Source organism: Sporosarcina sp. CAU 1771, assembly GCF_054482775.1.
In genome coordinates, this window is the sequence record NZ_JBTLRN010000021.1 from 1 (window position 1) to 57,671 (window position 57,671).

Below are 57,671 nucleotides of genomic sequence, written 5' to 3' on the forward strand. Positions count from 1 at the left end.
TTCCTACTGGAATAATCAAGGGCTCAAAAGTTTATCATCACGTTATGAAGTTTTGCGTCATCAATCTTAATTGAACCGCCGTATACCGAACGGTACGTACGGTGGTGTGAGAGGTCGGGAGTTAATCACTCCCTCCTACTCGATTGATACTATGTTTACGTTTAGAAAGCAGAAGTCCAACCTGCGTCGGCAGTGATTACTGCACCGTTTATGAGGCTTGAATCATCTGATGCAAGGAATAAGGCAATTTGAGCTATTTCCTCAGGTTTACCCATACGTGGAATAAGTCCTTGAACGCCTTGCAAACGTCCAGCGCCAAATTGGCTAACATTCGTCATTGTCGAAGCGATATTCGTTTCAACTCCACCAGGTGCGATGGCATTGCAGCGAATACCGGAATTAGCATACATATATCCTGTGTTTTTAGTGAAGCCGATTACAGCGTGTTTCGAAGCACCATATGCAGCACCGGCGTGAGCACCGTTCAAACCACCTGTTGAGGCAGTGTTTATAATGACTCCTTTACCTTTTTCAAGGAAAATAGGAAGCGCTTTTCGAGTAGCGCGCATAACGCCTTTAGTATTTATGTCAAAAATCAAATCCCATTTTTCATCTGTAATTTCTCCGGCTGGCTCAAATCCGTCCATGATTCCAGCATTATTGACTAGAATGTCTAAAGTTCCATATTCGTTTACTGCCGTATCAATCATATTGTCGATATCTTCTTGACTTGTGACGTTCACTTTCACTGCAGTGGCAGTTCCACCGTTTGATGAAATGCTTTGTACAACTGCTTCTGCACCCTCAAAATTCAAATCTGCAACGATTACATTCGCACCTTCAGAAGCATACAATTCTGCTATCGATTTACCCATTCCGGATGCAGCACCAGTGACTACCGCAACTTTACCTTCTAATCTCATCAATAAAACCCCCTCATAATTAATGAACAAGTGTACACTAGAAGTATAACCCAAAGTTGATAGAATGTTCAATAAACAACTAACCTTGCATAAAGAGAAGTCATGTTTCGCTATATTTTGATTATAAGATAAGTACAAGTTAAGACTAAACTCGGTTGTTGTCCGCTTTCCATACTTGGATTGCTTTTTTTATTTCATCTGGAGAAAGGTTTTCTGCTATCGTTCGGTCAACTAACGCAATAAATTCCTCATCAGGTGCGAATCGAAGTGCAATCAATTGTGCCAAAGTGATGCTGGGATCGATTCTTTTTGAAGTGAGCATAAAATAGCGAAGTTGCTCCTCGGTTCGGATTAACCGATCTTGAAGTTGAAGGGCATACCTACGTGAGAAAATCCCTGGTAGTATTGCTAAAAAGGTAACTGCTAGTAAAAGCAGTGATCCAAAAGTGAAAATACCATTTATCATCTGATAAATTGAATACCCCATTACCGACAGTAATAAAATGAAACTCAATGGTAACCAAATGTAATGCTGTAGTACGGTGTACTGTGTATGTTTCTCATACGATTGCTCTTTCATTTAAACACCTCCGTATACCTATAAGGGTATTATAAACTCCAGATTACGATTTAGCTAGAATCCAGCTTAAAAGCCCAAAGATTCTATACTTTATAAAGAAAAACCTGCCATTTATAAAAGGTAGGTTTTGACGTACATAGTTATTAAATTGAAGCTTCGTAGATTGATTGTACTGCTTTTTCAAGAGTAGTGTTAAACTCATCATCGGATTGGTTTACATTTAAGTCTTGGCTTAAAGCTCTAGAGAAACTTGCAATCAGTCCATCGTTTTGCCTCAGTTTTTCATTGGCTACTTCTGTTGAGTAACCACCTGAGAGCGCAACGACTCGCACAACTCTTGGATGATCAATGAGTTCTTTATACAAATTCGCCTTGCTAGGAATCGTTAGTTTTAGCATTACGTTTTGGTTGTCATTCAACTCATTTAGTTCGTTAAGAAGTTCTGCTTTTAGGAGTGTTTCACAAGCCTCTTTTTCCAAACTCGTTATATCAACTTCAGGTTCAATAATTGGAACGAGGCCAGCAGCTAGAACTTGTTTTCCAACTTCAAACTGCTGTTTAACGACAGCCTGAATCCCTTCAGCATTTGCTTCTTTTATAACAGAACGCATTTTTGTACCAAAAATATTACGTTCGTTTGCACGTGTTAAAAGTTCATCTAAATCTGTGAGTGGCTTCATCAGTTGCACGCCATTTGCATCTTCAGCAAGTCCTTTGTCTATTTTGAGAAAAGGAACAATGCCTTTCTTTTCAGCTAAATAATCACCAGTATACATATCTTCAATTTTACGATCCATCGTTTGTTCAAATAAAATAGCTCCGAGGATATGGTCTGCATTAAATGCAGACGAAGTAATAATTCGAGTACGCATTTCGTGTACTAAGTCGAACATTTCATCTTCGTTTGAAAAAGAACTTTCAGACACACCGTAAGCTGCTAATGCTTTTGGTGTACTCCCACCGCTTTGATCGAGCGCGGCGATAAACCCTTTACCGTTTTGTACCTTTTCAAATTGTTCTACATTCATTAAGCTCACTCCTAATTCATAGTTGGTAGTTTCCAAGAGAAATCATATGGAGATTAACGGGAATCCGTTAAGCTATCTACCATTTTACCACATTATGAAAGAAGTCTCCTCCTAAAAGGGTTTAATTCCAAATCGTTACCAAACTTACTTAAGTAGTAAGTTGTTTTTCAGGGACGTCGCTATTCTTATTTTTAACAACGATGGATAAAGAAATCGCTGCACAGATGAAGGCAATTACGACGAGGACACTACCTACAGCAGGCATTAATGTGACATCTCCAGTTTGACCAAAAGCAATTCCACCCACACCTGAACCAAGAGCAATTCCGACTTGTAAAGCGGAGTTGTTAAAGCTCTGGTGAAGATCTGATGAAACGGGATCACTTTTAATAATGTAATCCTGTTGCGGCGGAGCAAGAGCCCAGCTAAGCGCACCCCAAACCATCATTGCAATGATAAAGAGAGGGAGAGAAAATGTGAAATAAGGTAGAATAAATAAACTTATTGCAAAAGCGCCTAAAATGAATAAAATACTTTTCGTCGATCCAATCCAAGTAGCCAATTGTCCTCCAAATGCGCCACCACTCATTGCTGCAATACCGAATAAGAAGTAAAAAATACTAATCCAATACGGATTTAGTTGCATTGTTGTTTCAAGGAATGGCGTGAAGTATGCGTAGACTGTGTAGTGACCTGCCAACATGAACATTGTCGCCAGATGGGCAAAGAAAATCTTTTTATTCGCCAATGCTTTTAATTGGGAAGAAAGGGATTGTACGTTGCCGGTAGGTATTTTTTCAAGAAATTTAGTGACGAGTAAGATTGAAATAAGTGAAAGAATTGCAATACCTAAAAACACAAAACGCCATCCAAATGCGTTTGTAATAATAATTCCGATTGGAACACCGAGTACGAGTGAGGAACTAATCCCCATGAAAATTAATCCGAGTGCTTTTGCACGGTGTGTAGGTTTTGAAATACGTGCCGTAATCGTTAAAGAAAGAACGATAACTAGTGCAGCACTTGCTGCCGTCAAGACTCTTGCAGCCATGACAAGTGCAAATGTTGGACTGAAAAAGGTGAACACATTCCCTATAAAGAATACGGTTAATGAAATGAGGTAAAGTTTTTTTCGTTCTACTTTTGAGGTTAGTGAGAGTAGAACCGGTCCAGAAACAGCATAGACCAATGCAAAAACTGTAATTAGTTGACCAGCGGATGCAATTGAAACTTGTAAATCTTCCGCGATGACGGGTAAAATTCCTCCGACGATCAACTCAACTAAACCGACTGTAATTGCTGAAATAGCTAATAAATATACGCGTTTATCCAAAAAAATTCCTCCTGCTAGGTACGACAGACCCGTTTTTAAACACAAAAAAATCCGATTACAAAAATACTTTTGTAATCAGGATTTAACGGTTCCTGGTAGAGACCCTCGAACCATATTATCGAGGTTATACATGACGATTTCTATAATGAAATTTTCTATCCCTTAATTTATCATGATTGGTGCTCTATTGCAAGTGTGGGGGAGTCCTATTTGCGTTGTGGGAGCAAAGTGAAGCGTTGCGGGAATAAAGAGCAACGATACGGGAGCAAATCAATCCGATACGGGAATAAATCAACCCGATACGGGAATAAATGTCGCGTTGCGGGAGCAAAGAAACAATTGAGCGCGAAACGAAAAAACTGTGACATAGTATTCAACAAGAGCAGAACTCGGGACTTTTCATGCCAAACAACATGATTTACATCCACTTTTTAGAAGCGTATACTGAGTATATGGTTAGCTAGATTAACTATTATTCGTTAACAATAAATGAGGTGGGAATATGAGTGTAGAACAGCAATTTTTTAGGAGTTATATCAAACTGTATCGTCCCATCGTGAATCAGTTAAATACGATCCTCTTAAGATATGACTTGTTTAATGCACAATGGACAGTACTAAACATTCTATCCCGGGAGGGGGAAATGACTTCCGTAGACATTGCTGATCGATTGATGGTTGAAAAACCTTCGATCGCAAAAGTTGTGAAAAAGCTTCATGAAATTGGCTATATAGAAGTTTCACAAGGTACTGACAAACGTGAAAAGCTATTAAGTCTTTCCACTGAAGGGCAGCGAATTACAGAAGCGATACGAAGCGAGCTTCAACCCGTTTATGAAAGAATTCTAAAGGGTATTGCTACTGAAGATATGGAAAAAGCAAAGTTGTTACTGGATGCAGCATATAAAAATCTAATGAACTAATACAAAGAAGGTAATCGAATGAAAGATAAGCAAACACTATGGACAAAAGATTTTATTTTTATAGCCATCACAAATTTTTTCTTAATGATTGTTATGTACATGCTCATTGTAACAATTGTGCCTTTTGCAGTTGATGAATACGGTGCATCATCAAGTATGGCCGGCCTGGTTTCTGGAATATTTATTATCGGGACATTGGCAGCACGAATCGTTACAGGGCGGTTCATCGCGAGTGTTGGAAGTCGAAAAATATTATTTGTCGGCCTGCTCATTTCAATTGGAGCGACTGCACTCTACTTTGCGGCGCATACATTGCCGCTGTTACTACTCGTAAGGTTTATCCATGGAATTGGTTTAGGTGTTGCTTCAACTGCAACGGGGACTATGATTGCGCAAATCATTCCCCCGTCAAGACGAGGAGAGGGAATCGGCTATTTTAGTTTAAGCTCCGTTCTTGCGACAGCAATTGGACCATTTCTAGGCATCTACTTGAGCCAACATATTAATTTTAGTTGGTTGTTTTACTTAAGTTTGGTGCTTAGTATTATTGGACTTATTATGTTTTTCTTTGTAGAGAAACAGCCAATTGAAGAAAGAATAGCTCAAGGTACAAGTGAGAAATCACCACGAGGACTCTCAAACTACATAGAAAAGTCGGCCATTCCAATTGCGGTAATCACTTTACTCGCAGGTGCTGGCTATTCGGGTGTATTATCGTTTTTATCCTTCTATGCTATAGAAGCTAACTTTGTCGATGCAGCAAGTTTTTTCTTCCTCATTTATGCAATCGCAGTTTTATTTTCTAGACCTTTTTCTGGGAAATTACTGGATCGAAAAGGTGGTACATTCGTAATCGTACCTTCTCTCATCTTATTTGCGGGTGGACTTCTATTGTTGAGTCAAACACAAACAGGTTTTGTTTTACTTGTATCGGGTGCGCTTATTGGTCTAGGTTTTGGGAATTTCCAGTCATGCGCACAAGCCATATCTTTAAATGGAGTACCCCCTCATAGGATGGGTGTAGCAACGTCTACGTTTTATATTTTTTTAGATTTCGGATTCGGTTTTGGACCGTATTTCCTCGGAAACATTGCAGCAGCTTATGGGTACCGAAATTTATATGTAATCCTCGCCGGGCTCATTGTTTTTGCGTTAGTACTTTATTTAATTTTACAACGCCCAAAAAGTCCTACTGTAAATTAATAAGGAAAAGCAATCTGAAATGAGTTACAATAAATGTAAGTAGATCTATTAATCATAGAAATAAGAGCAAAAATCACATCTTTTCATCGAAAGGAAGTTTAAGTAGATATGGGTGAATATAAAAATATTTTAGTCGCAGTAGACGGTTCAAGAGAAGCCGAAGATGCTTTGAATAAATCAATTGAGTTTGCAAAAGAATCGGAACACACAACTCTGCACATAGTCTATGTAATCGATGATACGCTCCTTGGGGAAGATGAACTATCAACAATTCAAACAGATCAAATTAACTCTGAAAAGCTATTGAATGGGTATAAAGTGAAGGCTCAAAATGAAGGAGTTAAAAACGTTGAAGTGATTATTTCAAGTGGTTCTCCACAAAAGATAATTACGGAAGAAATCGCCCGTCTAGTGAAAGCAGATTTGATTATTTGCGGTGCCACAGGATTAAAAGGTGTAGAAAAATTCTTTTTAGGATCCGTTTCAGAAGCCATTGTACGTACAGCGAATTGTGACGTTTTGGTCAGTCGTAAAAATGCCTGAAGATTTTAGTACGGTTTCGATTAGGTGAGAAGTCTAAAACTATAATAAACAGCAAGAGAGAGTCCTAATTTGGACTCTTTCTTGCTGTTTATTAACTATGAAACTAGTCGTTGTTCGCCATTTCCATAACTGCAAAATAATTTTGTTCATTATCCGCAAAGTTAAATACCTTTCCTGAAGGCATAGTTATTATTTCTCCCACAGTCACCTTTTTATTTGAAAGAGTGTCGTGAAACGCATCGAGATTTTCTGTGAAAAACATTAACGAAGGTGTGCCAAGATTCATTTCTGGTTCCATTTCTGCAATCAATTTCTTATTGTGAAGAACCAAGCTCGTTCCGGCTTCTTTTGATGGTGCGATTTCGATCCATCTCATGCCTTGTCCATCATCATCTTCTGAAATTACGACAAACCCTACTTTTTCTGTCCAAAAATCCACAGCCTCATCTTGATAATCTACATACAGCATTACTTCCCCGATTTTATGAATCATAGTTACTCCTCCTCTTGTGATGAATTCCCCGGACGATTGTTAATTTGTTACTACAATTATATCAGAAATTTCAGAAGGTTAAGCATAGAAAGAGTATTTTGTGTTGAGTAGTGGAGAGTATTAATGGTGTATTATGTATATATATGTTTTAACCTATTAATTTATTGAATTAGAATAAATGGTAAAAGAATAGTACTTGTAAACAGATGTGGAGGAAACCCGAAATGAAGCGAATAAAATCAGTCGAAGAATGGCAAACTCTGTTAGATAATTCTACGGAGCAACCTTTTCTTTTATTCAAATTAAGTATGACATGCTTCAGTAGTATAACCGCAAAAAAAGAATTACAGGCCCTCGAGACGGATCTGCCGATTTATGTAGTTATTGTACAGATGGATAAGAAAGTTTCGAAAACGATTGAAATCGATTTAGAGGTAAAACACGAATCCCCACAATTATTAATTCTGAAAAACGGAAGGGCCGTTTGGCAAGCCACACATTATCACATTAAAAAAAGTGTTGTTGAGGAAGCGGTTGAATCGTATTCCTGAAGGTTTTTTATGGTATTATTAGAATTGCTAGGTACGTATTTAGTTCAATACAAGAAGCTGTTTTTGAGAAATAGAATTGGAAAGATAGGGCAGGTGTCGTTTTTGTGTTCAGAAGACAGAAGAATTCAAGTGTGAAAATATTGACCAAAGAAGCAAATACTACGTTGTATACACCAAGTGGATCAGATATTGAAAAACAAGTAAAAATGATTGCATTAACAGATGAAGATCTTCGCATCATACATAATTTACAACCGTTTGTTACGGAAGAGATAGAAAACATCGTGGATCAATTTTATGAAAATTTAACGAACGAAGCCTCGTTAATGAAAATCATTACGGATAATAGTTCCGTTGAACGCCTAAGACAAACACTAATGCGTCACATTTCGGAAATGTTTGAAGGAGTTATTAACGAGGAATACGTTGGGAAAAGAATTCGTATTGCTCAGATTCATGTTCGGATAGGCTTGAAAACCAAGTGGTATATGTCTGCTTTTCAAGATCTACTTCTTTCTCTTATGACAATCATTGATAAGAATATAATGGATAGAGAAGAATATATGTTGGCAATTAAGGCAGTAACGAAAATATTAAACATCGAACAGCAACTCGTACTTGAAGCATATGATGATGAAATTGATCGCATTAGAAACCAAGCGGAAGACGAACAACAATCCATCCGAAATATGGTAGCTAGCGCCGCGGAAAACCTTGCTGCTGTATCTGAAGAAACAAATGCATCCTTTCATCAATTGACATATCAGTCATCAGAAATAATAAACTCGGCGAATAAAGGGATTGAATTGTCAAATCTTGCAGAAGATCGAGCCGGAAATGGAAAAAAACAGCTCGTTATTCAAACTGCAAATATGAACAATATTAACTATTTTGTTAATGATATTTCAGAAGATGTTAAAGCTCTTATCGATATATCGACTCGCATGCAAGGGATTACACAAATCATTACAGGGATTGCTGAACAAACGAATCTACTAGCTTTGAACGCAGCAATTGAAGCAGCGCGTGCTGGAGAAGCAGGAAGAGGTTTTGCCGTAGTAGCTGGAGAAGTACGGAAACTTTCGGAAGAGACGAAAAAGTCGTTAACGAATGTCTCTACATTAATTAGAGATACGAATTCTCAATCGGAGAAGCTTACGTTATCGATTGGGAAAATTAGAGATGCTGTGAATGAAGGAAATGACAGCACTAAAGAAACCAATGATCATTTTGAAGAAATATTAAAGACGATGAATGAAACGAAATTCCAAAACAATAAAATTGAGCAAGAGCTCGATTCTTTTCTTCAAGTAGTGAAAGAATTAGGAGTCGCATTTGAAGAAGTGGCTAATTCTGCAGATGGCCTTACAGCAATCACCCAAGAAATGGCTTAATAAATCAATATAGTAAAAAGATATGTAGACATCCACGCTAAAAAGCTTGGGTGTTTTTTTAATGAAAAACATAAGAAACCTTTTTTGGGGCAACTTAATAGTTAATCAAAAGTTGCTTGAGGTGATAAGGATGATTATTGAAAAGTCTACGATATGGAAAGAAGGCTTTATTGAACGGTTGGAAAGTCGGAAAGCTTGGGACAATTGGGCATTGTATTCAATGGCTTATAACAACACCAAAACGAATTTAATAACAGAATTTAATGGTCTTCAATCAATTAAATATTTGCCTGATTTTACGCCACTAGAACACCAATTAAGAGTTGCAGAAACGGTTATTGAAAGAATGAATGGAAAAGCAATTCTTGCAGATGAAGTTGGTTTAGGTAAAACAATTGAGGCGGGTCTAATTCTGAAGGAGTACTTGGTTCGAGGACTCGTGAAAAAAGCACTCATTCTCGTACCCGCATCCCTTGTCAATCAATGGATAGATGAGTTGAATCAAAAATTTCATATTCCAGCTATGCAGTATCGGAAAAACTACGATTTGAATACATGTTCAATTGTAGTCATGAGTTTGGATATGGCGAAAAGAAGCCCACATAAGGAGAAAATTTATGAACAAGCATACGATTTAATAATAATAGACGAAGCACATAAATTAAAAAATCATAAAACGAAAAACTATGAATTTGTTCAACATTTAAAGAAAAGGTTTTGTTTATTATTAACAGCAACACCAATCCAAAATAACATCTTCGAATTGTTTCATCTTATTTCATTACTTAAGCCGGGTCATCTAGGTAATTACGACACATTTCAAACCGTGTTTTCTACAAGTAAACACAAAGTGGAACATGAAGAATACTTGAAAGAGCTTGTATCTCAAGTAATGGTCAGAAATAGAAGAGAAGATACAGGAATTGAATGGAAGGGTCGGCATGTTCAAATTTTACCCCTTTCCTTCACGCCTGAGGAACAAGAAATATACGAAATGATCACTGAACTACCGCAAATTTCTTCCGAATTTTCAAATGCATTTTCAATTATTACGTTGCAAAGAGAGCTTTGCAGCAGTAAAGAAGCGACTATTCTAACGTTAACCCAAATGCTTGAAAAATGTGTAGAACCGGATGTTATCGCTTATGTAGAAAAAATACTTCGAAAATTAGGGTGCCTAGAAATTCATTCAAAAGCAGAAAAAGCGTATGAAATTATTGCACAGGCAAACGATAAGGTCATCCTCTTCACAGAATATAAGGCTAGCCAAACTTATTTACAGGAATATTTGTGGTCGAAGGGGATTAGCAGTGTGCTTTTTAATGGTAAGTTCAGCAAGAACAAACGTGAATGGATGAAACAATTATTTAAAGAACAGGCACAAGTTTTAATAGCGACAGAGTCCGGGAGTGAAGGGATTAACCTTCAATTTTGCCATCACGTAATTAACTACGATTTGCCGTGGAATCCGATGAAGTTGGAACAGCGAATTGGACGTGTTCATCGTTTGGGACAAAAAAATGATGTTCATATTTATAATCTGGCCATTCAGAATACGGTTGAAGATCATATACTAGAATTACTTTATGCGAAAATCGATGTTTTTGAACAAGTTGTCGGCGAGCTGGATGATATATTAACTGCATTCAAAAAAACGATTTGAAGGAGGTTCTACATGGTTCCCGAGCAAATCCATTCCTATATAAGTCGATTTTTCACGGAGAACAACTGTCAAATACTATCTAAGAACAATCATTATATTGAGGTTCAGTTAACGGTTGAGATGGATAAAAAAATAATGAATCGCCCCTTTTATTGGAGTTATATTGAAAGCATTGGCGAGGTTCCCAATCCAGCACGAATTACGATGATTACAAATAAGAATAAGTTAGAGGAAGACGTTCGAGGTGAATTGGTACACATTGGGTCCCCTCGGTTAAGCCAGCTGTTTGCTGTTACAAAAGAAATGGGATCTTTTGTACAAATGTATGAACATGGAATCGGTCAAACAGATAGACAACTAATATTAACGCCTTGGTTGGGTGTGAATTATAAAGTAGCCTATTGTAGCGATCAAACGAAAGAAATGCTTTTCTCATACGGTTTAAACTTGATGACTGGTCAGGTTGTAGAGGATTTTCAGGAATCAATTTGTGAATTAAATTTACATGCAAACATACCCTCAAACACTTTTCACTTACCTTATACTATTACACCAATCCGTGCACTTGAACGATTGGAGGCGATTGTAGATAACTTCATTGAACAAGAGAGTCACGAGTGGGTTGAAAAAGCAAAAGTGAAATATAAAAAGGATAGGCTCGTACTGGAATACTTTTATGAGGGAGTAGAAGATAAACCTGAGTGTTATGAGGTTGAAAAACAGGCAATGGAACAGCAATACAAACAAGTAATTAAGATTGATATTGTAAATGGAGGTCTGTTTTATTTATTAAATGGCTCTGTTAAATAACTTTGTTGAGTGTTGATAAATTATATGTACATTCTTTGTAGAGTGGAGTGGACATCGTAAAAATATCGCTTCGGCGCTTGGTGATGGCCTCCCGTAGTAAGCCCGTCAGAAAGATCACTGTCGGTCTTACTACTTCGGCTCACACTTGTCGCTTCTGCGCTGGATCGTTTGGATTCAAGGTTAGAGACGTCGAGGTAGTGGGATAAGAGATTTTTATACACTTGCCAGTTGATTGAAGTGGAAGACGGCGACTCCGGGAGGACAGCAGGTCAGGTGAAACAACAACGGGTTGGTCCACCGGCTGCCCTCCGGAACGGGTCAGGGAAAGATTGAACTTTATTTTTCCGCTTTTCGGGTCTGAAACGGAAATCAACAGCACTATTGTTTACTAAGTATTATCCACATTATTATTTAATGATATTAAATAATGGACAACATTAACGAACTCTTGAAACGTACGTAAACATGAAATGAAGACGAATCGTCAATCATTCGTCTTCGCTTCTGAAAAGTATGCTTTTTATTTTTTACTGGATTTGTCATTTTCATTTTTAATCTCAAATTCAATACCGAATTCTCCGTTCTGTTTATGTGTTGATGATTGATTGTTACTGTTGCTGTTCTTGTTTTCTTTGTAGGTTTTAAATGGGTTATGGTTTCTCTCGTTCATTGTTTTGTTGCTGTTTTTATTATTGGTCATTAGGGTTCACCTCCAATTCTATTAATGTGCACCGTTTCGCCATTTTTATTCGTAAAGAGACAACTTTAAAGAAGTCCTTTCAAGCTTCATCTTTTAGTGAATGGGGTATAATAAACAAACAAGTTAAGTTAATTTAAAAGAAGATGCATATGAAGAGAGGAGCTTCCAATGTCACCTAATAATATAAAAGCTGAAGTAGGTTGGAATTTCAACAACACGTACAATCAACTTCCAAATCTATTTTTCAGCGAAATGAGTCCTAATTTAGTAGAAATGCCAAAGTTGGTCCTACTTAACGATGCCTTGGCAATGGAACTTGGTTTAAATCCGGAGGAACTAAAAAGAAAAGGAAGTATAGCTGTTCTTGCGGGAAATGATTTCCCTGAAGGTGCACAACCGTTAGCCCAGGCCTATGCAGGGCATCAGTTTGGCAATTTTACAATGCTCGGAGACGGTAGGGCAACGCTAATCGGCGAACAGATAACGCCTAACGGGAAACGATTGGATATCCAATTGAAAGGTTCGGGAAGAACACCATTTTCACGTGGGGGAGACGGTCGAGCAGCGCTAGGGCCAATGCTGCGTGAATATATTATGAGTGAAGCAATGCATGGACTTGGTATACCTACAACTCGGAGCCTTGCGGTTGTTACTACGGGGGAGTCCATCCTCCGTGAAACGAAATTACCGGGTGCGATTTTAACTCGAATCGGAGAAAGTCACTTACGTTTTGGAACCTTTCAATATGCCGCCAAGTGGGGGACTGAACAAGAACTTAAGGAACTAGCTGACTATGCAATTGATCGCCATTTCCCAGAAATAAAGGAAGATAAAAATCCATATTTATCATTCCTTCAAAAAGTAGAGGAGCGGCACATTTCATTAGTCGTAAAATGGCAGTCCGTAGGTTTTATACACGGAGTTATGAATACCGATAATATGACAATTAGTGGAGAAACAATTGATTATGGACCATGTGCATTTATGGATACGTACGATCCAGCAACTGTCTTTAGCTCCATTGACGCTCAAAAACGATATGCTTATGGGAACCAACCAACGATTGTTCGATGGAATTTAGCTCGATTTGCTGAAACACTGATCCCTCTTTTACATGAAGAAGAAACAGAAGCGATTCGACTCGCACAAGAAGTCATAGAGGATTTCCCTAAGCATTATCAGGTTAAATGGCTATCTGAAATGCGTTTGAAACTTGGTTTATTAATCGAGGACGATGAAGATGAAAAGCTTATAGAAGGTTTGCTTTCAATGATGAAGAAAAAGAAAGCGGATTATACGAATACATTTCGTGCGCTTACTCTTAATCAACTAGAGGACATAGCACTTTTCAAAACAGAAGAGTTTAAAGAGTGGCATGAAGCATGGAGAAATAGAGTTCGTATGCAATCTCTAACGGAAGATGAAACGTATGAATTGATGCGTATGCATAATCCAGCCATCATACCGCGAAATCATCGGGTAGAAGCTGCGCTTGAAGCAGCAATGGACTCCAATTACGAAGTACTACAGAATTTCTTGCATGTCTTAACTGACCCTTACGCATACAGTCCAGAACAAGAAGGCTACACGAATCCACCTAATCCGGGCGGACTTTATCAAACATTTTGTGGAACTTGATAGCCTTTTATTAAATAAAAAAAGCCGATTCACCTTCGCATTGAAGATGAATCGGCTTTTTAGCGTTTATTTCATAAAAGTACCTAAGAATAAAGTGATCGAAGGAATAAACGAGATGATTAGAATATCCAAGATCATAATAATTAGGAAAGGTATAATCGCCTTAACTACACCTTCAAATTTGGTTCCAGCTATGTTTGCGGCTATGAATAAGTTCAGACCTACTGGAGGTGTGATGAATCCAATTGCCAAGTTGAAGATCATAATGATTCCGAAATGTACCAAGTCGATGCCTAACGCACTTACGATAGGTACGAGGATTGGCGTCAAAATGATAATCGCAGCTGACGTTTCTAAAAATGTTCCGATGAAAAGGAGTAAAACGTTAATTATAAGTAATGCGATAATCCAGTTTTGAGTTAAACCGAGTACAGTTTCGGTTAATTCTCTTGGGATACGAGCTCTTGTTAAGTAATAGCCAAATATAGAGGCTCCAGCAATAATAAACATAATAACTGCAGAAACAACGACTGAGGAAGATAAAATCTCTACTAAGTCTTTTAATTTAATTTCTCTATAGATGAATACCCCAACAATAAGACCGTAAAATACCGCAACTACGGCTGCTTCAGTTGGTGTGAAAATTCCACCGTAAATCCCGCCTAAAATAATAACCGGCATGAGTAAAGCTAAAAATGCATCGGCGAACGCTTTTATAAACTCCATAAAAGTAAACTTTTCTCCACCGCCATACCCTTTGATAAGTGAAATAACATATACAAGAAGTACAAGTGATAAAACAACGAGTAATCCTGGAACGATTCCAGCAATGAAAAGGGAACTGATCGAGACTCCAGCAGATACTCCATATAATACTAAAGGAACGCTGGGTGGAATCATAACCCCAATTGTTCCTCCCGCAGCTTGTACAGCTGTAGAGAAGTTTTTATCATAGCCTTTTTTCACCATCGCAGGAATAAGGAGTGAACCGACTGCTGCGGTTGTTGCTGCAGCGGATCCTGATATTGCTGCGAAAAATGCACAAGCGATAATAGATACAATTGCGAGTCCGCCAGTTACACGACCAAACATGACATTCGCTAAATGAATTAACCTTTGAGAAATTCCTCCACTTTCCATTAGCTTACCGGCGAGTATAAAGAAAGGGATTGCAAGTAGTGGGAATGAGGCAACAGAGTTAAACATTCTTTGCATAAGTACGATTAAAGAAACTTGCCCATCTACTAAAAATACAATTGAAGACGCCATTCCTAATGAAACCGCTATGGGAACACCGATGATAAAAAGAAGTCCGAGCATCGCAAATAAGAGGACTGTCATTCTTCAATCGCCTCCGTCCTTAAATCCTTCACTAATAGGTGGATGAGATTGATGATTAAGAAGAGTCCACTTAGAGGAATGACCAAGTAAATCAGACCCATAGGAATTTTCATTACTGGAGATGTTTGACTCATTGATGATTGCACAAGGTCGTAACCTTGAATGATTAATATTATGTAAAATGAAAAACTTGCAATCGCTGCAATGACTAAGAATACTTTCTTAAGCGATGCTGGAAAGCGATCAACAAAAAAGTCGACCCCAATATGAGCCTTTAATGAGAGTGCATATGCTGCCCCTAAAAAAGTGATCCAAACTAGACAGTATACAGCTAATTCTTCTGACCAAGAAAGTGGCAATTCTAACACAAACCTGAAAATTACTTGAGCAAAAACAGCCAATGATAGCACTGCCATTATTACGTTTAAAAAATGTTTCATGGTAAAATTCATATATCCTACAAATTTGTCCAAGTAGATCCCTCCTCAACATAAAGAAAATTCTAAAAATTGTTGAGCCGCAGTATTCCTTTTAGGTTATCCACGTACTACTAGTTTCTAGAGTTATAAAAAAGGGAGAAGACTCTCCCTTTTTAAATGTTCATATTATTCTTGTGCAGCAATGATTTCGTTTAATAGATCTTGGTATTCAACCATTGAATAGATTGGCTTAACTGCTTCTTGGAAAGGAGCAATGTCAACATCATCAATAATTTCAACACCGTTTTCTACCAATACTTTAAGTGATTCTTTTTCCATTTCTACAATTAGATCACGTTCTTTAGAACCTGCTTTTTGTCCTTCTTCAACAACAATTTTAGCTAGGTCTTCAGGAAGCTTATCGTATGATTTTTGACTCATCATATACATTGCAACAGAGTATACGTGACCTGTTAATGTCATGTATTTTTGTTTTGATTCATATAATTTAAATTGGTCTGCAACAATTGCAGGGTTTTCTTGTGCATCAACAACACCTTGTTGTAAACCAGTTAGTGCTTCAGTCCAAGCCATAGGAGTTGGAAGTGCGCCAAGTTCCTTAAATGCTGCAAGGTGAATTTCGTTTTCTTGCGTTCTAATTTTAATTCCTTTTAGATCTTCAGGTGAATTGATAGGGTGCTTTGAGTTTGTGATGTGACGGTATCCGTTTTCTCCCCATGAAAGACCGATGATTCCGTTGTCTTTCAACTTTCCAAATAAACTTTCACCAATCTCACCTTCAAGTACTTTAACAGCAGACTCGCGGTCTTTGAAGATAAATGGAACGTCTAGTACAGCTAGCTCAGGCACAAAGTTTGTTACTGGAGCTGTAGATGACATAACTAGGTCAACAGTTCCAAGTGTCATACCTTCAGTCAATTCTCTTTCAGCACCGATTTCTGAGTTAGCAAATACTTCGATTGTTACACGGCCATCCGTACGTTCGTTAACGTTTTTAGCCATTTCAAGGAAACCAAGGTGGTACGGGTGGTCTTCAGGTAAAGAGTGACCTGCTTGAAGTGTGAACTTCTCTTCAGAATTACCTTCATCTTTTGATCCTGAATCCGTACTATCCGTATCTTTTGAATCTGAACAACCTGCAATTACAAGCATAAGCATTGCAATTACCATTAAAAAACCAAACTTCTTCTTCAACATGTACTTGTTCCCCCTAATTCTTTTCTAAATAATTGTGTTTCAACTCATTTTCCTGGATCTAATCTATTTAATGAATCCAGTACTTTCGAATTGTCTCAAGTTGCAAGGCGAATAATTGAAATGGAATCTACCTTTCAATATTTCCTTATTAAGTGCAAATCCACTTGCGCTCAATAAAAGTAATTATACTATAAGAATCAAAGATTTCAATGTATTCCTTCAATAAATACAGTAATTTTTAAGCAATTCAACTTATTTGTAACATTTGCGCTCTAATTCTATTTTATATCCCTTGAGCAGCTGTTAACTTTTTCACCGTTTCAAATAAAATATCTGTCCCTTTTGCAAGATGTTCTGCGTCGGACCACTCTTCAGGACAATGGCTAAGTCCATCCCTGCTCGGGACAAATAACATGCCACAAGCTGTAAAATCGGAAAAAACCATCGCATCATGGCCAGCTCCACTATTGATCATGCAGTTCGAAATTTCAAGAAAGTCACTTGATTCCTTTAGAAGTGAGATGACTTCTTCATTTAACTTTTTTGGAGCTACATAAAGGGGTTGCTCTACAGAAGTCTGAATTCCATTTCCATTCGCGGAGGAAATCAATTCTTTAACTTTTGTTGTAGCGTCTAGCATATATTCTTCTTGGCCCGCACGAATATCAACCGAAAAGACGACTTTTTCAGGAATCACATTGGCTCCATTTGGGAAGACACTCAGTCGACCTGTTGTGATTACAGCTCCATTTCCTATTTCAGATGCAATCCGTGGGAAGTTTGCAATGAGTTCGGCAGCAGTAACGAGTGCATCGGAACGTCGATCCATCGGTGTCGTGCCGGCATGTCCTGCTCGTCCTTGGACAGTTACCTCAAGTTGAGTAATGCCTACAATCGCTTTGACTACACCAATTTCAACGCCTTTCTCTTCTAATATCGGCCCTTGTTCAATATGGAGCTCTAGGAATGCTCGGATTGTTTCAGGGTTCCGAACCTTTTCTTTAGATGAATCAAGACCGATTTCCGCCATCGCATCGGTTGCAACGATTCCCTTAGTGTCTGTAAATGCATTGAATTCCTCATCTGAAATTAAACCCATCATTCCCCTGGACCCCATTAAGCCACCAGCAAACCGTGAACCTTCTTCTTCAATCATTGCAAGGATTTCGAGCGGATAAGTAGGTTGTAAGTTATGTTCATGGAAGAGTGCTGCAACCTCCAGGCCAACGACTACTCCTGCAGTTCCATCAAAGGCACCACCATTTGGAACAGAGTCAAAATGGGAACCGACGATGACGGAAGGTGCATTTGCAACGGAACCCTCTAATTTGCCAAATATATTACCCAGTCCATCCTCAGTAACTGCTAGTCCATACTCAACCATACGTTCTTTAATGTAAGTTCGAGCTTGTAAATCTTCTTGGCTATAAGTCAGTCTCGTTACCCCTTTGCCTGGTGTGGCTGTAAATTGACTTAATAGAGCAATGTGGTTCTCAATCCGTTTTTGATTAGCTCTCATATTTTCATCCTCCATCTATGTATCATTTTAATTTACTCAATAATTGGCTATACTACTAACAGTATAAGCATTGAATCGTATTCATACAATTCACTTTAATGAATACGTTCATTTTTCAAAATTGTATAGTATTTACTAGATTGATAGAAGTGTATCATAGTAGAATGTAGATAATGAAGAGTGAGGGGATGATGACATGTGTACGTTGTTAGATCATGAACACACCGCCTTTGTATTAGTGGATGTTCAAGGTAAATTGGCTGAAACGGTTCATAACAGTGAAGAGGTGTTGAATCAGTTAGAAATATTAATAAAAGGATTAAAGATTTTAGATATACCAATTATCTGGTTGGAACAATACCCGCAAGGATTAGGACGCACGCATGAACGAATTGCTAGACTCTTGTCGGACCTAGAACCAATCGAGAAAACAGCGTTCAATGCGTGTGAAAATGAAGAGTTTATGCATGCAATTGAAGCAACAGATTGCCAACAAATTTTAGTTGCAGGAATGGAAACTCATATATGTGCTTATCAAACGGCCATGGGCTTAAAGCAAGTTGAGTATGACGTTCAAATTATAGAAGATGCTACTTCATCAAGGACAGAAAACAACAAGAGTATCGGCCTTGAAAAATTGAAGGCGCATGGCATCTTTTCAACGAGTGTCGAAATGGTTCTATACGAACTGATGCATAGAGCTGAAGGAGAACACTTTAAGGAAATTTTAAAGTTGGTTAAGTGATTTAAAACGGGGATGGACAAGCAAGTTGAAACTCTCCATTTTCTGGTTCATACCAAAAAGAGGATTTAATTGTTCCATTAAACTAATATAGAGTACTGGAGTTACTACATAAAAGTGGTCCAAGCATAATAAAGAGGAATTCCAAAATACTAAATGAAGCTCAGAAATCCTTAATTGGAAATCTAGAGCTTCATTTTTGTAATAGACGGATGATTAACTGTTAGAAATGACTATAGTATGCACTAGGCAATGTCTGACTTTATATGATTTGCCTCACATAAACAGTCTACTAATTGTTGCACAGCCACTTCACCCGCATGCATCCATCTGCTTTTATCTTTTATTTGACCGTCTTTATCTAAAGGGGGTTGAAATTGGCTAAATCCAGTGGCGTCAATTAATGAAGAACCATCGCGATCTAAACCGATATGAACGACATGTTTAATAATATAGGGCTTTTCAAATCGAATGTACGCCTCATCTTGGTCCAATTCACCATCCAACACACGAAAGGGAATCCGTACGTAAATTCTTTCACCTTCTTCACTGCATAAAATGTGATCGAAATACCCTTTGTGATAATCCCAGTTCCCGCCAATATGGTATCCAATCTCTGAAATGCAATCTCTTACAAGGCCAAAATAAGAACTTTTTCCCTCTAACTTCGTTTCTAACTCCAACATTATTTATCCACCTCATTTAAAGTATTCTTTAATCAGTATTCACATAAATAGAATCTACATACGATTAAAATGAAGTTGGCAAATAATTCTAGTGGAAGACTTTCTTGTTGATGAATCAAGCATTAAAGGAACTCTTTTAAAGGCTTATGCTCTTGGAATAGCGAAGGCTATGTTAAAATGAAAAGAAGAAGATATTTAAAGGGGAAGTGTATATATGGTTGGACGTAATGATAGCTGTCCGTGTGGCAGTGGAAAGAAATATAAAAAGTGCTGTGCGTTAAAAAATGAAATTGAAGTGAACGATATTCATTTAGAGGAATTAGATCGAATCTTACAAGGCTTTTATGAAGTATATCCGAAACAAAAGGATGTACCGGAATATATGGAGTTAGCAAGCAAGTGGAAAAAACCTTTGTTAACGATGTTAAATGAAGAATTGATTGAAGCAGTAGTACTCGATGAATTCTTTTTTCATTACCGAAACGACATTTGGCTAGCGTATTTAGAACGAACAAATAAGAGACAAATTCGATCATCCATTAAGGAATTGCTTGAGACGTGGCAAAACCCAAGAGTTTTTATAGGGAAAGTTACGCAAGTTGATCCAGCCTATATGACTGTACAATCGATTTTCGGAGATAAAACAATCGAACTAAAGCGTGAAAGTGAAAAGCCTGTTTCCATCGGTGCACATTTGTATTGTTTCATTTTACCAGATGGTACTTTGGTTCCAAATCGGTACTTAGCAGTTTCTAGTCTAATCTTTTTTCCAGTCGATCATCAGGAAGTATTCAAAAACTTTGTGAAAAAGTATGATTCAACTTCCAATGAATCGATTGAATCCTTTTGGAAACAAAATAGCATTACCTTTTGGAAAGACATCGGAACGGACGGGTATACCGGAAGTGAATTTACAAACTTTGAAGAAGGCGTTCTTGACTTCGTGATGGACTTTTTGGAAAAACATGAACAAGTATCCGAAGATTTATTGGAGTTTGTAGAAGATTATTTAGTCGAGCTTCAACCGAATGCACGGAAAGAAGTAGCGATTGCGGCTGGAGCGATACGATACGGTTTAGAAAAATCTTATATTAAGCCACTCAATTTAACGCAGAAAGAACTTGCGGAATGGTTTGAAGTTTCGACATCATCTATGAATCGGTATTATAAAGAAATGACTTCATATGATGAGGCCCTAGTTTAATTAAATAACCTTAGATAAGTGATAAGCGTGCTTGGAAAGGTGGGATTACGATGAATATCGGAATAATAGGAACAGGCAATATTGCAACAAGTTTATTGGAGAATATATCTAAAGACAAAGGTATTGACGGTAAAGTCGTAGCGGTCTTTGGAAGAAATAAAGAAAAGGGAGAACTTTTAAAAGCCGCGTATGCAATTGAATTTTATACGGATTTCAATGCATTTATGGAGTCAGAAATGGATGTAGTTGTAGAAGCGGCAACCATTGAAGTAGTTGGCCTCTACTTAAAATGCGTTGTAGAACGTAAAAAAGACGTTGTCATAAGCAGTATTGGTGCCTTTAAAGAAGATGCCTACTTATCGGAAATGAAAAGCTTGGCGCAATCGAACGGTGTGCAAATCTATCTGCCGTCCGGTGCGATAGGTGGACTGGATTTAATCCAATCAGCAAACGCTTTAAATGGTCTTAAAAGAGTCCAAATTACAACAAAGAAATCTCCCATCTCATTAGGGTTAGAGAATGTTAGCGAAGAGAAACTGTTATTTGACGGATCGGCAAGAGAAGCAATTGAAAAGTTTCCTAAAAACGTGAATGTCGCGCTATTGCTATCGATTGCTGGATTAGGTACGGAAAAAACGAAAGTGAAAGTAATCGCAGATCCAGTGATTGAAAAAAACACGCATGTTATTGAAGCTGAAGGTGATTTTGGAAAAATGCATTTACAAATTGAGAATAACCCGATGTCAACAAATCCAAAAACGAGTTATCTTGCAGCGTTAAGTATTTTATCAACACTGAAAAACAAAGAGAATTCATTTCGAATCGGTAGCTAGTCCATTTTTTCCTCGTTAAATGATAGTTGAATGCTATATGTTTCAGTCGTAGAGACATCTCGTTTCACATGCGTCGGATTAAATACAAAAGACCAGGGCATTGCTGAAAATGGCGGTATCTCTAAAAGGAGTTCAAAGTTTTCTTCTGCAATTAAGTTTTTATGCTCATCAAGTAATTCTGCTTTGGTATTTGTAAGATGGAGTACCGTTTCAGAGTTGTTGCAAATAAAAGTTGTTGCTACAATTCCTTTATTCTTTTTTCCTTTTATTGCTATTGGACAAGTGAAACTGGCCTCCTGTTTCAGAGTACATTTGTTGAGAAGGCTTTCATACTTTAATTTTTCTTGTATGGTCAATGTTTGCTCCCAAACGGATTGATATGCTATTTGTAATGTCATGTGAATCCCTCATTTCTATTGTGAAAATACGAATCGTATTGTTCTTTCATTATACAACACTTAATAGGAACACGATTTAAATCAGCACACTTTTAGGATTTCATCTTCTAAAAGTGTGCTGATTTTTTCTGTTAGAGGAACTATTTTTCATGAAACGGGGTATAGCTTACGTATCAGTATGATTTTCAATGAATAATAGGGGTGAATGAAATGGAGTACAAAGGGAGAAGAAAAAGTTCCAATGTTGAAGACAGAAGAGGGCGAGGTGGGAAGACTCTTGTCGGAGGTGGGATTGGCGGTATCGTCTTAGTCATTATATTTACTTTAATGGGCGGGAATCCTGGTGACTTATTAGGTAATTTGGGGATGACAGATACTTCTCAAAGTATTCCTTATGAGGAGACAGAACAGGAAAGAGAATTAACGGAATTCGTTTCCGTCGTTTTAGCGGATACGGAGGAAGTGTGGTCAGAGATTTTTGAGAGCGAAGGGATGACCTATCAAGAACCTACATTGGTACTGTATTCAGAAAGTGTGCAATCGGCTTGTGGAACCGCAGGATCGTCTGTCGGTCCGTTTTACTGTCCAGGTGACCAAAAATTATATATCGATTTAAGTTTTTACCAAGACTTGAAAACGAAGTTTAATGCACCCGGTGATTTTGCGATGGCATATGTAGTTGCACATGAAGTAGGACATCACGTTCAAACACTTCTAGGTACAAGTGGCAAAGTAAATGCTTTACGAAGCCAATTGAGTCAGGAAGAATTCAATGAGTACTCTGTGAGACTCGAACTGCAAGCAGATTATTATTCCGGCGTGTGGGCGCATCATGTCCAAGGGATGAATTTATTGGAAGAGGGCGATTTAGAGGAAGCACTAAACGCAGCAAGTGCGGTTGGAGATGACACGATTCAAAAACGGGGTCAAGGCTATGTCGTTCCCGAAAGTTTTACACACGGGACATCGCAACAAAGGAAAGAATGGTTTTATAAGGGATTTGAAACAGGAACACTTCAAGGCGGCGACACGTTTGCTGGAACAGGTATTTAGAATTCGTATTTGAAAAAGCGGCTCATCGTCCATAGTGTGGGTTCATCACAAAATAGAGTGTTCTGTCGTAAAATAAAGATAGGTCAATACAACTGTTATACAATAGGTACTGATAAGAATAACTGTCATGCAACAACGTGGCAGTTATCTAAATTAGGAGGAGATTACTTATGGAGCAGAACAAACATCAAGCAGTAAAAGATTGTACGGAGTGTGGGAATAAATTTATCGAACAGCGCGAGTCAGGGCTTTATGAGTGTGAGCGTTGTATTGGTAAACATGAACATTGAAACAAAAATCTCTATTTCCTTTGAAAACAGGAAATAGAGATTTTTTCTATTTAGATTCGAATGTAACCAAGATCTACTTTTTGTATTTTGTGGAAGGCAAGCTTTTTGTACGAACAATTTCTTTGTTTTGAATTTCATCGAAATCAGGTTCTTCCCCAAACTCCGTGTTTAGGTTAGCTTCATTATATCGTTGATAAGTCCTTGAGGGTTCAATCTCTTCAGATGGTTTAAATAATAAACTTAGGCAAGCAATCCCACTTAAACCTACTAAAGCATAGACTACCCTTGACAAAAATGAGGTTTGTCCTCCAAATAAGGTTGCCACTAAATCAAATTTAAAAAACCCAATTAGACCCCAGTTGATTGCTCCAATGATGACAAGTGCTAAAGTTATTCGACCAATTGCGCTCATGGATGTGCACCTCCCTTTTCTAATGTTCGATTAAATTGCTAAAAGTGAATCTACAAGTGCTAAGATTCAAACTTATCTTTTACCAAAAGGGAAATAGTATACATCTCACGTAAATTAAATAAGGAGTGCATTCGCTGTTGTTTAAATGAAATTTGTATTCAGATTTATACATTAAAAGTGATGATTATTTTTAGAACAGGAATTCAATCACTTTTTTATGTTAGAATATAAAGAAGATTGTGATAGTAAAACGATTAGGAAAGAGGGGATTGAAAGTGGATTTAAAATACCCAATTGGGAAATTGCAAATTCCTGAAACAGTTACTTTAGAAAACGTTCAAGAAAGTCTAACCGAAATCGAAAGTTATGCAACAAGGCTACGTGAAACTGTAGAGTCATTAAGTGATGCGGAACTAAGTAAAACCTATCGTGAAGGTGCTTGGACAGTTCGACAGCTTGTCCATCACATTTCAGATTCACAACTAAATATGTTTCAGCGTTTGAAGTTAGCGTTAACAGATGATACACCAACTGTCCCAGATTTCAATCAGGTAAAGTGGGCTGCACTCCCGGATTCTGATCTTCCCGTTGAAAGTTCGCTTAAAATGCTTGAAGGCATTAACGAACGAGTTGTATCACTAGGGAACAATGTAACAAAAGAACAACTCGAGCGAACTTTTATTCATGAGAAAAATGGAGTTATTACAGTTGGGACAAAACTAACAAAACTTGCTTGGCATGAAGAACATCACTTAGCTCATATTAAAATTGCATTGTCAAAATAAAATAATCAAATTGAAATGGTTTATTGATATAGAGAATAAGCCATTTTTTTAATAATGAACTTAAGAAAGAGGTGCAAAGGTGCCTACAGTTAAAATAGGTGACGTGGACTTGTATTATGATGTAAAGGGTACTGGTGAAGTACTAGTTTTTACGCATGGAGCTTCATGGGATCATCGACAATGGGAACCACAAATAGAGAAGTTGTCTAAACACTACACAACCATTACATGGGATGTGCGTGGACATGGGAAATCTTCATTGCCAGAAGGTCCAGTAGACTCGGAAGATTTTATCAAAGATTTAATTGGATTACTTGAACATTTAAATGTAAAACGAGCACATCTTTGTGGTTTATCAATGGGAGGTCATATTTCACTTCAAACAGCCATAAAGCACCCGGAATTTGTTGCGTCACTAATAGTAATTGGGACACCCTTTACCAATAAATTCAATTGGTTTGAAAAAGTATTTGTTCCTATAAATCGGTGGTCAAGTAAATTTGTGCCTATGAACGTAATGGCAACAATTCAAGCAAAAATGCTCTCTAAATTCAACAGCAACAATAAACAATATATCCATGAAGTAGTTTCTTCAATGCCGTTAAAAAACTGGATACGAATATGGAATTCCGTTTCGACAATGGAAAGTGGAAGTGCATTGGATCAAATAAAATGTCCAACATTAATCCTACAGGGTGACCATGATAATATGATAGAAAGACAACAACAAGAATTGGAAAAACGTATTCCTCAATCTAAGCTCGTTTTTATCAAGAATGCCAATCATGCTACAAACCTTGATAACCCTGCTCAAGTCAACAATGAAATTTTTGATTTTTTATCCGAATTTGGAGGTTCAACTTAAGTGAAAAAAGTAGCATATGACGATTACTATGAAGAAGAAAATTATTTTGGAAATCCTTATCCTGGCCTTATTGAATATTTCACAACGTATGAACCGAAAGGAACCGTTCTAGACTTAGGATGCGGGCAAGGTAGAGACTCAATAGCTCTAGGGGAAATAGGCTACTCAGTTATTGGTGTTGATCACTCTTCTGTCGGGATAGCGCAGCTGAATGAAGAAGCCAAACGAAGAAAGATTGACGTTGAGGGAGTTGTTGGAAATGTGTATGAGTTTCCGGTACCTAAGGACGTTGATTTTGTACTGCTTGACTCAATGCTTCATTTCTATAAAAATGATTTACAAAAAGAGACCGACTTTGTACAGAAAATCCTTGTTGAACTGAGGGAAGGTGGTATTTTTGTGAATTGTATTTTAAAAGGGGAAGTACGTGAAAAGACATTGAAGGCGATTGTTCATGAGTCTCCTTACGAATGGGAAGTTCTAAAAGAAGTCTACACCGTTTACAGTGAAGCAAATTCAGAATTTCATTTCTTGGCAGTTAAAAAAGGGAAACGTAAATTATAGACGATAGTTAAATCTTTGTGATTAGAAAGGGAGACAATCTTATGACTCGACAACTCTGGATGAACCTACCTGTAAAAGATACAAGTCAATCAATGGAGTTTTTCAATCAACTTGGATTTAAGGCAAACAGACCTCCAGGAAACATTGATCAAGTGCAAGTTGTAGTCGGAGAACATAATTTCAACATTATGCTTTTTCCTAAAGAAACATTTGAAAAATTTACGAACCATGAAGTCGTTGATACGAGACTAGCGACCGAGGTCTTATTTTCTGTAGGTGCCGTGAGTAAAGAAGAAGTTGATGAAATCGCAAGGAAAGTAGTCGAGGCTGGAGGAACGCTATTTCATGAACCTGAAGATAGCCAAGGTTGGATGTACGGTTGTGGATTTTGTGATTTAGATGGACATCGCTGGAATGTGCTGTATATGAATCAAGATGAAATGCCGAAAGCATAACGGCTAAAAAATAGAACGATGGGGTGAAACTATGAAGTTAGGCGCATTTTCTGTAAGTTTAAATGTAAAAGATATCAAGATTTCAAAAGCGTTTTATGAGAAAATAGGATTTCAAGAATCAGGTGGGAATATAGATCAAAATTGGTTGATTATGAGGAATGAAAGTACCGTAATTGGTTTATTCCAAGGAATGTTTGAAAAGAACATTTTAACGTTTAACCCTGGTTGGGATCAGCATGCAAAGAATTTAGATGATTTCACTGACGTTCGAACAATCCAAAAACAGCTGAAAGAAAATGGCGTTCCATTGGTTTCTGAAACTGACGAATCAGGAACGGGACCAGCAAGTATCGTAATTGAAGATCCAGATGGCAATACGATTCTAGTAGACCAGCACAGATAAGAAAAAATGAACGCTCAGTTAATTGGATGAGCGTTCATTTCCCTATCTGCCAGACAATTTGCTTTCTTGAGGAATTCGAATCGATACGATTGTTCCTTTCCCATTTATCGAATCTATCGTTATTCCATACGATTCACCGTAATAAATCTTAATACGCTCATCGACATTTTTAATTCCAACACCGCCAAGCTTCATCCCGGTACTTTGCCTGACGTCGTCTACATCTTTATCTTCAAAACCTTCTCCATTATCTTTTACCGTTAAAACGATATCAGCCCCGATTGCTTTGGCATTAATTTCGATTAGACCCTCTCTAGAAAGACCACGAATGCCGTGGTACAAAGCATTTTCTACAATTGGTTGAAGGATAATTTTCGGAACTTCTATTTGATGTAAATGATCCTCACACTCAATCACATATGATAACTGGTCGCCATAACGTTCTTTTTGTATGAATAAATATTGACGGACATGATCGAGTTCATTTTCAATCGTTGTTAATTCTTTTCCGCCGCTTAACGAGAGCCTGAAAAAGTGAGCTAGTGACTTTGTAATATCAATCACTTTTTGACTGTCATTGAACTCGGCCATCCAGACAATCGTATCGAGTGTATTGTATAAGAAATGCGGATTGATTTGACTGTGCAACACTTTTATTTCAGAAGAACGGAGGTGTTTTTCATTTTCACGGATTTCTTGCATTAACAGTTCAATTTTTTGGACCATTTGATTGAAATGATTCGCAAGACTTTGTGCCTCGTAACACCCTTTTTCATCTATAGGGACATGGGTGAGTCCATCTTCAATTTCCTGCATCGCTTGTTCCAGTTTTTGAAAAGGTGCCGTTATTCTTCCAGCAAATATACTCACACTTAGTGCAGCAATCAGTTGAAGTACAATCCCAACGAGTAAAAAGATTTCTAGAAGTTGATTTTTAACCGCTAAAAGACTGTCCTGAGAGGAAACACCCGCGAGTACCCAGTCCGCATTTTTTAATAGGGTTGTTTGTGTATGGGTGCCTTCTTCACGATCGTAAACTTCTTTATTGGCAAGTATATTTATAAGTTCGCTTTGTTTTGTCTCGTCCATAAAGTAAGAAGGGTCCATATGGTACACGACTTGGGATTGTTCATTCATGATGAAAAAGAAACCGTTTTTCCCTAAATCCAAATTGGTTAAATAATCTTCAATGACTTGATACTCGATATCTATGAGCAATACACCAATATTATCTCCACTTGCGTCTTTTATTTCTCTACTTATGGAAATAACCCAACTGTCCTTATCCATCGAAAAGTTCTGCATGCGTGCGGATGTAAGTACAGGCATGCTTCCGCTATGAACGGCAGATGTATACCACTGCTCTTTCATCATGTCGCCCGACATACTCATCGTTAAATTCTCTTCATTGGAAATCAATTGACCGTCTTTACTAACAATGACGACCGATTTGATGAATGAATCTGACGCGACTATAGTATCGATGGTTTGCGATAGGTCGTTTTTATCCGCTGGGTCACGTTCTGAGTTCGATAAGTACGCTAGAAGCTGTGGATTTTCAGCAAGAATGCTTGAAACGGCTTTAAGGCGATCAATATAAAGGTCAATATACATGCCACTTTTCTCAACAGCTGCTTCAGTTGTTGAGACGGATTCTTTTAAGACAACTGACGAAATACTTGTGTAGAGAATAAAGCCCATAAGGAAAAGGATGATTGCGCTTGTAATTAAGTAATGCAATGCAATTTGAACACGAAGCTTTTTCAGAACATTGGATTTGAACATTTTCATAATTTGTTTTTCTCCTTAAATTGATTTGGAGATAACATAAATTTCTTTTTAAATGCAGTACTAAAATAATTAGGGTCTTCAAAACCAACTGCTGAAGCAATTTCATATATTTTCATATCTGTACTTAGCAATAAAATTTTAGCTCGGTTCAAACGAAAAGAAAGCATATAATCTTGGAAGGTTGAATCGTAAAGTGTTTTAAAAAGGGTACTCAAGTAAGAAGGATTTAAGGACAATTTCTCAGCTAAATAATTCAAAGAGAAATCGGGATTTGAAAAGTTTTGGTTAATTTCATTTTGAATTTTACTCTTATATCCTGGATCATCAGAAGGTGAAGAAGTGCGAATTAGGTTCGCAACGAGTGTGGATACTTCAGAATTTTTCTCGTCGACATGCACTTTTTGAATTAATTTTTTTAACGTATCTTCAATGTCGCTCCTGGATACCGGTTTTAAGACATAATCATCGATTCCGTTTTTTAATGCGGTTAATGCGTAGTCAAAATAATCATAGCCTGTGACGAGAGCAATTTTCACATCTGGTTTAATTGCCTTCGCAGCAATTGCAAAATCAAGGCCGTTCATTTTAGGCATATTAATGTCCGCTAAAACTAAATCGGGTTCATGTTTTATAAAAAGTTCCAGAGCCATTTCTCCGTTTGAAGCCTCGAATACTTGAGAGATTGAGAGAGCGTTAAAGTCTACAAAAGAACGGATTCCTTTAATAATGATCGGTTCATCATCGACTAAAAGCAATTTGTACATGCACTTCACCTCTCCCTTAAAATATTTCTGTTTTAATTATGAAGACTCTGTAAAATAACTCTGTTGATAGTTGATAAATTATTTGTACACTCCTTGTAGGGTGGAGTGGGAGGCATGAAAATATCGCTTCGTCAACGTTTTTTAGCATAGCTAAAATAATGAACCTTAATCGGTGATGGCCTCCCAGTAAGCTTGTCAGAAAACCGCTGTCGATCCTACTACTTCGGCTCACACTTGTCGCTTCTGCGCTGGCCAAATTGGATTCCAGGTTTTTGAAGTTTAGATAGTGAAACAAAAACTATTGCACGCTCTTAGTTGATTGGAGTGGAAGACGGCGACTCCGGGAGGGTCAGCAGGTCAGGTGAAACAACCAACGGGAGCGAAGCGAACGGGTTGGTCCACCGCCTGCCCTCCGGAACGCGTCCGTCTGAAACGGAAATCAACGTGTTAGATAAGCTAGCAGGAGAACTTTTAAATAATCTTTATCAACATTTTTATTTAACAGGGCTTAATATGAAAAAAAGGTGACAACAGCCACCTTTCCAAGCTATACCCTTATATTACGTGAACAAACGTTACTTTGCATACTCCGTAAGGTAGCCATATCCTTTGTCTTCCATTTCTTCTAAAGTGATAAAGTCAATCGCTGCACTGTTGATGCAGTACCGGAGGCCACCTCGATCTGTTGGTCCATCTTCAAACACATGCCCTAAATGACTGTTTCCTGAACGACTTCGGACTTCGACTCTTACCATATTAAAACTCTTATCTTCGTGCTCTACGATGACAGCGGGATCGATTGGATGTGTAAAACTTGGCCAACCGCATTTGGAATCGTATTTATCTGATGAAGAAAAGAGTGGTTCACCAGTTGCGACATCTACGTAAATACCAGGTTCATACGTATCCCAATATTCATTTGAATACGGAGTTTCTGTTCCATTCGCTTGAGTGACTTCGAACTGATTATCCGTCAGTTTTGCTTTCAGTTCCTCATCGCTCGGTCTTGGGTACATTGTTTCATCGATCAGACTTGGAATTTCTTGGTCCTCCAATGAATCAAATTCAATATGGCAGTACCCGTCTGGATTTTTATCCAAATAATCTTGGTGGTATTCTTCTGCGAGTACATACGCAGTTAATGGCTCAACTTGCGTCACAATCGGATCATCGTATTTCAGTTGTTCTTTTGCGATGACTTTATCAATTACTTGTTTATCGCTTTCGTTTGTATAAAAAACACCGGTGCGATAATGTTCCCCACGGTCATTTCCTTGTCGATTCAAGACAGTCGGATCGATTACGTAAAAGAAGTGGGTCAACAGTTTCTCCAAGTCAACACGTTCAGGGTCATACGTTACATGCACGGTTTCGGCATAACCTGTATTGCCTTTAATCACTTTCTCGTAACTAGGATCTTCGGTGTGCCCATTTGCGTATCCAGAAGTGGCATCCGCGACTCCGTAAATCCGCTCCATGAATGCCTCTACTCCCCAAAAGCAACCTCCAGCCAACCAGATTTCTTCAAGCTGATCGGGCTCAAACGTTAACTTTAGATTCGGGTTTTCTGGATATTTTGAAGAACTTGATGAAGTATTTTCTGTTGGATCTGTGCTGCTTGTCGAAGTAGAACTTGCTGAACATCCCGCTAGAACAATCGCCAATCCGATGAATCCGGCTATAAATTTGTATTTCATTGATTTTCAACTCCTTCTCAAACCAGTTTTACTTAAGTACGTCTTTGATTTGTTCGTTACTTAAATGCCCAGGCTGTGTTTTGATCAGTCCACCATTTTCATCAATAAAAGCGGAAGTTGGATACCCTCGCACGGAATAACTTTTTGCGACAGTGCCGCCTTCATCTAATAGAACCGGAAGGGCATCGACATTTTCAACGCCACTAATCCATTTGATAAAATCCTCTTTATTTTTTTCATTGTTATAATCGGGTGAGACAATGGTTAACACAACAAAGTCTGTGTCTTCTTCTGCGAGCATATTAATTTCTTCAAGTCCCGATAAGCAGATGGGACACCATGTTGCCCAAAATTTAATGTAAACTTTTTTACCAGCATAATCCTCAAGATTATGCATAGTACCATTTGTATCTTCTAATTCAAAAGTGGGCGCCTGATTGTCGCTACTGGTCATGTTGTCCGTTTTATCCGAAGAACTTGAGCAAGCTGACAATAATAGGAGCAGTGAAAGTACGAATAGACTCTTTTTCATCTTTATCAAACCTCGCTTTACTGTGGGATGAGTGTTACAAATAGATTTAAATTGTTCGTCATTAAGATAATACCCATGATGATAATAACGACACCACCAACAATCCGGATTTTACCCATATGTTTGTTAATTTTCTTTACTTGTTTCAATAAAATATCGGAAAAGATGGAGAGAATTAGAAACGGGATAAATAATCCGAGTGCATAAAAGGACATCAGCATTGCACCGTAAAGAGCGTGTCCGTCACTTGCGGATAAACCTAAAACAGCACCTAAGATGGGCCCAATACATGGTGTCCATCCAAAACTAAAGGTGAATCCAAGTAAATACGTGCCAAGTAAATCGCGTCGATCACTTCTTTTAAGTTCAAGTTTAGATTGACGATTTAAAAAGGAAAGTTTGAATAACCCAATTTGGTGTAACCCGAGGAGGATGACAACTGCACCACAAAATACGATGAATCCATCGGTATTGATAACGGAACCAAGTGCACCGGCACCGAAACCTAATAATACAAAGCTTGTGGAAAGACCCAATACGAAAATCGACGTCTTAAAAATTAATTTTGGTCGTAAGCTCCAGTTACCAATTGTGAAAAGTGCTTTTTGATTCGTCGTTCCATTGTCTCCTGTGGAAAGTATAGAGACATAAACCGGGAGTAAAGGAACAATACATGGTGAAAAAAAGGATAGGATACCAGCGAAAAATACGGTGCTTATTAAAATTTGCTCTGTAATCATAGGATTCGAACACCACCGTTCTTTAATCTATCTTAATTGTAAAGCGAAAACCGAAGAAACACTATAGATTCTAATTGTGTAAACCTTAGATTTGATTTGATAGAAGCAGCCCGTACGTGTTTTAATTAAGGAGAAATCAAAAAGTAGGGGGATTCAATGGGAGAAAAATTACCAGCACTATATGACATTGTTATGAAGCCGCTTGAAAAAGCTCGATTAACTAAAATACGCAAAAAACTAATTCAAAAGGCGGAAGGAAGAGTGCTCGAAATCGGTTCAGGTACTGGCATAAACTTTTCACATTATACGAATGCAACTCAAGTAGATGCGATTGAACCTAGCACATTAATGAGTGATCGGTCGATGAAACGTCTTAAAGCAGCAGAAGTACCGATCGAATTGCATACAGTATCAGCCGAAGAGCTTCCATTTGAAGACAACATGTTCGATACGATTGTTGCAACGCTCGTATTCTGTACAATCCCAGATCCGGTCAAAGCGTTAAATGAAATCTACCGAGTAAGTAAAAAGGGAGCGAAGTTTTATCTAATCGAGCATGTTCGCATGGATTATAAAGGCATTGGAAAAATTCAAGATGTGCTGACACCGGTTTGGAGAAAAGTCGCGGATGGTTGTCATTTGAATCGCGATACGCTTGCTCTTTTAGAACAATCAAGGTTTACAGTTAGAGAAGTAGAAACATTTTATGGAAAACTGTTCCTGCATATAGAATGCATAAAAAAGGTATAGGTTATTTCCATTAATTTAAGAGACTTGGAATTGAAGTACTAACAAACAGCGTAATTTTCGTGTTAGTTATTTTTTAAGATGTACTATTGGAAGTAGCTAGTAGAATAGTATTGATGGATGTAATAATTTATTGAAGCTCAATAAGATTGCCAGAAAGTTTAGATGATTAATAATACCTAATAAGTTAAACTGTAATAAAATATTGAATTGAGGTGTTGAAATGAATCAGAGATTAAACGAGTACAACCAACCAATTGGTGAGGATTTGTCCAATTGGCAGAAAGCAAAATTTCCATCTGATATGAATTATATCGGAGAGTATACGCTTGTCACTAGATTTTCGCAAACACATACCAAGGAACTCTATAACGCTTATAAAAATTCACACCCTAGTAATTGGACTTACCTCCCCGAGGAACCACCTCACACGTATGAAGAATTTGAACAGACATTATTTAGGAAAATAGAAAGCGACACACATGTCTATTATACCGTGTTAAGCAAAGAGACAAACAAACCGCTGGGAATCTATAGTTTAATGAGGATAGATCAGGATAATGGGGTAATTGAAGTAGGTAATGTTAATTTCTCAGATGCATTAAGAAGAACAAGAATATCTACAGAAGCCTACTATTTATTAGCTAAGTATGTATTTGAAGAACTCCAATATCGGCGTTATGAATGGAAATGCGATTCCCTTAATGCCCCTTCTATCAAAACAGCAAAACGTTTAGGTTTTAAGTATGAAGGAACCTTCAGAAATGCCGTTATCTATAAAAAGCGCTCAAGAAACACCAGCTGGTTTTCAATGCTATTGGAAGAATGGCCGCAAAATAAAAGAGCTTTCACTCAGTGGTTGGCAGAGGAGAACTTTGATGACAAAGGTGTTCAACTTCAAAGATTAGAAACATTTAAGCAATAAGAACGAAATTACCTGCTTATTTATTAAAACAATCGGGCGCAAGTTGTACCAGAAATTCGTTATTATGTTGTGGATTGCATTTCTGGTACATGTGGGGAAATTAAATGTAAATAAAACGACTTATCGAATGATAAAGTGATAGCTTGTATTATGAATTCAATTAAAAGTTTTAGGAGGCGATAAAGTGTATTCTTCAGAAGAAACTATACTAGAGCTAACAAATAGGGAGCAATGGTTAGAGGCATTTCCTGTTATGAATCAGTTACGTACTGACTTAAACGAAGAGACATATTTAGAATTACTCAACGAAATGATGAAAGATGGATATTTATTGTATGGATTATATAAGGATAAGCAAATAGTTTCCTTAGTTGGCTTTAGTTTGAGGGTTAATTTTTACAGTAAGCGTCACGTTTTTGTTTATGATCTTGTCACCGATTCTGCTTACCGTTCATATGGATTTGGTGAGAAGTTACTAAATTATATACATAAGTGGGCTAAAGAAAATGATGCCTTGTATGTAGCATTAGAATCTGGGGTTCAGAGAGAAGCAGCGCACCGATTTTATGAAAAGAAACTTGATTATGATAAATGGTGCTACTCTTTTAGAAAAACGCTTTAATGAATTATAATGAATCTTTCAATTACCGTGTGCTTGATTAGATAATAAACGATTGCGTCCATATAATGTGATCACTAAATTTGTATAGGCCGTGGGTAAGCAATTGAAAAGATATACTGTGAAATGCTGAATTTATTTCAGCGTTTTTTTGTGTGAATTGTTAGGGATGAAAATCTTTGATTGATACGAAAAACATTCGGAAATACTATATCGAACTCTTCAATTCTATGCTACGATTGGATGCGTTATCTTTAAACTAGGGAGCGTAGAACTATGAATTTTAGAACATACATCAATAAACATCGTTTTTGGGTACTCGTTCTTATCGTCTTTATATCAGGATTTTCTCAAGGAATGCTATTGCCTCTTATTTCTACGATTTTTGAGAGGGATGGTGTTTCAAGCACACTGAACGGTTTAAATGCTACAGCGCTATACATTGGGATTTTACTCGTTTCCCCATTTATGGAGGCCCCCCTTCGAAAATTTGGTTACAGACCAACAATTATATTTGGTGGCGTCCTCGTAATTGTATCGTTACTGTCATTTCCTCTTTGGAAAAGCATCGTTTTTTGGTTTTTCCTACGCTTACTTATCGGAATTGGGGATCATGCACTTCATTTTTCAACCCAAACATGGGTGACAAGTACGTCTAAGCCGGGCAGATTGGGTAGGAATATTTCAATCTATGGTTTATCCGTTGGAGTTGGATTTGCGGTAGGACCTTTATTTGTTCCTCTAGTTGATGTATATGAAGGATTACCCTTTATTGTTTCGGCAGGAATGAGCTTACTTGCATGGGTTCTTGTTTTTGCTTTGAATAATGATTTCCCAGATACGTTAATCGGTGAAACCGGTCAAGTGAGTTTTACATCTCGGTTTAAAGCTACGATGATTGTCTCTTGGATTGCTTTTTTGGGTCCGTTTGGCTACGGTTTTCTCGAGTCCTCGCTGAATTCGATGTTTCCAATTCATGCGCTTCGGAGCGGCATCCCGTTATCGATGGTGTCGCTGATCATCCCAACATTTGCAGTAGGGGGGATTATCTCGCAAATTCCACTAGGTATTCTTTCTGACCGGGTTGGAAGAAAGCCTGTCTTGCTACTTGCTTTTGGAGGGTCTAGCCTTGCGTTTATCGGTGCTGGGTTTATGGGTGGAAATGCGGTTGGATTAATGGCTATGTTCTTTTTTGGCGGTATGTTCGCGGGGTCAATTTTCTCACTAGGTATTGCTTATATGTCTGATTTAACCCCGAAATCACTATTGCCCACAGGGAACTTATTATGTGGAATCTTTTTTAGTATAGGGAGCCTTACTGGACCGATTTTAGGTGGGTATATATTGGAAGTGAAAAAAGATTTTAATTACTTATTCCTATTTCCTATATTTTTAGTAGTGTTATTCATTATTACTTTAATAGGAAGACCGAACAGAAAAGTGGAGCAAGTTGGCTAGATTATGGAGTGTTCGATAGTTCCAAAAAAATCACTTTGTCTATATGACTCTTACAGAAGTAAAGCTATTAACTTGAATTGCTATTCAGACTATTGATAGACTTGATAGAGTATTGAAAGGAGTGTTTTGCTTTGAGTTCAAGTATTCCAGAGATTACGCTAAATGATGGCTTAGTAATACCTGCTATTGGGTTTGGTACGTACAGCTTGAATGGAAATGAAGGCGCTAACGCAATAACGAGTGCAATCGATGTAGGTTATCGGTTGATTGACTCTGCCTATAATTATGAGAATGAAGGTACGGTGGGGGAAGCGATACGCAGAAGCTCAATCCCCAGAGAGCAATTGCGAATTACTTCGAAGTTGCCAGGTCGATATCAGGCTTATGATAAAGCGGTTACTACAATCCAAGAATCGTTATATCGTGCGAATTTAGATTACTATGATTTGTATCTGATTCACTGGCCAAATCCTAAGCAGGATACTTACGTGGAAGCTTGGCAAGCATTAATTGATGCAAAGAAGTTTGGACTCGTTCGTTCGATCGGTGTCTGTAATTTCTTGCCGGAGCATTTGGAACGATTAGAGAAGGAAACTGGTGTCAAACCAAGTTTAAATCAAATTGAATTGCACCCGAATTTTAATCAGGAAGAACAACGAAAATGGCATGAAGAAAATAACATCTATACCCAGTCGTGGAGTCCAATTGGGCGAGCGGGAGATATATTAAATAACGAAGCCATTCAGATGATTGGAAATGAGCATAACAAGACGATTTCGCAAGTGATTTTACGCTGGCACTATCAACTTGGTGCGATTGCAATTCCAAAATCATCTTCAAGAGCACGTCAACTTGAAAATTTATCGATATTTGATTTTACATTGAGTGAAGTAGAAATGAATGTGATTTCGGCACTATCTCGCGCAGATGGAAGAATTCAAGACCAAGATCCAGCAGTCTATGAAGAGTTTTAACTAGGTCCAGTTGTCAATCACTGTCAATAGACGAAAAAAAGAGCGGCCAATTGGCTGCTCTTTTTCACTTCAAATTTATTTCGGTAAAAATATTTCGCCTTCTGGACCTAATGGAATTCCAAGTAAGAACCAAACAGCGAAGAGGACAATCCACATGATACTAAATGCGATTGAGTAAGGTAATAAAGATGTCATTAATGTACCGATACCGAGTTTAGGATCATACTTTTTAGCAAATGTTAACACAATTGCGAAGTACGCTAGCATTGGTGTAATTGGGTTAGTAATTGAATCCCCAATACGGTAAGCCATTTGAGTTACAGCAGGGCTGTAGCCTAAAATCATAAACATAGGAACAAATACTGGAGCTAGTATCGCCCACTTAGCAGAAGAACTCGCTATTAAGAAGTTAATTAGTGCCGCCACTATAATGAAACCAATGAATAATGGAACACCTTTTAATCCGATTGCTTCAAGAGTTTCTGCCCCTTTAATCGCTACTACTGGTCCTAAGTTACTCCAGTTAAAGTAAGCAATCATTTGTGCTGCTACGAAAGCAATTACGATATACATTCCCATGCTTGACATGGATTTAGCTAAATGCTCAGCGAAATCTTTTGAGTCTTTAATAACGCCCACAATTCTACCGTAAATGATCGCTGGAACTAAGAATAAGATCATCATTAGAGGAACTAAGCTATCCATTAATGGAGAAACAGTTAACGAACCTGTTTCTGGATGTCTAAATAGACCATTTTCAGGAATTGAAAGGCTTAGAACAATAATTGCAAGGACCGCTACTGAAATACCAGCCCATTTGAGACCTTTTAGTTCGATCGGTTTAATCGGTTCAATCGTTTCTACAGCACCTTCGTACTTTCCAAGACGGGGTTCTACAATTTTAGTTGTAACTAAAACTGCTACTGGGATTAATACAAATGTTGAAGCTACTAGAAAATAGTAGTTCATCGCCGGGTTGGCAATATAAGATGGATCAATCATTTGTGCTCCCGTTTGTGTGAACCCAGCAACAAGTGGATCGAGTAAACTTAAAATTAAGTTGGCACTAAATGCACCCGCAACGGAAGCGTAAGCGGCAGCTAGTCCTGCGATCGGGTGACGTCCTAAGGCAATAAAAATCATTGCAACAATTGGAGGTAAAACGACCATAGCAGCATCCGCAGCCGCGTTTCCTACAATAGCAACTAGCACTATCGTTGGGAGGATAATCTTTTTTGGAGCGCTTAAAATTGTCTTTTTCATAACTGAGCCAATTAGCCCTGTAGATTCTGCAAGCCCCACTCCGAACATAACGACTAATACTAATCCGAGTGGTGGAAAGCTGGTGAAGTTCTTAACAAGGTTCGTTAAAATCATAATCAAACCTTCACCGTTTAATAGATTAATAACCGCGATTTCTTCCCCATTTCCAGGGTTTACAGCTTTTGTTCCTAATAAAGAAAAGATGGTAGAACATACTAAAATAAGTGCAGCAATATAAACAAATAACATAACCGGATCCGGTAATTTATTACCGTATCTTTCAACAAAATCTAAAAACTTATTAAAAAATCCGCGTTTCTTACCATTATTCTCTTCAATTGTATTCGGTGAACTCATTTATTCCTCCCCCTTACTATTCTATTTTTTAGACTTGATTCAAGCTTGTCTAACAGATAGATTACTATTGATATTGCAAACCGTCAAATTATTCTAAAGAATTTTATAACTCTGAATAAACGTAAAACCACTCACACCTCCCGGAAGTTGATAGTTTATTCTTTATCTTTACATAAGTTCAACAGTTTGCTATTTTAGATGAGCGAGCAAAGATCTAACAAATGTTAAGATTGAATTTAATTTATATATTAACTTATTAAAGAGTATATTACTAGGGGGAATAAAAATGACAAAAGAGACAAAAGAAGTGTCTGCAGAAAATCCGTTTGCAAATTATCCACAACAACCTCATGGTGGTAAATTAGTAGACAAGGTGATCGTAGGTAAAGAGCTAGAAAAAGAATTAGAGAGAGCAGAGCAGTTGCCAAAAATTATGATTGATATGGAAGCTGTCATTACAATAGAAATGATTTCAACAGGTGTTTTATCACCAAATGAAGGGTTCATGAATGAGCTTGATTATAAGTCAGTATTAGAAAATGGTCGACTGGAAAATGGTCTTGTTTGGCCAGTACCCCTTAGTTTTGCTCCGACAGGAAAAAGAAATTCGACAATTGTCCAATCGCTCTCAGTTGGAGATGAAGTAGCACTTGTTAATGAAGATAATCTACCGATTGCAATTTTACACTTGAATGATATTTTTAGTTACGATAAGGAATATCGTGCATCTCATCTCTTTGGAACAACGGACCGAAATCATCCAGGAGTAGACTCCATTTACAGAAGAATGGGGGATGTCGCACTCGGAGGCCCATTAAAGCTTCTTCGTCGATTGGACTGGGGACCGTTTGAAAAACTACGTTTGGAGCCAAAAGATACGTGGCATGATTTTTATGAAGTAAAGAAATTTCGTTCCGCTGCAGGCTTTATCACAGGAGCGAATCCCTTGCACAGAGGTCACGAGTACATTCATAAAAATGCTTTAGAAGAGATTGATGGTTTGCTCCTTCAACCTTTGGTGGAAATGGCAAAGCGTGAGTACACACGACATGAGTTTCGGATGTTGTCATACCGAAGTGTATTAGATACGTATTATCCGAAGGGGAGGTCAATATTAGCTCCGCTCCGGGTAACCTACATCTTTGCGGGACCACGTGAAACGGTCCTTCATGCGTTAATTATGAAAAACTACGGTTGTACACACGCTTTGATAGGCCGGGATCATGCGGGAATAGGAGATTACTATGATAAGTATGCGAGTCATACGATTTTCGATCAATATGATCCTGAAGAGCTTGGAATTGATATACGACTTTTCCATGAAGTATTTTATTGTACAAGATGTGATAGCCCAGCTACAGGCCAATCCTGTCCACATGATGAACAATTTAGAATAAATATATCTGGAACGGGTATTCGTGAAATGCTTCGACACGGCATAATGCCACCTAAAGAAATTGTCCGACCTGAATCAGCACGCATTGCAATTCAAGGGATTCAACCGAAAGGTCTTGATGAGAATTTTGAAGCGATTTCACCGGTTGGAAAAACAATTAAAAGTATTTTCCCGTTCTATTTAGAAAGAATGCGACTCGGTGGCCGAAAGCGCATAGTGCCTTTAACAATCGAAGAATTAACTACTATTGATTTAGAAGAAGTGAATTTAGACGTTCGTTCGAATGCAGATCGCGTGTATAGAGAAGTTTTTGAGGAATTTAGCAGCATGACAGATACGAATCGGAATCTACAACCAGAATGGATCACAGATGCTCGTGAAGCTGCGCGTAGTCATCAGGAAATGGTTATTCAAGACTTGGAAGAAAAAATTGAACTCGCTCCTGAAACAGCTTCTGATGAATTTATGTATCAGGATAAAAAAGAATCCGAAAAAGAACTTGAAGTTGCAAAGAAGGTTTTGGAAGATATTCCAGTAGCTCTTCGAACTGGAGATATGGCGTATAGAACTTGGAATGTATTACCTTATAAACGTTACCGTGGCAGCGATGAACCGAACGAAAAATAATTAAAAAGATTACCATTCGTCTAAACAGTTATTTTGTTTAGATGGATGGTTTTTTATTTGCATTGGAATAAATAAAGAAATTACTATTAATACTAATGTATCCCTTTACCGATTATTGGCGAATGAAGAAATATCTACAAAGAAATTGTCATAATATCTTACGATTCATTTGCAAAGTGTGGGGAATTTCATGTTATAATACTTTTTGAATGATAACAATTAATCGGAATATAGATCGTTTTACTTAGAAACCAATGAACGGGAAGATATTCAAACTTTAAGGAACGGGGAAGATGTTGTTTGCTACATTATGAAATACATGAACTAAGTCCAACGCATGAATGGGTTGTATTTCTTCATGGTCTTGGAGGAAACTCGAACATTTGGTATAGGCAAGTTAGGGAATTTAAAAAGCATTATAATTTACTTTTTATCGATTTAAAAGGGCATGGCGGATCTCTAGACTATAAACCAGAACGTTTAAAATACACGGCAAAAGGATTAGTTGAAGACGTACTGGGTGTCCTCGATTTCTTGTCGATTAAAAAAGCTCATTTTGCAGGAATCAGTCTAGGAACGGTTGTCCTTCACAGCTTACATATCTATGCACCTCACCGAGTGATAAGCATGGTTTTAGGTGGGGCAATTATTCGCTTTACAAAACTTGCACGGGTTCTATTAAAAACGGGGGACATGATTAAAGGATTTGTTCCATATATGTGGTTATACAAATTATTTGCATGGATCCTTATGCCGAAACAACATCATAAACAATCACGAAATTTATTTATTACAGAAGCAAAGAAACTACGTAGAAAAGAATTTATTAGATGGTATAAGTTTGCTTTTAACGTACCTTCTATTTATCCGCAAATCGATACAAGCAAGAATTTAATTCCAAAAGTCTACATTATGGGGGACCAAGACTATATGTTTATCGGTCCAGTAAAAGAAGATACAGCTTCAGATAAGGCTGCAACTTTACACATTATTGAAGAATGTGGACATGTTTGTAATGTTGAAAAATACCGCGAATTTAATCGAGTAGCTATTCACTTTTTGCAGGAAAATGGACCTGAGAACCAGCCAGCTACAAAGTCAGTAGATTCAAAGCGAACGAGTGCTTAATTAGGTAGTCATTGAATGAACCAGCTTTTCCCTTTTGGGGATTAGCGGTTCATTTTTTCATTTTGATTGTTATAGAAAAAGAGACTTGTATATATAAGTGTATAGTTATATGCTTATTACTGTATTTTAAATGGAGGAATGAGAGATGGACAAGTCCGAAACAATCGATATTCATCGCGCGTCACAATTACTAAAGTTACTTGGAGATCCAACGCGTTTGACGATGATGAAGTTACTCAAATCACATGAATGTTGTGTTTGTGAATTTGTTGAGATTTTTAAAATGAGTCAACCGGCAATTAGCCAGCATTTGCGAAAGCTTAGAGACATTGAATTAGTTAAAGAACAACGAAGAGGGCAATGGATTTTCTTTTCCATCAATCAAGATCATCTTGACTATCCATTTGTCGAAAGTATCCTTTTGCATCTTCCAGATCAGACGGATTCGATTACTGAACTGACAGCACAAGGGCTTCGTGTTTGCTGCGAGTAGGGGGGAATAAATACAATGATTTCAGTTCTTACAGCTTCATTAATCTTCATAATTACTCTTGTATTTGTAATATGGCAGCCTAAAAATTTATCGATTGGTTGGTCTGCATCAATTGGTGCAGTCGTTGCTCTGTTACTCGGCGTTGTAAATTTTCAAGATGTCCTTGACGTAACAGGAATTGTTTGGAACGCAACCCTCGCTTTCATCGCAATTATAATCATATCTTTAATTTTAGATGAAATCGGATTTTTTGAGTGGTCGGCATTACATATGGCTCGATTAGCCAAAGGTAGCGGAATTCGTATGTTTGTGTACGTTAGTCTTTTAGGGGCAGTCGTTGCCGCATTGTTCGCAAATGATGGAGCGGCGCTAATTCTTACACCAATCGTTCTTGCAATGGTACGAAATTTGAATTTCAATGAAAAGATGATTTTCCCATTTATCATTGCAAGTGGATTTATCGCCGATACGACTTCACTGCCATTAGTAGTGAGTAACTTAGTCAATATTGTTTCGGCAGACTTTTTTGGAATCGGTTTTGTAGAATATGCATCACGAATGATTGTACCTAATTTATTTGCATTAGTTGCGAGTATCTTAGTGTTGCTGCTCTTCTTCCGGAAAAGCATTCCTAAGAACTATGAAGTTGCAGATCTAAAACGACCGAAAGATGCCATTAAAGATTTGAAAATGTTTCATCTGGCCTGGGTAATCTTAGGTGTCCTCCTCGTCGGGTACTTCTCAAGCGGACTGACCGGACTTCCTGTTTCAATTATTGCTGGGATTACAGCTATATTCTTTATGATCATGGCACAAAGGAGTCCTGCGGTTGAAACGAAGCAAGTGCTAAAAGGCGCGCCGTGGGCTATTGTGTTCTTCTCGATAGGGATGTATGTTGTCGTTTATGGACTTCGAAACGTTGGGTTAACAGGTGTCTTAGGTGATGTTATTCAATTGGCAGCCAATCAAGGACTTTTTGTAGCAACGATTTCGATGGGTTTTATAGCAGCAATCTTGTCGTCACTCATGAACAATATGCCTACCGTTATGATTAACGCATTGGCAATATCAGAAACGACTACGACAGGTCCAATTCGTGAAGCGTTAATTTATGCGAATATTATCGGCTCGGATTTAGGTCCCAAAATCACACCAATTGGATCTTTAGCGACGTTATTGTGGCTCCATGTTTTATCCCAAAAAGGTGTGAAAATATCTTGGGGAAGTTACTTTAAAATTGGAATCATCCTAACGGTTCCTACGCTCTTAATTACACTTATTGGACTTTATTTATGGTTGTCATTTATTCAATAAATAATGAAAAAGGGGATGATCAGTATGACGAAAAAAACACTTTATTTCTTATGTACAGGGAATTCGTGTCGTAGCCAAATGGCTGAAGGTTGGGGAAGAAAGTATCTTAGTGAGGAATGGCAAGTTCTTAGTGCTGGGATTGAAGCACATGGTGTCAATCCGAGTGCTGTGAAAGCAATGAAAGAAGCAGGAGTCGATATTTCAGATCAAACATCGGACATTATCGATTCGGAAATTTTAAACAACGCCGATTTCATCGTCACACTTTGCGGAGATGCCGCGGACAAGTGTCCTATGACGCCGCCTCATAGTAAACGTGCGCATTGGGGATTTGATGATCCAGCGAAGGCAGAAGGCTCAGAAGAAGAGGAGTGGGCCTTCTTCCAACGTGTCCGAGATGAAATTGGCGCTCGGATCGAACACTTTTCTAAAACAGGTGAATAAGCAAACAAAAAGTAGCGTTGTTAGTAAAACGCTACTTTTTGTTTGCAGTTTATGATTAAATCTCTACTTTTTTCAGACTATTCATAGACGATGTAGTAAGAAACTCTGGGGAATTGGGGTTAAACTCATCCCAAGAACTTATTTCGTAGGTTGGTTGAACTGTCGTGGTATTTTCCTTCTTATCCCGATTAAACCAACACGTATCGATACCAAAATTATTCCCACCTTGAATGTCTGACGACAGAGAATCGCCAATCATTAATACTCGGGATGTATCGGTAATGTTGAGCGCATTGAACGTATATTCGAAAATCTTCGGATCCGGTTTTTGCGTTCCAGTTTCCTCAGATGTAATAATCACCTCAAACGTATCATGCAAAACAGAACTTCCGATTCTCTCATTTTGAACATCTGTAAATCCATTTGTTAAAACAGCTAATCTACACTTTGAAACTCGGTCTAACATCTCTAAGACCCCATCAATCATGTGAACTTCTTTTCCTAAGTTATCTATATACATTTCCCCGAAACGTTCTGGGTCTATATCCAGTTCATGTTCTAAAAATAATCGTCTGAACCGTTCAGACTTCAAGTTAGATATTGAAATTCGACCCATTTCTAAGTCATTCCATAAAACTTTGCTAATTGCCTTATAACTCTCTCGATACATTTCTAATCCATTTGGTAATTCAAAGGATTGGAATGTTTGGTCGAGCGCATTTTTTTCTGCCTCATTAAAGCTGAAAAGTGTGTCATCTAAATCAAATAACAAAACATCGTATTTCAATTTGGGTATCATCCTTTTTATCTATGTCTAAATATAGTTTACCGAGAGGGATAGAAAATTACAATCGATTCAAACGTTTTCTACCCAATTCTAAGTAGAGCGATAAAGTGATTGATATAAATATAGAAAAGAAAGATTCGGAAATAGTTTAGGTGAAAAGTCAATATGTGTTTCTGAATAGTAATACTGAAGTAATCAAGAGATTATCTAAGGTTTATAATAAAGGAAGTTTCTAAGTGGATGTTCTAAATTGATAGCAACATCAGGATAGGAATGACTTGTAAAGCAAATCTAGTAAACTTGTGAACAAAGTATGACGAAAAAGTATTGACAATTTATTTGCTCTATAATATTCTGATAATAACTTAAGAAAACGTTTTCGTAAAACGTTTTCTTAGATTACTTAGAAATAGGGTGAATGGCGATGGGTAAAATAACGATTAAAGACATCGCAAAACTGGCCGGAGTTTCTATTACTACGGTTTCTAGGGTTTTAAATGAGAAAACAGAAGGCGTATCGAAGCAGACACGTGAAAAAGTGTTGAAAATTATTGAAGATATTAATTTTCAGCCGAATCAACTTGCTCGTGGACTCGTTACAAAGCGCTCAAAAATGATTGGGCTAATCGTTCCGAATATATCGAACCCTTTCTTTCCTGAACTTTGTCGGGGAGCAGAAGATGCAGCAAACGAAGCCCAATATAGTTTGATTATTTGTAATTCAGATGATCAATCGAATAAAGAAGAGCATTACATTCGGCTTTTAAGGGAACAACAAGTTGATGGTGTTCTTCTTTCGAGTAAAGACAAATTATCTGCAAGTAATGAAGAAATACTTTCATCCAGTAAGATGCCATTTGTCCTCTTAGATCGAGGCGGCGAAGTGAATGAGCATTCGGGAATTTTTTTGGATAATGAAGTAGGGGGATTCCTAGCAGGCAAGCACTTAACGGATTTAGGACATCGGGATATTGCTTGTTTAATTGGTCCTTCTGAAATTCAAAATGTAACAAATCGTCTAACTGGTTTTCGTCGAGCACTGAGTGAAGCAGGGGTTGCATTAAACGAATCAAATGTAATTCAAGGAAATTTTCAAATGGATCATGCTTATGAAAATATGAAGAATTTTCTAGAAGCGAATCGAGTTACTGCTGTTTTTGCTTGTAATGATTTGATGGCTTGTGGTGTTTATCAAGCAGCCCATGAACTAAATATCCAAATACCAAACCAGTTATCTGTAGTGGGATTTGATGATATCTCACTTGTTAATGCCTTAGTTCCTAAACTAACTTCTGTACGACAAGAAACGTACGAGATGGGTAAAAAAGCGGTCGAGTTACTTATTGAACAAATTGAAACAGATAAGAAACAAGCAATACTATTCACGCCGACACTTTCTATAAAAGAAAGTACAACGAGCTTAAAAGGAGCCCCTATTCATGAAAATACCAGTAATTATTGATTGTGATCCAGGAATTGATGACGTAATGGCGCTAACACTTGCTTATGCACATCCAGAATTAGATGTTCGTCTGATTACAACGGAACCAGGAAATCAAACACAAGCGAAAACACTTTATAACGCGAGAGCTTTTTTAACGTATATTCAACAAGATGTAGAAATTGCAAAAGGGTTGGATCAACCAATCTTCAGAAGATTACAGGTCGCTGCCGAAGTTCACGGTGAAAGCGGATTAGGAAACGTAGAATTCCCTGAGCCGACATTACAAACAAGTAAACGCTCAGCAATCGAAGCGATAAAAGAAACGCTTTTAGAAAGTGAAGAACCTATTGTTCTAATTGCAACGGGTCCACTTACGAATATCGGGGCACTCTTACTTGCACATCCTGAGGTAAAATCAAAGATTAAGTACATTTCTTACATGGGCGGCGCAGCTGTAGGCGGAAATATGTCGCCGACTGCAGAATTTAATGTGTATGTGGATCCACATGCAGCCCAAATTGTTTTTGCGTCCGGTGTACCAATCGTAATGAGTGGTCTCGATGTCACGCATAAAGCATATGTAACATTAAGTGAACTTGATAAAATTGAAGCCATTGGAACTGACTTTGCGCAAAAGATCGGGACAATGCTTCGTTTTTATATTAATGCAGCTAAGAAAACAGGCTTTCATGAAGAAAACTTTGAACATGTGATTCGTTTGCATGATTTGTGTGCGGTTTCATATGTGTTAACACCAGAGTTGTTCGATGGAGATGACTGTTATGTAGAAGTTGAACTTGAAGGGAGGCTTACTTCCGGGACTACCGTTGTAGATTATGATCAAAAGACAGGGAAAGATCATAATGTAAAAGTACTTCATTCCGTAAATAGAGAAGCATTTGTAGAGCAATTCTTCAATGCGGTTCAAAAAATTAGTCAAGCAATCAACTAGCTAGCAGTTAAGTTGACAATTAGAGGAGGAGAAAAGAATGAAGCGAAGTTTTAAAGATGACTTTAATTTGATGGCAATGTTACTTATACCAATTGGTGTTGCAGTGAACCTTGTAGGTTTTCAACTAGCCAACGTTTTACGACTTCCGGTATTTTTAGATACAATCGGTACAATCTTGATAGGTGTTATCGCAGGTCCATGGGTTGCACTACTCGCAGGTCTTATAACTAATTTAATTAACGCTATTTTTAATCCCATTTACTTGCCGTATGCACTTACTTCAATGGCAATCGGTGTCGGAGTCGGATTTATGTCTAAGTATGGTTTGTTTAAGACAATACCTAAAACTGTGCTTGCAGGATTTTTCGTTACTTTAATTGCAGTTGCGGTTTCTGCTCCAATTACTGTTTTAGTGTTCGGTGGAGCAACTGGTAACACTTCTTCACTTATTACAGCTACATTTTTAGCAGCAGGTCAAGAACTTTGGACAGCGGTCTTCTCATCTTCATTTATAACGGAAGTTGCCGATAAAGTTGTCTCAGTACTAATTGTTTACGGAATCGTAAAAAAGATGTCGGACCGTTACTTATCGAAAATGAATTACGGGGAACTATATATGAAACGCGAAAAACGTAAGTAAAGCACACACTCCTTTCGTTCACTTGGGTTCAACTGAAAGTGAGCGAAAGGAGTCTATTTATTCTTAGGAGTGATCAACATGAAAGAAAATGCAATTTTACAGCTCCATCCGATGACGAAATTTTACTTTGCATTATTTGTTACAGCAGCCGTTTTAATAATACCGGGCTATGTATTTTCATTTTTATGGTTTCCAGTACTGCTACTCATCGCTGTCATTGCAGGGGTTGCAAAAGAATTTTCGAGCATAATTTTAAAAGCATTGGTATTCCTTCTGGTAATTATTTTCCTCATGCAGTTATTTTTCTATCCAGGTGAAGAGGTCATTGGGGAGTGGTGGATTCTTCAGATGACACAAGAAGGATTTAACTATGGTTTAATATTAGCCTCTCGGATATTGGCGATTGGTTCTGCGTTCATTTTATTTTTCCGAATTACCGAAGTTCGAGATTTTGTAAAAGCACTCGAGGATTTGGGCATGCCACCAATGGGAGCTTATGTGGTCTTATCTACGCTTCTAATTCTTCCTGAGATGAAAAAGCAGGCAGATACGATCTTGGATGCACAGAAGACACGTGGAGTGGAAACCGAAGGGTCACTCTTTGTACGTGCGAAGGCTTTCATTCCGACACTTACTCCCCTAATTTTGTCTTCGATTGCAAGTACAGAAGAACGGGCAATCACTTTGGAATCACGTGCATTTTCTGCACCTACGAAAAAGACAAGTCTTCATAAGTTAACGAAAAAATCGATAGATCGAATTTTACCTATATTATACATCGTTATATTAGTTGGACTTGTAGTATGGAGGGTTATTTCATGACACATATGATCGAACTTAAAAATGTGACTTATCGTTACCCAGTGGGCGACGACTACGTATTAAAGAATGTTTCTTTTGAAATTGAAGAGGGCAAATTCACCGCAATTGTTGGGAATAATGGTTCTGGTAAAACGACTCTTTGCAATGCGATTCGTGGGTTCATTCCACATTTCCATAAAGGTGATCTTGAAGGTGAAGTCATTGTAGATGGCAAGCAAATTGTGGATTATCAGTTGGGACAACTAGGGGAAAAAATTGGTTACGTGTTCCAAAATCCATTCATTCAAATATCTGGAGTGAAAGATACCGTATTTGATGAAGTGGCTTATGGTTTAGAGAATTTGGGAGTTCCGGTAGAAGAAATTATCGAACGGGTGGAAGAAGTTTTAAAGTTGGTTAGAATCGAGCATTTGCGTGAAAAGAACCCATTTGAGTTATCGGGTGGGCAAAGACAACGTGTCGCTCTTGCTTCAATAGTAGTTATGGATCCTGCTATCCTAGTTATCGATGAGCCAACTTCTCAACTTGACCCGATTGGGACAGAACAAATTTTTGATATCATTCGTCTAATGAAAGAACGTGGAAAGACGATCGTATTAGTAGAACATAAGATGGATTTAATCGCAGAGTATGCAGACGACTTAATCGTCCTTCATGATGGGGAACTAGTTTTAAAGGGACCGGTACGCGACGTATTCGCAAATCCAAAATTTGCAGAGTACAACATTCAATATCCACATGTAACCGAGATCGCACTCGAACTTCAAAAGCAAGGCAAGGAACTAGCATTCATACCTATCCGGGATGAAGAATTAATAGACGCTTTAGGTGGGAAAGGGGAAGTGGACAATGAGTAATATCGAGTTAAAAGAAGTTAGCTTCTCCTATCCTGATGGAACGAAAGCTGTGGAAAATTTATCATTAACAATTGCTCCAGGAGAACGCGTAGCGATTGTTGGTCAAAATGGTGCAGGAAAGACAACTGCGGTTAAATTATTAAATGGTTTGTTAAAACCAACTGAAGGTACGGTTCTTGTTGGAGATTGGGATACAAAAGATTATACAACCGCCAAAGTGTCTCGAAAAGTCGGATATGTATTCCAAAACCCAGATGACCAAATCTTCCACAATGATGTTGAATCTGAAGTTCGTTTCGGACCCAAAAATATGGGGTTCGATCAAGAACGAGTAGACAGTCTAACGAAGTGGGCGATGGAACAATGCGGCATTGAAGAATTTGCTGAAGAAAACCCATATAATCTACCTTATTCTGTTCGGAAATTCGTGGCAATCGCATCGGTTCTAGCGATGGATTCAGACGTTATTATTTTAGATGAACCAACTGCGGGGCAAGACAAAGTTGGCTTGAAATTATTAGTAAACATGCTTCAAGTCCTTGAGGAAAAAGGCAAAACAGTTGTAACAATCACACATGATATGGAATTCGTAACGGAATTTTTCCATAGAATCATCGTTATGGCAAATCGTAAATTAGTTATGGACGATCATGCAAGTAAAATATTTTATGATAAAGATGTGTTGGAAATAAGTATGTTGAAACCACCGGCAGTTGCTCGGATGGCTGCACTTTTAAATTATCCAGACGGTATCCTAACAAAGAAACAGCTTCTGCAAGCGATTTCTGAAAGAGAAAACGTATGAAAACCGTGAAGCCGAAGATAGTTGTTGTTGGAAGCATTAATATGGATTTGGTTTACACGGTACCGGATATTGTTATAAAAGGGGAAACACTTCATAGCAGCAATCATGAAGTCTTTTTTGGTGGAAAAGGGGCCAATCAAGCCGTTACAGCGGGTCAATTAGGCGCATCTGTTCAATTTGTTGGCAATGTTGGTGTAGATGAATTCGGAGAACAGGCTAAAGCTAATTTAACTTCAAAAGGTGTTTCTGTTGGCGGAGTTCAATCCGTCGGGATGACTGGACAAGCAATTATACAAGTTTCAGAAGAAGGCGAAAACGCGATTGTTCTCTTTCCAGGGGCTAACTTTTTTATTACTCCAGGACAAGTGGAACAATCCACTTCTACTATAGAAGAAAGCGACCTTCTACTACTGCAACTAGAAATTCCGTTAGATGCTGTAGAAAAGGCGGCAGAAATTGCTCATGAAAAAGGAGTTAAAGTCATTTTAAATCCTGCTCCTGCGAGAGACTTACCGGATTCCTTGCTGAGTAAAGTTTCGATTCTAACACCAAACGAAACAGAGCTCGAAATACTAACAGGAATATCAGGGACGTCAGAAGCAGAACTTAAAAAAGCTTGTGGTCAACTGATTGAAAAAGGTGTACAAGCAGTTGTCGTAACGCTCGGTTCAAAAGGATCGTTCTATATGACCGCTAACGAAAGTGATTTCGTATCAGCCGAGGTCGTTAAAGTGAAAGATACTACAGGGGCAGGAGATGCATTTAACGGTGCGCTCGCTGTAGGGTTATGTAAAGGTGAAACATTGCGTGAGTCAATTCAATTCGCTTCTAAGGTGGCTGCCTACGTCGTAACGAAAAGTGGAGCACAACCAATGATTATAGAAGACTTTATTTGAGCGTCTAGTTCCTTCTAAGTATCCTATTTTGCTATATAAAATAAAGTAGACCACTAATTCGCATAGAAATTAGTGGTCTACTTTATTTGTAGTTTATTAATTTCAGTTCCACAATTGAGTAAGATACACAATGTTATAAAAGATAGTACACTTAACAATAGAAAAATAAGTGTAGTAATGTGTTGTTTTGTATTTTTTAGAAATCTCCACTCTAAAATAAATTGAAATCCACTAGGAACCCTTCATTTCCACCTACATTTTTATGTAAACGTATCTAATTAATCTTTCTGCAGTGAACAGTTTGTTGAAATTAGATTTTCTATTCAAGTAGTTCCTAGATTGTTCGTATAACTTTATCAAAGAATACTATAAAATTGCATTAATTTATAATTGAAAGCACAGAATAAAAGTGTTTCCTGTTGGATGTTATATTAGTATATGATATATTTATTAGCATATACACATTATCCAGACTCATTTTTTCAAAGTCTACGTACAACGTTTAGAAGAACTTAAAAGGAGGAAGTTAGTTATGACTATAAAAAAAGTAACAGTAGCAGGTGGCGGAGTATTAGGAAGTCAAATCGCATTTCAAACTGCGTTTAAAGGATATGAGGTTGCTTTATATGATATAAACAGCGAGGCAATAGAAAATGCGAAGGAAAGAATCAGCGTTTTGCAACAAAGATATGTTGCAGATAATTACGGTACACAAGAAGAGGTAGATGCTGCATATGAACGTCTGTCACTTCATACCGATTTAGCAAAATCGGCAGAAAATGCTGACTTAGTCATCGAAGCGATTCCAGAGCAAATTCAAATTAAGAAAGACTTTTATCAGAATTTATCTAAAGTAGCAAAAAAAGATGCGATATTTGCTTCGAACTCTTCTACATTTGTTCCATCTCAGCTTAAAGAAAATGTGGATCGTCCTGAAAGGTATTTACACTTACACTTTGCAAATGAGATTTGGAAACTAAACGTTGCAGAAGTCATGAAGCATTCAGGAACAGCTGACGAAGTTTTTGAAGAAGTAATCGAGTTTGCAAAATCAATTGCAATGGTTCCAATTCCAATTTATAAAGAGCAACCGGGCTATGTTTTGAATAGTCTTCTTGTTCCATTACTAGGGGCGGGTTTACAGTTGGCAGTAAATGGCGTTGCAGATCCAAAAACGATTGATAAAACTTGGATGATTTCAACTGGTGCTCCGATGGGCCCATTTGCTATCCTTGATGTTGTTGGTCCAAATACGCCATATAATTTATTTAAAGGGTACAGTGAAGCTGGAGACAAACCTTCTGGTAAAATTGCAGAATGGTTAAAAACAGAGTACCTTGACAAAGGAAGGTTAGGCACATCGAACGGAAAAGGAATTTATTCGTATCCTAATCCTGAATACGCTAATCCAGACTTCTTAAAATAATCGTGCAAATCAAAGGGGCAGTCTAGAAAGTCAGTTTTAACTGACTTTCTAGACTGCCCTTTTTCGAATTTGAAAAGTAGTTGATCACTTGAACATAAAATGCTATTCCAATGTCCGGTAATAATAATCAATCGGTATAAATAGGCCGACTTTTCCGTGCTCATCATGATCTAGTGTAGCGAAAATAACGCCTATCACTTTACCTTCTTCATTTATTATCGGACTTCCGCTATTACCTCTGTAAACAGGTGCTTTGATCATAACGACTGGATCCTCCCAGTCTCTCAATTGGATATAGTCGATAATTTCTCCTTCGTTCGCAATTCCGTAAAAACTTAGCGGATTACCTATAAATTGAATGGGATCGCTTGGGAACGCATTCGTTTCTTCAGCGAGATTTAAATGTGGCAAGTTTTCCTTATTTAATTCAATAACAGCCAGGTCAATTTCTGGATACGTTTCTGCAACACTTGCTGTGTAGCGTCCATCATCTGGGAACACGACAGTCACAGAGTCGTAGCCTTCTACAACATGGTAGTTTGTTAGTATCGTACCTTCCTCAGAAATTGAAAATCCAGTGCCTCTACTTTCACCTGTGGAAATAAGTACAATCGACTTTTTATAGAGTTCAATGTCTTTATTTGTAGACATTTTTGCAGATGTGATTAAGAAATCAATCGCAGGTATGGAATACAATTGAAATAGAACTGAGAACGTATTTACGGTCATAAAGATTGCGATGGTCCAATACATCCACTTTGGGAAAGGACGCTTTGTTTTCTTCTCTTTATCTTTTAAAAGAGCTTCTCGCTGTGCTTCCCAAACAAGTTCATGCATTTCTTCTTCGTCAATATCTTCGTATAAATGACTATCTATAGCCGAATATCGATTCTCTTTCTGTTCATCCATCTGCTCACATCCTAAAGTTACTTCCTCTAATGTTGCCATAAAAACTAGTAAAACTCAAAAAACAGTACTGAATGTGTGTTAATTAGTGATTGGAATTATTAATGAAAAATTATACTGATAAATTAAAGTTTAATAACTGTGTCAAAATTCTATCTATTCTGTATAATGAACTTAGATATAGATTGTAATTGTATAAAGCTTACGATTTAGGGGGCTTTGGGTATGGATGTTGAGCGATCTACTTGGAAGTATGCATTTGCTGGTATTTTAGTGACAATAAGTACATTAGGGTTTGGGAGAATGTCCTATGGGATGATGATGCCTTTTATGATGGATAGTTTATCCCTTTCTTATGAGCAGGCAGGAATGTTGGGAACAACTAATTCTATGGGGTATTTGGTGATGGTTCTTTTTGCTGGTATTCTTGCTGCAAAGTGGGGGTCTAAGAGGTTGGTTGTTATTGGAACAATTCTAGTAGCAAGTGGTTTACTATATATGTCATTTGTACAAAGCTTTACTGCCAGTCTAATTGCAATGATCGTTTTGGGAGTAGGAACGGCTTTTAGTTATACACCTCTTGTGAATATTATTGTAGGCTCCTTTCCGACGAAGCGTGGAATGATGATTGGTTTCATAGTCAGTGGGTTTGGCATAGGAACGTTAATATCTAGTTTACTAATACCGGTTTTCACAACGTTGTTTGCTGCGGATGGTTGGCGGTATTTATGGTTTTTTTATGGAGTTCTATCCCTTTTATGTGTACTATCCTCCTTAATTATCCTTAAAGATCCACCTGTTTCTTTATTAAAAAAGACTGAAAATGCTACATCCTTATGGAAAGAAGTTTACTTACATAAAAGGGTTGTATTAGTAGCGATAATTTATGGCCTTATAGGATTTGCATATTTAATTCCCCAGAACTTTTTATTTAGCTTTATTCTTGAATCGGGAATCGAAAGCTATTCCGCAGGTCAGATTATGGCAGTGGGTGGGGTGATGTCCATATTGAGTGGTCCATTATGGGGGACGATTTCAGATCGAATTGGGAGAAGAAAATCACTCTTAATAACGCTTATTACAGGGGCAGCATCTGTTCTAATCCCTGTTTTCTTTCCTGTTTTTCTTGGTTTTTTAATCAGTCAGTTTATATGGGGGATGACACTGGTTGGTATGCTGTCACTTATTCAAGCTGTATCTACAGAACAAGTTCATCCAACATTTGCACCGATAGTCCTTGGTTATGTCACAATTTATTTCGCGTCGGGACAATTGCTTGGTCCTGGTTTAGGTGGTTGGATAATAGATTATGTTGGAGGTATTCAATCAGCCCTACTCCTTTGTGCAGTTTTACTATTTATCGCGTTTATATTTTCATTACGATTGAAAAAGAAAGAAGTAGAAGTAGTAAAACCAGTGCCTGTTTATCCTTTTGAATAAAACTACAAAGAGGGACTAGAAGGTTAATAAATCAAGAAAGCACAGCACATCGGTTTTACGACCGAAGTGGCTATGCTTTTTTTACTGAAGACTTATTTTGGTCGAGTAAAACGAGTTGTTAGAATAACACCTAAAATGACAAAGAGTCCTCCAATGATTTGGAATAAGTGAAGTGATTCCCCAATGAAAGTGATAGCAAATAAAGAAGCAAATACAGGAATAAAGTTCAAGTATACGCCTGCTTTATTCGCACCTAAACGAATCACTCCTGTATTCCAAAATACAAACGCCACAATCGAAGCGAATATACCCGTGTATAAAATAGCGCTAATCGATCCAAGAGACCAAGTGATTTGGAGTGCAGGATTTATTAATTCATACATAAAGAATGGGAAAAGCATAAGAATACCCATGCCAATTGTTACTAATAGCGTGGAACTACTTGGCAATTTCATAGCAGAGTATTTAACTGTAAGTGAATAGAGTGCCCAGGATATGACAGCAACAATTACAATTAAATCACCTTTATTGAATGAAAAATGCAGTAAGCTTTCAAAAGATCCTTTTGAAATAATAAAAAGAACACCTGCTAATGAAATGAAGGATCCGAGTAATTGGTATCTAGTCAACCGTTCTTTTAGGAAGATAAAAGAAAAAACATAAATTAGTATTGGAGTCGTAGAGTTCATCAATGATGCATTAATGGACGTTGTGTAGTGCAGGGCAAGATAAATCAACGTGTTAAAACTTGCGATTCCTGTAAGAGCCATAAAAATGACTAATTTCAAATGTTTACGAATTTGTCTCCACTCTCGTTTTAATGGCCCCCATGCGATTGGTAAGAAAACAATAAACGCGGTGCACCATCGAAAAAAGGCAAGTGTAAATGGTGGTAAATCATTTGAAATTGCTCGTCCAATGACAAAGTTTCCTCCCCATAGAACAGTCGCCAATAATAACAATACAAACGGAGGAACTTTATTCAATTTTAAAACCTCACTTTTCTGATAACTGATTCTATCATACAAGCCTATTCAACGACAAGGGGTTGTTAGTTTTTAAACTACCTTTAGAAAACAATAAAACTTAACCTTAATTTAACCATCTTCATTTATAGTAAGTGAAAGTAAAGGGGGGTGAGCAGTCGTGACAGAATTTTGGAGAAAAATCACTGGAACACTGATTGTTCATATCCTCTTATTCGCACCTTTTACTGTAATCGCTGAGGATAATACGATAAAGAAAACACTCATCCTTCCTGAAAATTCAAGTACCCACGTTAGCGAAGCGCTCTATCTCCTTGAAGATAAGGAGAAGAAGTGGACGGTTCAAGATGTGATTCCAATGAATGACTTTGTACTTAATACGGAAAAGATTCCGAATATGGGCTATACGAAATCAGCTTACTGGGTTAAATTTATTGTAGAAAATCAAACAGAGGAAACTGAACGATTACTTGAAATTACATATCCTCCTCTAAATAAGATGGATATTTTTATGTACAGGGAGGATGGTGTAGTGAAGGAGCTCCAATTAGGAGCAAAATATCCTTTTTATGAACGTGTTCTTCCAAATCCAAATTACGCTTTTACATTTGATATTGAAAAAGATGAAGCACTGACATTTTATATTCGATTTGAGGCGGAAGGCTCCATGCAAATGCCTATTATTATATGGGAGCAGATGGGCTATGCGAATAAAAAGCAGGTTGACTTTTTACTGTTGGGGATGTTTTATGGGATTACTGGAATAATGGCAATCTACAATCTATTCCTTTATTTTGCATTACGTCATAAAAGTTATCTCTATTATGTTCTAGTTATTTTTATGGCTTTCTTCGTTAGTATAAGTTTGAGTGGGGTAGGGTTTCAGTTCGTTTGGCCGAATTCACCTTGGTGGAATACACGATCAATTGTCTTTTTTATAACGATGGGTTCTGTATTCGCACTTTTATTTACAAAAAGTTTTTTAAACTTACGAGACTATCTTCCGAAATGGAAAAAGCTACTGAATGCCCTAATTGGTTTAAGTTTATTTAATGCCCTCTTTGTTTTTATATCCTATCAATGGGCATTGAATCTTATGCTTCTTAGTCTAGGAAGTGCGATTGGTTTTATTCTACTATCGGCTTTTTATTGTCTGAAAAAAGGGGCGAGGGAAGCAAGGTTTTTTATTGTCGGTTGGTTCGTTTTTCTCATAGGTGTACTTACATCAACTTTAGCGGACGCAGCCTTCATACCTTTGAATGCAATTACGAGTAATATATGGCAAGTGAGTGTGACGTTTGAAGTGCTGCTTTTGTCTTTTGCATTGGCTGATCGCATCAATATATTACGAGCCGAAAAAGAATCAGCAATAAAAGAAGCGCATGATAATCAATTGCTTGCAGTTGAAAACTTAAAGAAGTCTGATGAATTAAAAGATGAGTTTTTAGCAATTACATCACATGAATTAAGAAC

Annotated in this window: 59 protein-coding genes, 1 pseudogene and 1 riboswitch (1 of these 61 running past the window's edge); of the genes and pseudogenes, 38 read left to right on the top strand and 22 right to left on the bottom strand. The window is 37.7% G+C overall.

Translation table 11 applies throughout. The features are described from left to right. Positions 1-161: 161 nt before the first annotated feature. The 4 genes from ACXYMX_RS12795 to ACXYMX_RS12810 all read right to left on the bottom strand — a co-directional run bounded on the left by ACXYMX_RS12795 (position 162) and on the right by ACXYMX_RS12810 (position 3,864). Positions 162-923: an SDR family oxidoreductase gene (locus ACXYMX_RS12795; RefSeq protein ID WP_459044632.1), complete on the bottom strand. Its 762-nt coding sequence runs from the start codon at positions 921-923 to the stop codon at positions 162-164. Positions 924-1,068: 145 nt separating this feature from the next. Further along, on the bottom strand, positions 1,069-1,503 hold the full coding sequence (locus ACXYMX_RS12800) for a DUF6526 family protein (RefSeq protein ID WP_459044633.1): 435 nt from the start codon (positions 1,501-1,503) through the stop codon (positions 1,069-1,071). Positions 1,504-1,646: 143 nt separating this feature from the next. Next, positions 1,647-2,531: a fructose bisphosphate aldolase gene (locus tag ACXYMX_RS12805; RefSeq protein ID WP_459044634.1), complete on the bottom strand. Its 885-nt coding sequence runs from the start codon at positions 2,529-2,531 to the stop codon at positions 1,647-1,649. Between the two features lie 148 nt (positions 2,532-2,679). Beyond that, positions 2,680-3,864 (bottom strand): MFS transporter, encoded by a 1,185-nt coding sequence (locus ACXYMX_RS12810; protein WP_459044635.1) that lies wholly within the window; start codon positions 3,862-3,864, stop codon positions 2,680-2,682. 52 nt (positions 3,865-3,916) lie between these two features. Beyond that, positions 3,917-4,016, bottom strand: a riboswitch (purine riboswitch). Between the two features lie 350 nt (positions 4,017-4,366). Here ACXYMX_RS12810 and ACXYMX_RS12815 point away from each other — a divergent pair. The 3 genes from ACXYMX_RS12815 (at position 4,367) to ACXYMX_RS12825 (ending at position 6,532) form a co-directional block, all read left to right on the top strand. Beyond that, positions 4,367-4,786: a MarR family transcriptional regulator gene (locus tag ACXYMX_RS12815; protein ID WP_459044636.1), complete on the top strand. Its 420-nt coding sequence runs from the start codon at positions 4,367-4,369 to the stop codon at positions 4,784-4,786. An 18-nt stretch (positions 4,787-4,804) separates the two neighbouring features. Then, positions 4,805-5,989, top strand: a complete 1,185-nt coding sequence (locus ACXYMX_RS12820) for an MFS transporter (RefSeq protein ID WP_459044637.1) — start codon at positions 4,805-4,807, stop codon at positions 5,987-5,989. Positions 5,990-6,097: 108 nt separating this feature from the next. Further along, positions 6,098-6,532 (top strand): universal stress protein, encoded by a 435-nt coding sequence (locus ACXYMX_RS12825; RefSeq protein WP_459044638.1) that lies wholly within the window; start codon positions 6,098-6,100, stop codon positions 6,530-6,532. A 103-nt stretch (positions 6,533-6,635) separates the two neighbouring features. On the opposite strand, the gene ACXYMX_RS12830 is transcribed toward ACXYMX_RS12825, so the two are convergent. Continuing rightward, a complete protein-coding gene (locus ACXYMX_RS12830; RefSeq protein ID WP_459044639.1) occupies positions 6,636-7,025 on the bottom strand; it encodes a VOC family protein in 390 nt (129 codons plus the stop codon). 224 nt (positions 7,026-7,249) lie between these two features. Between ACXYMX_RS12830 and ytxJ the strand changes: the two genes are divergently transcribed. The 4 genes and pseudogenes from ytxJ to ACXYMX_RS12850 all read left to right on the top strand — a co-directional run bounded on the left by ytxJ (position 7,250) and on the right by ACXYMX_RS12850 (position 11,443). Then, on the top strand, positions 7,250-7,576 hold the full coding sequence (gene ytxJ, locus ACXYMX_RS12835) for a bacillithiol system redox-active protein YtxJ (RefSeq protein ID WP_459044640.1): 327 nt from the start codon (positions 7,250-7,252) through the stop codon (positions 7,574-7,576). A gap of 104 nt (positions 7,577-7,680) precedes the next feature. Next, on the top strand, positions 7,681-8,970 hold the full coding sequence (locus ACXYMX_RS12840; RefSeq protein WP_459044641.1) for a protoglobin domain-containing protein: 1,290 nt from the start codon (positions 7,681-7,683) through the stop codon (positions 8,968-8,970). Positions 8,971-9,100: 130 nt separating this feature from the next. Further along, positions 9,101-10,716 (top strand): annotated as a pseudogene (locus ACXYMX_RS12845) (DEAD/DEAH box helicase). Continuing rightward, positions 10,646-11,443, top strand: coding sequence for a YqhG family protein (locus ACXYMX_RS12850; RefSeq protein WP_459044642.1), 798 nt, complete (start codon positions 10,646-10,648; stop codon positions 11,441-11,443). Before ACXYMX_RS12845 ends, ACXYMX_RS12850 begins: the two are co-directional and overlap by 71 nt. 520 nt (positions 11,444-11,963) lie before the next feature. On the opposite strand, the gene ACXYMX_RS12855 is transcribed toward ACXYMX_RS12850, so the two are convergent. After that, positions 11,964-12,143: a hypothetical protein gene (locus tag ACXYMX_RS12855; RefSeq protein ID WP_459044643.1), complete on the bottom strand. Its 180-nt coding sequence runs from the start codon at positions 12,141-12,143 to the stop codon at positions 11,964-11,966. Positions 12,144-12,311: 168 nt separating this feature from the next. Here ACXYMX_RS12855 and ACXYMX_RS12860 point away from each other — a divergent pair, with 168 nt between their 5' ends. Further along, positions 12,312-13,781 (top strand): protein adenylyltransferase SelO, encoded by a 1,470-nt coding sequence (locus ACXYMX_RS12860; protein WP_459044644.1) that lies wholly within the window; start codon positions 12,312-12,314, stop codon positions 13,779-13,781. A 66-nt stretch (positions 13,782-13,847) separates the two neighbouring features. Here the strand turns inward: ACXYMX_RS12860 and ACXYMX_RS12865 are convergent, their stop codons facing one another. The 4 genes from ACXYMX_RS12865 to ACXYMX_RS12880 all read right to left on the bottom strand — a co-directional run bounded on the left by ACXYMX_RS12865 (position 13,848) and on the right by ACXYMX_RS12880 (position 18,278). Then, positions 13,848-15,122, bottom strand: a complete 1,275-nt coding sequence (locus ACXYMX_RS12865) for a TRAP transporter large permease (protein WP_459044645.1) — start codon at positions 15,120-15,122, stop codon at positions 13,848-13,850. Beyond that, positions 15,119-15,595 (bottom strand): TRAP transporter small permease, encoded by a 477-nt coding sequence (locus tag ACXYMX_RS12870; protein ID WP_459044646.1) that lies wholly within the window; start codon positions 15,593-15,595, stop codon positions 15,119-15,121. Before ACXYMX_RS12870 ends, ACXYMX_RS12865 begins: the two co-directional genes overlap by 4 nt. 132 nt (positions 15,596-15,727) lie before the next feature. Continuing rightward, positions 15,728-16,759 carry a TRAP transporter substrate-binding protein gene (locus ACXYMX_RS12875; protein WP_459044647.1) on the bottom strand — a complete coding sequence of 344 codons (1,032 nt, stop codon included), beginning with the start codon at positions 16,757-16,759 and terminating at the stop codon, positions 15,728-15,730. 283 nt (positions 16,760-17,042) lie between these two features. After that, positions 17,043-18,278 carry an allantoate amidohydrolase gene (locus ACXYMX_RS12880; RefSeq protein ID WP_459044648.1) on the bottom strand — a complete coding sequence of 412 codons (1,236 nt, stop codon included), beginning with the start codon at positions 18,276-18,278 and terminating at the stop codon, positions 17,043-17,045. Between the two features lie 196 nt (positions 18,279-18,474). On the opposite strand from ACXYMX_RS12880, the gene ACXYMX_RS12885 reads away from it, so the two are divergent. After that, a complete protein-coding gene (locus ACXYMX_RS12885; protein ID WP_459044649.1) occupies positions 18,475-19,023 on the top strand; it encodes an isochorismatase family protein in 549 nt (182 codons plus the stop codon). Positions 19,024-19,265: 242 nt separating this feature from the next. Here ACXYMX_RS12885 and ACXYMX_RS12890 read toward each other — a convergent pair whose 3' ends face one another. Further along, positions 19,266-19,706 (bottom strand): YugN family protein, encoded by a 441-nt coding sequence (locus ACXYMX_RS12890; protein WP_459044650.1) that lies wholly within the window; start codon positions 19,704-19,706, stop codon positions 19,266-19,268. Positions 19,707-19,920: 214 nt separating this feature from the next. Here ACXYMX_RS12890 and ACXYMX_RS12895 point away from each other — a divergent pair, with 214 nt between their 5' ends. Both ACXYMX_RS12895 and nadX read left to right on the top strand, forming a co-directional pair. Continuing rightward, positions 19,921-20,910 (top strand): YecA family protein, encoded by a 990-nt coding sequence (locus tag ACXYMX_RS12895; protein ID WP_459044651.1) that lies wholly within the window; start codon positions 19,921-19,923, stop codon positions 20,908-20,910. 50 nt (positions 20,911-20,960) lie between these two features. Beyond that, on the top strand, positions 20,961-21,743 hold the full coding sequence (gene nadX, locus ACXYMX_RS12900; RefSeq protein ID WP_459044652.1) for an aspartate dehydrogenase: 783 nt from the start codon (positions 20,961-20,963) through the stop codon (positions 21,741-21,743). Here nadX and ACXYMX_RS12905 read toward each other — a convergent pair. After that, the gene (locus ACXYMX_RS12905) at positions 21,740-22,141 is read right to left on the bottom strand and encodes an SLAP domain-containing protein (protein ID WP_459044653.1); all 402 of its coding nucleotides are present in this window, start codon (positions 22,139-22,141) and stop codon (positions 21,740-21,742) included. The genes nadX and ACXYMX_RS12905 overlap by 4 nt on opposite strands. Positions 22,142-22,351: 210 nt before the next feature. Here ACXYMX_RS12905 and ypfJ point away from each other — a divergent pair, with 210 nt between their 5' ends. Together ypfJ and ACXYMX_RS12915 are read left to right on the top strand one after the other, a co-directional pair. After that, positions 22,352-23,194, top strand: coding sequence for a KPN_02809 family neutral zinc metallopeptidase (gene ypfJ, locus ACXYMX_RS12910; RefSeq protein WP_459044654.1), 843 nt, complete (start codon positions 22,352-22,354; stop codon positions 23,192-23,194). A gap of 170 nt (positions 23,195-23,364) precedes the next feature. Next, the gene (locus tag ACXYMX_RS12915; protein WP_459044655.1) at positions 23,365-23,484 is read left to right on the top strand and encodes a protein YhfH; all 120 of its coding nucleotides are present in this window, start codon (positions 23,365-23,367) and stop codon (positions 23,482-23,484) included. 73 nt (positions 23,485-23,557) lie between these two features. Here ACXYMX_RS12915 and ACXYMX_RS12920 read toward each other — a convergent pair whose 3' ends face one another. After that, positions 23,558-23,896, bottom strand: coding sequence for a DUF378 domain-containing protein (locus ACXYMX_RS12920; protein WP_459044656.1), 339 nt, complete (start codon positions 23,894-23,896; stop codon positions 23,558-23,560). Positions 23,897-24,171: 275 nt separating this feature from the next. Here ACXYMX_RS12920 and ACXYMX_RS12925 point away from each other — a divergent pair, with 275 nt between their 5' ends. The 5 genes from ACXYMX_RS12925 (at position 24,172) to ACXYMX_RS12945 (ending at position 26,968) form a co-directional block, all read left to right on the top strand. Then, positions 24,172-24,681 (top strand): YfiT family bacillithiol transferase, encoded by a 510-nt coding sequence (locus tag ACXYMX_RS12925; RefSeq protein ID WP_459044657.1) that lies wholly within the window; start codon positions 24,172-24,174, stop codon positions 24,679-24,681. A gap of 79 nt (positions 24,682-24,760) precedes the next feature. Then, positions 24,761-25,546 (top strand): alpha/beta fold hydrolase, encoded by a 786-nt coding sequence (locus ACXYMX_RS12930; protein WP_459044658.1) that lies wholly within the window; start codon positions 24,761-24,763, stop codon positions 25,544-25,546. Continuing rightward, positions 25,547-26,110, top strand: a complete 564-nt coding sequence (locus ACXYMX_RS12935; protein WP_459044659.1) for a class I SAM-dependent methyltransferase — start codon at positions 25,547-25,549, stop codon at positions 26,108-26,110. Positions 26,111-26,151: 41 nt separating this feature from the next. Further along, on the top strand, positions 26,152-26,565 hold the full coding sequence (locus ACXYMX_RS12940; protein ID WP_459044660.1) for a VOC family protein: 414 nt from the start codon (positions 26,152-26,154) through the stop codon (positions 26,563-26,565). A gap of 31 nt (positions 26,566-26,596) precedes the next feature. After that, positions 26,597-26,968, top strand: coding sequence for a VOC family protein (locus tag ACXYMX_RS12945; RefSeq protein WP_459044661.1), 372 nt, complete (start codon positions 26,597-26,599; stop codon positions 26,966-26,968). A gap of 42 nt (positions 26,969-27,010) precedes the next feature. Here ACXYMX_RS12945 and ACXYMX_RS12950 read toward each other — a convergent pair whose 3' ends face one another. From ACXYMX_RS12950 to ACXYMX_RS12970, 5 genes are all read right to left on the bottom strand, one after another. Continuing rightward, complete coding sequence (locus tag ACXYMX_RS12950) at positions 27,011-28,759, bottom strand: cache domain-containing sensor histidine kinase (RefSeq protein ID WP_459044662.1); 1,749 nt, start codon at positions 28,757-28,759, stop codon at positions 27,011-27,013. Then, entirely contained in the window at positions 28,756-29,523 is a 768-nt protein-coding gene (locus ACXYMX_RS12955) for a response regulator transcription factor (protein ID WP_459044663.1), read from the bottom strand. The genes ACXYMX_RS12950 and ACXYMX_RS12955 overlap by 4 nt, the downstream gene beginning before the upstream one ends. A gap of 575 nt (positions 29,524-30,098) precedes the next feature. Next, positions 30,099-31,220: a peptide-methionine (R)-S-oxide reductase MsrB gene (msrB, locus tag ACXYMX_RS12960; protein WP_459044664.1), complete on the bottom strand. Its 1,122-nt coding sequence runs from the start codon at positions 31,218-31,220 to the stop codon at positions 30,099-30,101. Positions 31,221-31,248: 28 nt separating this feature from the next. Further along, entirely contained in the window at positions 31,249-31,752 is a 504-nt protein-coding gene (locus ACXYMX_RS12965; protein ID WP_459044665.1) for a TlpA family protein disulfide reductase, read from the bottom strand. A gap of 17 nt (positions 31,753-31,769) precedes the next feature. Beyond that, positions 31,770-32,492: a cytochrome c biogenesis CcdA family protein gene (locus ACXYMX_RS12970; RefSeq protein WP_459044666.1), complete on the bottom strand. Its 723-nt coding sequence runs from the start codon at positions 32,490-32,492 to the stop codon at positions 31,770-31,772. Positions 32,493-32,648: 156 nt separating this feature from the next. Here ACXYMX_RS12970 and ACXYMX_RS12975 point away from each other — a divergent pair, with 156 nt between their 5' ends. The 5 genes from ACXYMX_RS12975 to ACXYMX_RS12995 all read left to right on the top strand — a co-directional run bounded on the left by ACXYMX_RS12975 (position 32,649) and on the right by ACXYMX_RS12995 (position 37,215). Continuing rightward, complete coding sequence (locus ACXYMX_RS12975) at positions 32,649-33,242, top strand: class I SAM-dependent methyltransferase (protein WP_459044667.1); 594 nt, start codon at positions 32,649-32,651, stop codon at positions 33,240-33,242. A gap of 220 nt (positions 33,243-33,462) precedes the next feature. Next, the gene (locus ACXYMX_RS12980) at positions 33,463-34,164 is read left to right on the top strand and encodes a GNAT family N-acetyltransferase (protein WP_459044668.1); all 702 of its coding nucleotides are present in this window, start codon (positions 33,463-33,465) and stop codon (positions 34,162-34,164) included. Between the two features lie 184 nt (positions 34,165-34,348). Continuing rightward, entirely contained in the window at positions 34,349-34,786 is a 438-nt protein-coding gene (locus ACXYMX_RS12985) for a GNAT family N-acetyltransferase (protein ID WP_459044669.1), read from the top strand. A gap of 273 nt (positions 34,787-35,059) precedes the next feature. Then, the gene (locus ACXYMX_RS12990; protein ID WP_459044670.1) at positions 35,060-36,241 is read left to right on the top strand and encodes an MFS transporter; all 1,182 of its coding nucleotides are present in this window, start codon (positions 35,060-35,062) and stop codon (positions 36,239-36,241) included. Between the two features lie 131 nt (positions 36,242-36,372). Next, on the top strand, positions 36,373-37,215 hold the full coding sequence (locus ACXYMX_RS12995) for an aldo/keto reductase (protein ID WP_459044671.1): 843 nt from the start codon (positions 36,373-36,375) through the stop codon (positions 37,213-37,215). A 75-nt stretch (positions 37,216-37,290) separates the two neighbouring features. Here ACXYMX_RS12995 and ACXYMX_RS13000 read toward each other — a convergent pair whose 3' ends face one another. Continuing rightward, positions 37,291-38,835: an AbgT family transporter gene (locus ACXYMX_RS13000; protein WP_459044672.1), complete on the bottom strand. Its 1,545-nt coding sequence runs from the start codon at positions 38,833-38,835 to the stop codon at positions 37,291-37,293. Between the two features lie 286 nt (positions 38,836-39,121). Here ACXYMX_RS13000 and ACXYMX_RS13005 point away from each other — a divergent pair, with 286 nt between their 5' ends. The 5 genes from ACXYMX_RS13005 (at position 39,122) to arsC (ending at position 44,237) form a co-directional block, all read left to right on the top strand. Further along, entirely contained in the window at positions 39,122-40,858 is a 1,737-nt protein-coding gene (locus tag ACXYMX_RS13005; RefSeq protein ID WP_459044673.1) for a sulfate adenylyltransferase, read from the top strand. Between the two features lie 300 nt (positions 40,859-41,158). Continuing rightward, the gene (locus ACXYMX_RS13010; protein WP_459044674.1) at positions 41,159-41,986 is read left to right on the top strand and encodes an alpha/beta fold hydrolase; all 828 of its coding nucleotides are present in this window, start codon (positions 41,159-41,161) and stop codon (positions 41,984-41,986) included. Between the two features lie 145 nt (positions 41,987-42,131). Next, on the top strand, positions 42,132-42,479 hold the full coding sequence (locus ACXYMX_RS13015; protein ID WP_459044675.1) for an ArsR/SmtB family transcription factor: 348 nt from the start codon (positions 42,132-42,134) through the stop codon (positions 42,477-42,479). A gap of 15 nt (positions 42,480-42,494) precedes the next feature. Continuing rightward, complete coding sequence (locus tag ACXYMX_RS13020; RefSeq protein WP_459044676.1) at positions 42,495-43,793, top strand: arsenic transporter; 1,299 nt, start codon at positions 42,495-42,497, stop codon at positions 43,791-43,793. A gap of 24 nt (positions 43,794-43,817) precedes the next feature. Further along, positions 43,818-44,237, top strand: a complete 420-nt coding sequence (arsC, locus tag ACXYMX_RS13025) for an arsenate reductase (thioredoxin) (RefSeq protein ID WP_459044677.1) — start codon at positions 43,818-43,820, stop codon at positions 44,235-44,237. 55 nt (positions 44,238-44,292) lie between these two features. Here the strand turns inward: arsC and ACXYMX_RS13030 are convergent, their stop codons facing one another. Then, a complete protein-coding gene (locus ACXYMX_RS13030) occupies positions 44,293-45,024 on the bottom strand; it encodes a YjjG family noncanonical pyrimidine nucleotidase (protein WP_459044678.1) in 732 nt (243 codons plus the stop codon). 424 nt (positions 45,025-45,448) lie between these two features. Between ACXYMX_RS13030 and ACXYMX_RS13035 the strand changes: the two genes are divergently transcribed. The 8 genes from ACXYMX_RS13035 to ACXYMX_RS13070 all read left to right on the top strand — a co-directional run bounded on the left by ACXYMX_RS13035 (position 45,449) and on the right by ACXYMX_RS13070 (position 52,866). Continuing rightward, positions 45,449-46,486: a LacI family DNA-binding transcriptional regulator gene (locus ACXYMX_RS13035; RefSeq protein ID WP_459044679.1), complete on the top strand. Its 1,038-nt coding sequence runs from the start codon at positions 45,449-45,451 to the stop codon at positions 46,484-46,486. Next, a complete protein-coding gene (locus ACXYMX_RS13040; protein ID WP_459044680.1) occupies positions 46,464-47,420 on the top strand; it encodes a nucleoside hydrolase in 957 nt (318 codons plus the stop codon). The genes ACXYMX_RS13035 and ACXYMX_RS13040 overlap by 23 nt, the downstream gene beginning before the upstream one ends. 37 nt (positions 47,421-47,457) lie before the next feature. Next, complete coding sequence (locus ACXYMX_RS13045) at positions 47,458-48,060, top strand: ECF transporter S component (RefSeq protein WP_459044681.1); 603 nt, start codon at positions 47,458-47,460, stop codon at positions 48,058-48,060. A gap of 78 nt (positions 48,061-48,138) precedes the next feature. Next, positions 48,139-48,882 carry an energy-coupling factor transporter transmembrane component T gene (locus ACXYMX_RS13050; RefSeq protein WP_459044682.1) on the top strand — a complete coding sequence of 248 codons (744 nt, stop codon included), beginning with the start codon at positions 48,139-48,141 and terminating at the stop codon, positions 48,880-48,882. Next, positions 48,879-49,739, top strand: a complete 861-nt coding sequence (locus tag ACXYMX_RS13055) for an energy-coupling factor ABC transporter ATP-binding protein (protein ID WP_459044683.1) — start codon at positions 48,879-48,881, stop codon at positions 49,737-49,739. Before ACXYMX_RS13050 ends, ACXYMX_RS13055 begins: the two co-directional genes overlap by 4 nt. After that, complete coding sequence (locus ACXYMX_RS13060; protein ID WP_459044684.1) at positions 49,732-50,544, top strand: energy-coupling factor ABC transporter ATP-binding protein; 813 nt, start codon at positions 49,732-49,734, stop codon at positions 50,542-50,544. The genes ACXYMX_RS13055 and ACXYMX_RS13060 overlap by 8 nt, the downstream gene beginning before the upstream one ends. After that, on the top strand, positions 50,541-51,440 hold the full coding sequence (gene rbsK, locus ACXYMX_RS13065) for a ribokinase (protein ID WP_459044685.1): 900 nt from the start codon (positions 50,541-50,543) through the stop codon (positions 51,438-51,440). The genes ACXYMX_RS13060 and rbsK overlap by 4 nt, the downstream gene beginning before the upstream one ends. Before the next feature lie 532 nt (positions 51,441-51,972). Then, positions 51,973-52,866: a 3-hydroxyacyl-CoA dehydrogenase gene (locus ACXYMX_RS13070; protein WP_459044686.1), complete on the top strand. Its 894-nt coding sequence runs from the start codon at positions 51,973-51,975 to the stop codon at positions 52,864-52,866. Positions 52,867-52,968: 102 nt separating this feature from the next. On the opposite strand, the gene ACXYMX_RS13075 is transcribed toward ACXYMX_RS13070, so the two are convergent. Next, the gene (locus ACXYMX_RS13075) at positions 52,969-53,775 is read right to left on the bottom strand and encodes a S1C family serine protease (RefSeq protein WP_459044687.1); all 807 of its coding nucleotides are present in this window, start codon (positions 53,773-53,775) and stop codon (positions 52,969-52,971) included. 222 nt (positions 53,776-53,997) lie between these two features. Here ACXYMX_RS13075 and ACXYMX_RS13080 point away from each other — a divergent pair, with 222 nt between their 5' ends. Then, a complete protein-coding gene (locus tag ACXYMX_RS13080; RefSeq protein WP_459044688.1) occupies positions 53,998-55,212 on the top strand; it encodes a YbfB/YjiJ family MFS transporter in 1,215 nt (404 codons plus the stop codon). Between the two features lie 92 nt (positions 55,213-55,304). Here the strand turns inward: ACXYMX_RS13080 and ACXYMX_RS13085 are convergent, their stop codons facing one another. After that, positions 55,305-56,198, bottom strand: a complete 894-nt coding sequence (locus tag ACXYMX_RS13085) for a DMT family transporter (RefSeq protein ID WP_459044689.1) — start codon at positions 56,196-56,198, stop codon at positions 55,305-55,307. Between the two features lie 160 nt (positions 56,199-56,358). On the opposite strand from ACXYMX_RS13085, the gene ACXYMX_RS13090 reads away from it, so the two are divergent. Beyond that, positions 56,359-57,671, top strand: the start of a protein-coding gene (locus ACXYMX_RS13090) for an ATP-binding protein (protein ID WP_459044690.1). It continues 1,984 nt past the right edge of the window; the window shows 1,313 of its 3,297 coding nt (coding positions 1-1,313); the start codon lies at positions 56,359-56,361; its stop codon lies beyond the right edge, outside the window.

What these genes read in the sequence shown, in the direction of transcription:
- ACXYMX_RS12795 (WP_459044632.1), bottom strand. Translation starts at nt 923, where the DNA reads ATGAGATTAGAAGGTAAAGTTGCGGTAGTCACTGGTGCTGCATCCGGA.
- ACXYMX_RS12800 (WP_459044633.1), bottom strand. Translation starts at nt 1,503, where the DNA reads ATGAAAGAGCAATCGTATGAGAAACATACACAGTACACCGTACTACAG.
- ACXYMX_RS12805 (WP_459044634.1), bottom strand. Translation starts at nt 2,531, where the DNA reads ATGAATGTAGAACAATTTGAAAAGGTACAAAACGGTAAAGGGTTTATC.
- ACXYMX_RS12815 (WP_459044636.1), top strand. Translation starts at nt 4,367, where the DNA reads ATGAGTGTAGAACAGCAATTTTTTAGGAGTTATATCAAACTGTATCGT.
- ACXYMX_RS12820 (WP_459044637.1), top strand. Translation starts at nt 4,805, where the DNA reads ATGAAAGATAAGCAAACACTATGGACAAAAGATTTTATTTTTATAGCC.
- ACXYMX_RS12825 (WP_459044638.1), top strand. Translation starts at nt 6,098, where the DNA reads ATGGGTGAATATAAAAATATTTTAGTCGCAGTAGACGGTTCAAGAGAA.
- ACXYMX_RS12830 (WP_459044639.1), bottom strand. Translation starts at nt 7,025, where the DNA reads ATGATTCATAAAATCGGGGAAGTAATGCTGTATGTAGATTATCAAGAT.
- ytxJ (WP_459044640.1), top strand. Translation starts at nt 7,250, where the DNA reads ATGAAGCGAATAAAATCAGTCGAAGAATGGCAAACTCTGTTAGATAAT.
- ACXYMX_RS12850 (WP_459044642.1), top strand. Translation starts at nt 10,646, where the DNA reads ATGGTTCCCGAGCAAATCCATTCCTATATAAGTCGATTTTTCACGGAG.
- ACXYMX_RS12855 (WP_459044643.1), bottom strand. Translation starts at nt 12,143, where the DNA reads ATGACCAATAATAAAAACAGCAACAAAACAATGAACGAGAGAAACCAT.
- ACXYMX_RS12860 (WP_459044644.1), top strand. Translation starts at nt 12,312, where the DNA reads ATGTCACCTAATAATATAAAAGCTGAAGTAGGTTGGAATTTCAACAAC.
- ACXYMX_RS12865 (WP_459044645.1), bottom strand. Translation starts at nt 15,122, where the DNA reads ATGACAGTCCTCTTATTTGCGATGCTCGGACTTCTTTTTATCATCGGT.
- ACXYMX_RS12875 (WP_459044647.1), bottom strand. Translation starts at nt 16,759, where the DNA reads ATGTTGAAGAAGAAGTTTGGTTTTTTAATGGTAATTGCAATGCTTATG.
- ACXYMX_RS12880 (WP_459044648.1), bottom strand. Translation starts at nt 18,278, where the DNA reads ATGAGAGCTAATCAAAAACGGATTGAGAACCACATTGCTCTATTAAGT.
- ACXYMX_RS12885 (WP_459044649.1), top strand. Translation starts at nt 18,475, where the DNA reads ATGTGTACGTTGTTAGATCATGAACACACCGCCTTTGTATTAGTGGAT.
- ACXYMX_RS12890 (WP_459044650.1), bottom strand. Translation starts at nt 19,706, where the DNA reads ATGTTGGAGTTAGAAACGAAGTTAGAGGGAAAAAGTTCTTATTTTGGC.
- ACXYMX_RS12895 (WP_459044651.1), top strand. Translation starts at nt 19,921, where the DNA reads ATGGTTGGACGTAATGATAGCTGTCCGTGTGGCAGTGGAAAGAAATAT.
- nadX (WP_459044652.1), top strand. Translation starts at nt 20,961, where the DNA reads ATGAATATCGGAATAATAGGAACAGGCAATATTGCAACAAGTTTATTG.
- ACXYMX_RS12905 (WP_459044653.1), bottom strand. Translation starts at nt 22,141, where the DNA reads ATGACATTACAAATAGCATATCAATCCGTTTGGGAGCAAACATTGACC.
- ypfJ (WP_459044654.1), top strand. Translation starts at nt 22,352, where the DNA reads ATGGAGTACAAAGGGAGAAGAAAAAGTTCCAATGTTGAAGACAGAAGA.
- ACXYMX_RS12915 (WP_459044655.1), top strand. Translation starts at nt 23,365, where the DNA reads ATGGAGCAGAACAAACATCAAGCAGTAAAAGATTGTACGGAGTGTGGG.
- ACXYMX_RS12920 (WP_459044656.1), bottom strand. Translation starts at nt 23,896, where the DNA reads ATGAGCGCAATTGGTCGAATAACTTTAGCACTTGTCATCATTGGAGCA.
- ACXYMX_RS12940 (WP_459044660.1), top strand. Translation starts at nt 26,152, where the DNA reads ATGACTCGACAACTCTGGATGAACCTACCTGTAAAAGATACAAGTCAA.
- ACXYMX_RS12945 (WP_459044661.1), top strand. Translation starts at nt 26,597, where the DNA reads ATGAAGTTAGGCGCATTTTCTGTAAGTTTAAATGTAAAAGATATCAAG.
- ACXYMX_RS12950 (WP_459044662.1), bottom strand. Translation starts at nt 28,759, where the DNA reads ATGAAAATGTTCAAATCCAATGTTCTGAAAAAGCTTCGTGTTCAAATT.
- ACXYMX_RS12955 (WP_459044663.1), bottom strand. Translation starts at nt 29,523, where the DNA reads ATGTACAAATTGCTTTTAGTCGATGATGAACCGATCATTATTAAAGGA.
- msrB (WP_459044664.1), bottom strand. Translation starts at nt 31,220, where the DNA reads ATGAAATACAAATTTATAGCCGGATTCATCGGATTGGCGATTGTTCTA.
- ACXYMX_RS12965 (WP_459044665.1), bottom strand. Translation starts at nt 31,752, where the DNA reads ATGAAAAAGAGTCTATTCGTACTTTCACTGCTCCTATTATTGTCAGCT.
- ACXYMX_RS12970 (WP_459044666.1), bottom strand. Translation starts at nt 32,492, where the DNA reads ATGATTACAGAGCAAATTTTAATAAGCACCGTATTTTTCGCTGGTATC.
- ACXYMX_RS12975 (WP_459044667.1), top strand. Translation starts at nt 32,649, where the DNA reads ATGGGAGAAAAATTACCAGCACTATATGACATTGTTATGAAGCCGCTT.
- ACXYMX_RS12980 (WP_459044668.1), top strand. Translation starts at nt 33,463, where the DNA reads ATGAATCAGAGATTAAACGAGTACAACCAACCAATTGGTGAGGATTTG.
- ACXYMX_RS12990 (WP_459044670.1), top strand. Translation starts at nt 35,060, where the DNA reads ATGAATTTTAGAACATACATCAATAAACATCGTTTTTGGGTACTCGTT.
- ACXYMX_RS13000 (WP_459044672.1), bottom strand. Translation starts at nt 38,835, where the DNA reads ATGAGTTCACCGAATACAATTGAAGAGAATAATGGTAAGAAACGCGGA.
- ACXYMX_RS13005 (WP_459044673.1), top strand. Translation starts at nt 39,122, where the DNA reads ATGACAAAAGAGACAAAAGAAGTGTCTGCAGAAAATCCGTTTGCAAAT.
- ACXYMX_RS13015 (WP_459044675.1), top strand. Translation starts at nt 42,132, where the DNA reads ATGGACAAGTCCGAAACAATCGATATTCATCGCGCGTCACAATTACTA.
- ACXYMX_RS13020 (WP_459044676.1), top strand. Translation starts at nt 42,495, where the DNA reads ATGATTTCAGTTCTTACAGCTTCATTAATCTTCATAATTACTCTTGTA.
- arsC (WP_459044677.1), top strand. Translation starts at nt 43,818, where the DNA reads ATGACGAAAAAAACACTTTATTTCTTATGTACAGGGAATTCGTGTCGT.
- ACXYMX_RS13035 (WP_459044679.1), top strand. Translation starts at nt 45,449, where the DNA reads ATGGGTAAAATAACGATTAAAGACATCGCAAAACTGGCCGGAGTTTCT.
- ACXYMX_RS13040 (WP_459044680.1), top strand. Translation starts at nt 46,464, where the DNA reads ATGAAAATACCAGTAATTATTGATTGTGATCCAGGAATTGATGACGTA.
- ACXYMX_RS13045 (WP_459044681.1), top strand. Translation starts at nt 47,458, where the DNA reads ATGAAGCGAAGTTTTAAAGATGACTTTAATTTGATGGCAATGTTACTT.
- ACXYMX_RS13050 (WP_459044682.1), top strand. Translation starts at nt 48,139, where the DNA reads ATGAAAGAAAATGCAATTTTACAGCTCCATCCGATGACGAAATTTTAC.
- ACXYMX_RS13055 (WP_459044683.1), top strand. Translation starts at nt 48,879, where the DNA reads ATGACACATATGATCGAACTTAAAAATGTGACTTATCGTTACCCAGTG.
- ACXYMX_RS13060 (WP_459044684.1), top strand. Translation starts at nt 49,732, where the DNA reads ATGAGTAATATCGAGTTAAAAGAAGTTAGCTTCTCCTATCCTGATGGA.
- rbsK (WP_459044685.1), top strand. Translation starts at nt 50,541, where the DNA reads ATGAAAACCGTGAAGCCGAAGATAGTTGTTGTTGGAAGCATTAATATG.
- ACXYMX_RS13070 (WP_459044686.1), top strand. Translation starts at nt 51,973, where the DNA reads ATGACTATAAAAAAAGTAACAGTAGCAGGTGGCGGAGTATTAGGAAGT.
- ACXYMX_RS13075 (WP_459044687.1), bottom strand. Translation starts at nt 53,775, where the DNA reads ATGGATGAACAGAAAGAGAATCGATATTCGGCTATAGATAGTCATTTA.
- ACXYMX_RS13080 (WP_459044688.1), top strand. Translation starts at nt 53,998, where the DNA reads ATGGATGTTGAGCGATCTACTTGGAAGTATGCATTTGCTGGTATTTTA.